Source organism: Phormidium sp. FACHB-1136, from assembly GCF_014697375.1.
GTDB lineage: Bacteria > Cyanobacteriota > Cyanobacteriia > Phormidesmidales > Phormidesmidaceae > Nodosilinea.
Map to the genome: position 1 here is coordinate 1 of NZ_JACJRS010000044.1, position 47455 is coordinate 47455.

The 47455-nt window shown below is 55.6% G+C and carries 50 protein-coding genes and 1 tRNA gene; 24 read left to right on the plus strand and 27 right to left on the minus strand.

Features of this window, described 5'->3' with window-relative positions:
- Positions 1 to 210: 210 nt before the first annotated feature.
- Positions 211 to 2460 carry a pentapeptide repeat-containing protein gene (locus tag H6G62_RS14205; protein WP_190496238.1) on the minus strand — a complete coding sequence of 750 codons (2250 nt, stop codon included), beginning with the start codon at positions 2458 to 2460 and terminating at the stop codon, positions 211 to 213.
- 252 nt (positions 2461 to 2712) lie between these two features.
- Here H6G62_RS14205 and H6G62_RS14210 point away from each other — a divergent pair, with 252 nt between their 5' ends.
- Positions 2713 to 8205 (plus strand): S-layer homology domain-containing protein, encoded by a 5493-nt coding sequence (locus tag H6G62_RS14210; RefSeq protein WP_190496240.1) that lies wholly within the window; start codon positions 2713 to 2715, stop codon positions 8203 to 8205.
- An 88-nt stretch (positions 8206 to 8293) separates the two neighbouring features.
- On the opposite strand, the gene H6G62_RS14215 is transcribed toward H6G62_RS14210, so the two are convergent.
- The 3 genes from H6G62_RS14215 to H6G62_RS14225 all read right to left on the minus strand — a co-directional run bounded on the left by H6G62_RS14215 (position 8294) and on the right by H6G62_RS14225 (position 10316).
- Complete coding sequence (locus H6G62_RS14215) at positions 8294 to 8860, minus strand: Uma2 family endonuclease (protein WP_190496243.1); 567 nt, start codon at positions 8858 to 8860, stop codon at positions 8294 to 8296.
- A gap of 44 nt (positions 8861 to 8904) precedes the next feature.
- A complete protein-coding gene (locus H6G62_RS14220) occupies positions 8905 to 9852 on the minus strand; it encodes a histone deacetylase (protein ID WP_190496245.1) in 948 nt (315 codons plus the stop codon).
- A 95-nt stretch (positions 9853 to 9947) separates the two neighbouring features.
- A complete protein-coding gene (locus H6G62_RS14225) occupies positions 9948 to 10316 on the minus strand; it encodes a 2Fe-2S iron-sulfur cluster-binding protein (protein ID WP_190496247.1) in 369 nt (122 codons plus the stop codon).
- 139 nt (positions 10317 to 10455) lie between these two features.
- On the opposite strand from H6G62_RS14225, the gene H6G62_RS14230 reads away from it, so the two are divergent.
- From H6G62_RS14230 to H6G62_RS14245, 4 genes are all read left to right on the plus strand, one after another.
- Positions 10456 to 10542, plus strand: a tRNA-Ser gene (locus H6G62_RS14230).
- 157 nt (positions 10543 to 10699) lie between these two features.
- On the plus strand, positions 10700 to 11596 hold the full coding sequence (locus H6G62_RS14235; protein WP_190496249.1) for an alpha/beta fold hydrolase: 897 nt from the start codon (positions 10700 to 10702) through the stop codon (positions 11594 to 11596).
- 465 nt (positions 11597 to 12061) lie between these two features.
- Positions 12062 to 13117: a dipeptide epimerase gene (locus tag H6G62_RS14240; protein ID WP_190496251.1), complete on the plus strand. Its 1056-nt coding sequence runs from the start codon at positions 12062 to 12064 to the stop codon at positions 13115 to 13117.
- Positions 13098 to 14138, plus strand: a complete 1041-nt coding sequence (locus H6G62_RS14245) for a DUF1611 domain-containing protein (RefSeq protein ID WP_190496253.1) — start codon at positions 13098 to 13100, stop codon at positions 14136 to 14138. Before H6G62_RS14240 ends, H6G62_RS14245 begins: the two co-directional genes overlap by 20 nt.
- A gap of 144 nt (positions 14139 to 14282) precedes the next feature.
- Here H6G62_RS14245 and infA read toward each other — a convergent pair whose 3' ends face one another.
- The 21 genes from infA to rplC all read right to left on the minus strand — a co-directional run bounded on the left by infA (position 14283) and on the right by rplC (position 25477).
- Positions 14283 to 14507, minus strand: a complete 225-nt coding sequence (gene infA, locus H6G62_RS14250) for a translation initiation factor IF-1 (protein WP_006276978.1) — start codon at positions 14505 to 14507, stop codon at positions 14283 to 14285.
- Positions 14508 to 14568: 61 nt separating this feature from the next.
- On the minus strand, positions 14569 to 15123 hold the full coding sequence (locus tag H6G62_RS14255) for an adenylate kinase (protein ID WP_190496254.1): 555 nt from the start codon (positions 15121 to 15123) through the stop codon (positions 14569 to 14571).
- The gene (gene secY, locus H6G62_RS14260) at positions 15123 to 16436 is read right to left on the minus strand and encodes a preprotein translocase subunit SecY (protein WP_190496256.1); all 1314 of its coding nucleotides are present in this window, start codon (positions 16434 to 16436) and stop codon (positions 15123 to 15125) included. The genes H6G62_RS14255 and secY overlap by 1 nt, the downstream gene beginning before the upstream one ends.
- A 102-nt stretch (positions 16437 to 16538) precedes the next feature.
- A complete protein-coding gene (rplO, locus tag H6G62_RS14265) occupies positions 16539 to 16985 on the minus strand; it encodes a 50S ribosomal protein L15 (RefSeq protein WP_190496258.1) in 447 nt (148 codons plus the stop codon).
- Between the two features lie 21 nt (positions 16986 to 17006).
- Entirely contained in the window at positions 17007 to 17528 is a 522-nt protein-coding gene (gene rpsE, locus H6G62_RS14270) for a 30S ribosomal protein S5 (protein ID WP_190496259.1), read from the minus strand.
- A 78-nt stretch (positions 17529 to 17606) separates the two neighbouring features.
- Entirely contained in the window at positions 17607 to 17969 is a 363-nt protein-coding gene (gene rplR, locus H6G62_RS14275) for a 50S ribosomal protein L18 (RefSeq protein WP_190496262.1), read from the minus strand.
- A gap of 3 nt (positions 17970 to 17972) precedes the next feature.
- Complete coding sequence (gene rplF / locus H6G62_RS14280) at positions 17973 to 18512, minus strand: 50S ribosomal protein L6 (protein WP_190496264.1); 540 nt, start codon at positions 18510 to 18512, stop codon at positions 17973 to 17975.
- An 85-nt stretch (positions 18513 to 18597) separates the two neighbouring features.
- The gene (gene rpsH / locus H6G62_RS14285; RefSeq protein WP_190496265.1) at positions 18598 to 18999 is read right to left on the minus strand and encodes a 30S ribosomal protein S8; all 402 of its coding nucleotides are present in this window, start codon (positions 18997 to 18999) and stop codon (positions 18598 to 18600) included.
- Positions 19000 to 19026: 27 nt separating this feature from the next.
- Positions 19027 to 19572 (minus strand): 50S ribosomal protein L5, encoded by a 546-nt coding sequence (gene rplE / locus H6G62_RS14290; RefSeq protein WP_190496267.1) that lies wholly within the window; start codon positions 19570 to 19572, stop codon positions 19027 to 19029.
- A 74-nt stretch (positions 19573 to 19646) separates the two neighbouring features.
- The gene (rplX, locus tag H6G62_RS14295; RefSeq protein WP_242052020.1) at positions 19647 to 19994 is read right to left on the minus strand and encodes a 50S ribosomal protein L24; all 348 of its coding nucleotides are present in this window, start codon (positions 19992 to 19994) and stop codon (positions 19647 to 19649) included.
- Positions 19994 to 20359 (minus strand): 50S ribosomal protein L14, encoded by a 366-nt coding sequence (rplN, locus tag H6G62_RS14300; protein ID WP_190496271.1) that lies wholly within the window; start codon positions 20357 to 20359, stop codon positions 19994 to 19996. The genes rplX and rplN overlap by 1 nt, the downstream gene beginning before the upstream one ends.
- Before the next feature lie 11 nt (positions 20360 to 20370).
- Entirely contained in the window at positions 20371 to 20622 is a 252-nt protein-coding gene (rpsQ, locus tag H6G62_RS14305) for a 30S ribosomal protein S17 (RefSeq protein ID WP_190496273.1), read from the minus strand.
- 18 nt (positions 20623 to 20640) lie between these two features.
- Positions 20641 to 20895, minus strand: coding sequence for a 50S ribosomal protein L29 (gene rpmC, locus H6G62_RS14310; protein WP_190496275.1), 255 nt, complete (start codon positions 20893 to 20895; stop codon positions 20641 to 20643).
- A 3-nt stretch (positions 20896 to 20898) separates the two neighbouring features.
- Positions 20899 to 21318: a 50S ribosomal protein L16 gene (gene rplP / locus H6G62_RS14315; RefSeq protein WP_190496277.1), complete on the minus strand. Its 420-nt coding sequence runs from the start codon at positions 21316 to 21318 to the stop codon at positions 20899 to 20901.
- A 60-nt stretch (positions 21319 to 21378) separates the two neighbouring features.
- Complete coding sequence (gene rpsC / locus H6G62_RS14320; RefSeq protein ID WP_190496279.1) at positions 21379 to 22113, minus strand: 30S ribosomal protein S3; 735 nt, start codon at positions 22111 to 22113, stop codon at positions 21379 to 21381.
- 110 nt (positions 22114 to 22223) lie between these two features.
- Positions 22224 to 22580: a 50S ribosomal protein L22 gene (rplV, locus tag H6G62_RS14325; RefSeq protein ID WP_190496281.1), complete on the minus strand. Its 357-nt coding sequence runs from the start codon at positions 22578 to 22580 to the stop codon at positions 22224 to 22226.
- 18 nt (positions 22581 to 22598) lie between these two features.
- Positions 22599 to 22877, minus strand: coding sequence for a 30S ribosomal protein S19 (rpsS, locus tag H6G62_RS14330; RefSeq protein ID WP_190496283.1), 279 nt, complete (start codon positions 22875 to 22877; stop codon positions 22599 to 22601).
- Between the two features lie 54 nt (positions 22878 to 22931).
- Positions 22932 to 23795, minus strand: coding sequence for a 50S ribosomal protein L2 (rplB, locus tag H6G62_RS14335; RefSeq protein ID WP_190496285.1), 864 nt, complete (start codon positions 23793 to 23795; stop codon positions 22932 to 22934).
- A gap of 56 nt (positions 23796 to 23851) precedes the next feature.
- Positions 23852 to 24151 carry a 50S ribosomal protein L23 gene (locus H6G62_RS14340; RefSeq protein WP_190496287.1) on the minus strand — a complete coding sequence of 100 codons (300 nt, stop codon included), beginning with the start codon at positions 24149 to 24151 and terminating at the stop codon, positions 23852 to 23854.
- Positions 24144 to 24776 carry a 50S ribosomal protein L4 gene (gene rplD, locus H6G62_RS14345; RefSeq protein ID WP_190496289.1) on the minus strand — a complete coding sequence of 211 codons (633 nt, stop codon included), beginning with the start codon at positions 24774 to 24776 and terminating at the stop codon, positions 24144 to 24146. Before rplD ends, H6G62_RS14340 begins: the two co-directional genes overlap by 8 nt.
- 65 nt (positions 24777 to 24841) lie before the next feature.
- The gene (gene rplC / locus H6G62_RS14350; RefSeq protein WP_190496291.1) at positions 24842 to 25477 is read right to left on the minus strand and encodes a 50S ribosomal protein L3; all 636 of its coding nucleotides are present in this window, start codon (positions 25475 to 25477) and stop codon (positions 24842 to 24844) included.
- 614 nt (positions 25478 to 26091) lie between these two features.
- On the opposite strand from rplC, the gene H6G62_RS14355 reads away from it, so the two are divergent.
- The 15 genes from H6G62_RS14355 to H6G62_RS14425 all read left to right on the plus strand — a co-directional run bounded on the left by H6G62_RS14355 (position 26092) and on the right by H6G62_RS14425 (position 38060).
- Positions 26092 to 26559, plus strand: a complete 468-nt coding sequence (locus H6G62_RS14355) for an NAD(P)H-quinone oxidoreductase subunit N (RefSeq protein WP_190496293.1) — start codon at positions 26092 to 26094, stop codon at positions 26557 to 26559.
- A 125-nt stretch (positions 26560 to 26684) separates the two neighbouring features.
- On the plus strand, positions 26685 to 27926 hold the full coding sequence (locus H6G62_RS14360; RefSeq protein ID WP_190496295.1) for an LdpA C-terminal domain-containing domain: 1242 nt from the start codon (positions 26685 to 26687) through the stop codon (positions 27924 to 27926).
- 41 nt (positions 27927 to 27967) lie between these two features.
- A complete protein-coding gene (locus H6G62_RS14365; RefSeq protein ID WP_190496297.1) occupies positions 27968 to 29830 on the plus strand; it encodes a R3H domain-containing nucleic acid-binding protein in 1863 nt (620 codons plus the stop codon).
- Between the two features lie 233 nt (positions 29831 to 30063).
- Complete coding sequence (psb27, locus tag H6G62_RS14370) at positions 30064 to 30465, plus strand: photosystem II protein Psb27 (RefSeq protein ID WP_190496299.1); 402 nt, start codon at positions 30064 to 30066, stop codon at positions 30463 to 30465.
- A 276-nt stretch (positions 30466 to 30741) separates the two neighbouring features.
- Complete coding sequence (gene rpmJ, locus H6G62_RS14375; RefSeq protein WP_071527191.1) at positions 30742 to 30855, plus strand: 50S ribosomal protein L36; 114 nt, start codon at positions 30742 to 30744, stop codon at positions 30853 to 30855.
- Positions 30856 to 31039: 184 nt separating this feature from the next.
- The gene (gene rpsM / locus H6G62_RS14380) at positions 31040 to 31423 is read left to right on the plus strand and encodes a 30S ribosomal protein S13 (RefSeq protein ID WP_190496301.1); all 384 of its coding nucleotides are present in this window, start codon (positions 31040 to 31042) and stop codon (positions 31421 to 31423) included.
- A 126-nt stretch (positions 31424 to 31549) separates the two neighbouring features.
- Positions 31550 to 31942, plus strand: a complete 393-nt coding sequence (gene rpsK / locus H6G62_RS14385) for a 30S ribosomal protein S11 (RefSeq protein WP_017297653.1) — start codon at positions 31550 to 31552, stop codon at positions 31940 to 31942.
- Between the two features lie 59 nt (positions 31943 to 32001).
- Complete coding sequence (locus tag H6G62_RS14390) at positions 32002 to 32952, plus strand: DNA-directed RNA polymerase subunit alpha (protein ID WP_190496302.1); 951 nt, start codon at positions 32002 to 32004, stop codon at positions 32950 to 32952.
- An 81-nt stretch (positions 32953 to 33033) separates the two neighbouring features.
- Positions 33034 to 33384 (plus strand): 50S ribosomal protein L17, encoded by a 351-nt coding sequence (gene rplQ / locus H6G62_RS14395; protein ID WP_190496304.1) that lies wholly within the window; start codon positions 33034 to 33036, stop codon positions 33382 to 33384.
- A 29-nt stretch (positions 33385 to 33413) separates the two neighbouring features.
- A complete protein-coding gene (truA, locus tag H6G62_RS14400) occupies positions 33414 to 34286 on the plus strand; it encodes a tRNA pseudouridine(38-40) synthase TruA (protein WP_190496306.1) in 873 nt (290 codons plus the stop codon).
- Positions 34287 to 34351: 65 nt separating this feature from the next.
- Positions 34352 to 34810 carry a 50S ribosomal protein L13 gene (gene rplM / locus H6G62_RS14405; protein ID WP_190496308.1) on the plus strand — a complete coding sequence of 153 codons (459 nt, stop codon included), beginning with the start codon at positions 34352 to 34354 and terminating at the stop codon, positions 34808 to 34810.
- Complete coding sequence (rpsI, locus tag H6G62_RS14410) at positions 34810 to 35223, plus strand: 30S ribosomal protein S9 (RefSeq protein ID WP_190496310.1); 414 nt, start codon at positions 34810 to 34812, stop codon at positions 35221 to 35223. Before rplM ends, rpsI begins: the two co-directional genes overlap by 1 nt.
- 64 nt (positions 35224 to 35287) lie before the next feature.
- Positions 35288 to 35527: a 50S ribosomal protein L31 gene (rpmE, locus tag H6G62_RS14415; RefSeq protein WP_190496312.1), complete on the plus strand. Its 240-nt coding sequence runs from the start codon at positions 35288 to 35290 to the stop codon at positions 35525 to 35527.
- 151 nt (positions 35528 to 35678) lie between these two features.
- The gene (gene prfA / locus H6G62_RS14420) at positions 35679 to 36779 is read left to right on the plus strand and encodes a peptide chain release factor 1 (protein ID WP_190496313.1); all 1101 of its coding nucleotides are present in this window, start codon (positions 35679 to 35681) and stop codon (positions 36777 to 36779) included.
- Positions 36780 to 36800: 21 nt separating this feature from the next.
- Positions 36801 to 38060 carry a DNA repair exonuclease gene (locus tag H6G62_RS14425; RefSeq protein ID WP_190496315.1) on the plus strand — a complete coding sequence of 420 codons (1260 nt, stop codon included), beginning with the start codon at positions 36801 to 36803 and terminating at the stop codon, positions 38058 to 38060.
- Positions 38061 to 38120: 60 nt separating this feature from the next.
- Here H6G62_RS14425 and H6G62_RS14430 read toward each other — a convergent pair whose 3' ends face one another.
- Complete coding sequence (locus H6G62_RS14430) at positions 38121 to 38861, minus strand: sulfite exporter TauE/SafE family protein (protein ID WP_190496317.1); 741 nt, start codon at positions 38859 to 38861, stop codon at positions 38121 to 38123.
- A gap of 168 nt (positions 38862 to 39029) precedes the next feature.
- Between H6G62_RS14430 and H6G62_RS14435 the strand changes: the two genes are divergently transcribed.
- From H6G62_RS14435 to H6G62_RS14450, 4 genes are all read left to right on the plus strand, one after another.
- Entirely contained in the window at positions 39030 to 41606 is a 2577-nt protein-coding gene (locus tag H6G62_RS14435; protein WP_190496319.1) for a M48 family metalloprotease, read from the plus strand.
- 103 nt (positions 41607 to 41709) lie between these two features.
- Positions 41710 to 42192, plus strand: coding sequence for a hypothetical protein (locus H6G62_RS14440; RefSeq protein WP_190496321.1), 483 nt, complete (start codon positions 41710 to 41712; stop codon positions 42190 to 42192).
- A gap of 53 nt (positions 42193 to 42245) precedes the next feature.
- Positions 42246 to 43091: a PHP domain-containing protein gene (locus H6G62_RS14445; RefSeq protein ID WP_190496324.1), complete on the plus strand. Its 846-nt coding sequence runs from the start codon at positions 42246 to 42248 to the stop codon at positions 43089 to 43091.
- The gene (locus H6G62_RS14450) at positions 43081 to 46905 is read left to right on the plus strand and encodes a CAAX protease (RefSeq protein ID WP_190496326.1); all 3825 of its coding nucleotides are present in this window, start codon (positions 43081 to 43083) and stop codon (positions 46903 to 46905) included. The genes H6G62_RS14445 and H6G62_RS14450 overlap by 11 nt, the downstream gene beginning before the upstream one ends.
- Before the next feature lie 74 nt (positions 46906 to 46979).
- Here the strand turns inward: H6G62_RS14450 and H6G62_RS14455 are convergent, their stop codons facing one another.
- On the minus strand, positions 46980 to 47396 hold the full coding sequence (locus tag H6G62_RS14455) for a hypothetical protein (protein ID WP_190496329.1): 417 nt from the start codon (positions 47394 to 47396) through the stop codon (positions 46980 to 46982).
- Positions 47397 to 47455 lie beyond the last annotated feature (59 nt).

Here is a 47455-nt window from a genome sequence, read left to right on the forward strand (position 1 = left end):
ATGCTGTTGAGGCTATCCATCGGTGCACCGTGTTTTACTTGCACCTGCACTCTATGCGGTGGATAGCTTTTTTCCAACCCAACCCCAAAAAACTGTCCGGAGTGTTGCTCCAAGCCTCCATGTCATAGATATGCCAGGTGCCAACCAGAGATTTCGATTCCTTTTTCGCCATGGTTTATGCCTCTCATCGGTGATGGGTCGCCTTGAATGTTATAGCCCTAATAACAGCAGTAGCGGTGGCAGGGAAGATTGCAGCACCGTGGCTAGTTTGCTAACATCGGACACCGTGGCGGCCACGCCCTTTAAGGCATTCATAGCCATGGAGCAGAGCTTAGCCGTTCGCTGTTCCGGCGGTTTCTTGCCCTCCTCGGCGATAGTTTCCACCGCCTCTAGAGCTTCTTTTTTTTGAGATTCCGAAAGGGCGCTGTCTGCATCAATAGCCTGCTGAAGGGTAGACAGAATATCCGCCAACTCATCTGAACCAGAGACCTCAACCCCCCGCAGTTGTTGAATACTAGTGGTCACCTGGCCGCTAAGGGTGCTGAGAATGCTAGAACCAACGACATCGCCGCCGATACTAACTCGGCCCCCGGTAGACATATCCACCGTGCCACTGAGGTCGCCCCCGACACTAATCCGAGTGCCGCTCGACATATCCACATTGCCCCCGGCATTGATGTTGGTTTCTTGGTTAGTCACGGTCATACCTCCTGCATTTTGAATCATGTAAATTTGGTTGCCTTCGCCCTGGATCATCACTGGGCTACTGCGTTCGGCTAGTTGGCCCGTCAGCCGTTCAATCATCGTCTGCTGCTGGGAAAACAGTTGTCGTACATGCTGAATTTCCGAATCCTTCGCTTGTAACGTCAGTTCGTACCCCGCCTCTAGGCGCTGCACCGCCGATTGGTATTGGGTATTGAGCGCCTGTTGGACTTCGTCTTTGTCGAGTTGGAGAAAATTTTCGCTGGCGATGTCGATTTGTGCCGTGGCTCCCTGGCCCTGGGGATCAATTTTTTGCACAGAAAACAGGTCAGGAGAATGATAATTAATAGCCGTTTGGGTGAGGGCAAAGGCGAGGGCTTGGGGATTTACGGCTTCCTGAAAACTGAGGCTAACGCTGCGCTGAATGGCGGCCACCCAAGCTTCAAATTCTCCTGGCTGAAACTCGCCTCTCTCTGGCTGAGGATCGAGAAAATGCCCCTTGGCACTGCGGCGGAGAAACACCCGCTGGCAGGTCACGCCCTGGAAACGAGTACTGGGGTTAATATGCCAATCTTCAATACAGACATCGGTGAGGGTGGCCTCGGAGAGATCCGCATTGACCAGGTTGGCCTGGGCCAAATTGCTGCCCGTCAGGTTGGCCCCGCGCAGGTCGGCCCCCATCAGGTTGGCCCCGGCAAAGTCCATCTCTTGCAGGTCGGCGGGGGGGCAGTTCTCGGCGGCGCGTAGGTTAATGCCCTGCAAGTTTAGCCCCCGAAAATCCTTATCCGGGCTGGTGCCCTGGGTGAGTAGATGCTGCACCTTGGGGTTATCGAGGTCGAGGTAGCGGCTATCGGTGCGGGCACGTTCTAGACGCTGGGCCTGACGAAAACAGGTGCGGTAGAGCGATTTACCTCGTAAATCTGTATTTGCCAAGCTGGCCCCGGCAAAGTTCACCTGGTTCAAATCCAGGTTGTGAAAGGAGGTGCCCCCCACCGCACCCCAGGCCAATGCCCAATCGCGGATTCCATCTGGATAGTGCCAGGGGCTATGGCGACGGCGGTTGGCGACCCAGGCCAGCAGGACAACAGCCAGGGTAAAGGTAATGCCAAAGAGTCGGGCTATGACCGTTTCGGCAGCGGTGGCGACCGGAATATTGCCCTCCCGGTAAGGGTTGGGGCTACTACCGATGGCCGAGCCAACAATGGCCCCCAGCGCCACTAGCACCAACCCCAGCCATTTTACCCGTGCCGCCTGGAGACAGAGGATATCCACTGCTGCCAAGGCCCAACGTACCAGGCCAAAGGTGAGAGCGAAGATCGTCCAACAGGTGAAGACGGTAATAGCTGTTGCGATAAAAAAATAGCCGTCCACCAGAGGAATTGTCCCTAGCTGCCCCAACAGTCCTTGCAGCGCAATACCGCCGCCCAGAGCAACCAAGCCTACCCACAGTGCCCGATCCCAGCGGTTGTAAGTGGCTATCGTCAGCCACAGAAGTAACACCACGGTGTTGAGGAAGGATTCATAGAACGTGCCAGCAAATCGTCCTAGGCCGAACAGTTCTAGCCCTAGGGTAGTGCTTAACACCGCTGTCAACTCACTGGCTAGACCACACCCCAACCCCAACGCGGCCACCAATAGCCCTTTGTGTAAGGTTTTCTGACCCGCGATCGCCCCCTGCAAATTGGCGGGCAGGGAGTTCTGGTCAAATCGCTGCCCGCGAATATCTTGGGTTGGCTTGGGCTGTGGCAGACTAGTCACGCAATGTACCTTACAAAATGCACCCTTAAAGATTCTGGCCAAGAGTCTAGACAGGCAGAACCTTAACCCCTTAATGAATCACAAAATGCTTAGATTTCACCTACAGACAACCTTAAGAATTATTTATTTTTCAAGACTGACCGAAAAAGAATTGATATTGATAGTAGTTGATTCTCCCCTCTAGGGGTATATCAATCAGCCTTGGTTGCCCTGGTGTTATCGCCAATACAATTTCTTACTATGGGTGTCTCTATGCGACATTTTTCCTCCAATGATCAGACCAGGGGTTCTAATTCTGGGCAGATTCAAGAACAGTGGTGGTTGCAGGGTAATCTGGGCAGAAGCCGTTGGAGACGTTGGTTTCGGGTAGCTGGTACGGGCACCCCTGGAGAAGAAGGGATAGAGACAGCCGAAGTAAAAAAGGAAGATCTGCAACGGGTTCTAGAGGTTGTCCGGGAAAGACAATACGGCAAACAAACCAAGCAATTTACCATTGCGCAGGATCAAACCACCTTTCTGCCCCTGGCTTCTTTAGAGATAGGGTCTGAGCGGAGTCGGGCCATTTGTCGTATCGCTCGCTACTTTTCCCTCAAAACCTGGACAGACCTAATTCGGAACATCGAAGCCTCCGAGAATGCAGCGGACTACGCCAATGAGGCAACCCTCAAGGAGATTTTTGCCATTCCTGACCAAGTCGCTGAGGATATTTTTAAGCCCACAGAGACCTATCGACCTGGCGAAGATTCTCCCCTTCAGGCCCTCAAAAACTTGGATGAATCTCAACTCACTAAGATGAATCCTATCCCCATCGGCACGGGCTTTTTGGTAGGTGGTACCCACCTGATGACCAATAATCACGTCATTGCCGATCCCGCAGAAGCTTTGGAATGTGTGGCCCAGTTTAATTATGTTCGTGATAGTGCAGGGCTGCTTCAGCAGTCCGTTGACTATAGCTTTGCCCCAAATATTCTCTTTGTCACCAATCCCGCCTTGGACTATACCTTAGTGCAGCTAGATGCGGGCCAATTTACGCGCCAAGCGGGCTATGTCTTTGGTTGGTTGCAATTAGTAGGGGATGAGTTCAACATTGCCCCTGGGCTTTCTGTGGATCAGGTCAAGGCCGTCAAAAATCTGGTCAGCAACACCAATTCATTAACGAGTCAGACCCATAATTCCACTAAAAAAGCAAAAGATATCAAAGCAATTCCGGGGGATCGGGTTCTGTTGGTGCAGCATCCCAAGGGCCAAGAAAAACAGCTTGTACAAAACGATAATCGAGTGCTAGATTATGACAAAAATGGTTTATTAGATAACTTTGTTAGATACACAACAGACTCAGATTATGGATCGTCCGGTAGCCCAGTCTTCAATACTAATTGGGACTTAGTCGCGCTTCATCATGCCGCGATCGCCAAGGAAGATATTTCTTCTACTAAGGAGGACACGACGGCAGAACTAGGCACAGCCACGTCGACCGAGGAACCCTCAACCAATGTTCCTCCAGCTTCAGCTTCACGAGACAATTCCACCACATCTGAGTCTGAATCTAAGTCCAAACAACCGAATATTGAGGCATCCCAAGGAATACGAATTTGCCGAATTGTGGCAGATCTACAAGCAAAAAGCTGGGAAAATCCTAAGCTCAAAAGTTTCCTAGAAGACTTTGTGGTTACGCCAGAGTACCTTGACTATCCCTCTTTACCCTCGGCCTTAAACTTTCTAGGCGGTGGCAACCGCTATATCAGCATCAATAACTCTGTTGGCTTATTAACTGGAAGTGCCAATGGTATCCTTAAAATTTGGAGCCAGACTGGTGTGGAGTTGATGACCCTAAAATTATCAGGGTTAACAGCCAAAATCGAGAAACTATGCTTTAGTGCTGATGGTACTTTTATCGCTCTAGTACAGTCCCATACAGATAACCAGCGTAGCCCCATTGAAATCTGGGCTATTCAGGGAGATAGCCTGAACAGCTTAAAGGTTGGCTGGCAGCGTGATTTGATAAGTTCACATCTGATTAAATCTGCTCCAGCTAAAACCGTTGTTCTAGAGTTTTATGATGACGCTAAAAACAACCAAAAATTAGTTATATCATTGAGTGCTGATGGTTATCTCGATATTTGGAACATAGAGGGAACGTTAGTCAAAACTATAGATATTATTCAAAATCAAAAAGATTTTCTGGCGAACGAGATTCAAAAAATTGAAGAAGAATACGCTAAAAAAATTAATGAACTTGGCCCTATTTCCGAAACGGAAGATGGCTCTACTTCAAGCCTGAGAAACTCTGTTATCAACGAGAAACAGAGAACACTTAAACCATTTCTCGATATTACAGATGCTGCCAATCGTTATGCGCTATCTAATCCTTCAGTTAAGTGCTATCCGCAGCATTCTAGATTGGTTTGCAACAGTGGAAAGATTGTTTCTATTCTCGATTTAAGCCAAATAAACGATTCGGCTAAAGCTATTCCAGTCACTTCTATTCAAGTCAAAGATTTTCGGAATTCACCCTTGAGTGACATACAAAATTTTGCCTTAAGCCCTGACGGAAAAGAATTAGCTATTCTTAAGTTTTCGTGGGAAAACCCTGAAGGAGAGAAACTTTATGAGGCCACATTTTATGCTGTTAACGGAGTAGCTATAAAAAGCAGTTCAGGTGAACAAAAACGTTTTTCTAGCGCCATTAACTTTGGTAGAGAAATAGTTTATTCGGTAGATGGCTCCTATGCTTGGGTGATAGGCAATGCTGACATCTTAGGTCAATCCTTTGAAGTTCATTTCCTTCCCTTAGCTATAAACCATGGATTTCCTGATCCTGGTAATGCAAAAAAAAATAACGTTCAAGATTGGAAATGGAAAATAAGTTCCGATGGCTGCCTAGCATATGCGCTCTCTACAGAGGGAAAGGCTTATCTTTATGCCTTTAAGCCACGACGTAATATTGATTTTCTAAAGACGCTATCCCACGAAAATGCCATAGCGATGTTGCCTATTCATGAGGCATTTGGAACGTCATCTCAGGACAGACTTTTCTCGTTCCGCACCCATGATGTCTACACTATTGAAATTCAGCTTAAACCTTACTTTAATGCATCTGGCTCAATTTTGGCTAAGGGTTCTCGCATAGGTAGAGAGTATGAGATTGGCATTTTTGAGGGGAAGTTTTTTGTCAATGTTGGGCAGTATAGTTTTAATGCAGGCCCTTCTCCTAGAAACAAAATTACTCATCTAGAGGTTGTTTTATTTGGCAAAAACATCAATCAGAATGATTATCGAACAATGGGATTCAATGATGTCATAACACCCAAAGTTTACGTAGATGGGCAAGAGGTGAGCGTAATACCTAACGTTCAGTTTAGCAGAGATAATACACCTGAGGGCATCGAAAATACTCCGCTTATTATTGGTGGTCATCCGTTTGCTAGCTCAAATGTTTTTGAATCTGATTGGACGAGTGATCAGGCTATTCTTCCTGAAATATCGAGCTTTCCAGGAGTTATTCTAGAAGTACGCATCTGGAATAAAGAATTGCCAAGGGAAAATGGCACACTGATAAATAGGAATCCAACGATTTCTAAGGCTTCTAAGGAACAAGGATTGATTGGTTATTGGAATTTCCAAGAGATCTATGGCAATCGGGTTAGAAACTTGGCTGACCAGGGTGCCGATGGATTTGTAACTGGGGCTGAAGCTGTCTCTCAAGCCGACATTCCATCTCGGTTTACCTCTAGCTTGGTGTTTAACAGCCCTAATCATTGGGTCAATTGTGGTGCGGAGGAAGGTTTATCTACTCCCACCGCAATTACTGTAGAAGCATGGGAGAAACATCGCTTTGGCAGCGGCGTTTTAGTTCGGCGCATGGCCACTAATGCGGAGGGTAATGCTCTGGCTGTGGGTTATGAGCTAAGTTTAAAGCGCGACAAGATTTGTGTCGTTCTTCAAAATGGAGCGACTAAGGCCATCGTGGAAACGCGGCACCGCGTTCCCAAGGATCGGGCGTTTCACCATATTGCGTTTACGTGGGATCAGTCTTCCCAGGAAGTTCAGATTTACCTGGATGGTCGCCGTCAGGATACGGTAGCGGTCGTAGGGCCTTACAAAACGATTCTGATTGATGGCCAATATCGCAGCACCAGCCTATTTGATGCCTCCCTAGAAGGAATTACCGCGCCGCTTTATCTGGGTTCGGCCCCTGGAGACAGCAATGATCGTCGCTGGAACATGGCTGAGGTACGGCTGTGGAATGTGGCTCGCACTCAAAATCAAATTCTCAACAACATGACCCAACGCCTTGCGGAACCACAGCCCGGATTGGTGGGCTACTGGCGCTTGGATGATGGCGATGCTACGGCCCGCAACCGAGTGGCTCTCTGGCAAGGGCACAGTGGCCCAGAACACCACGGCAGCATTCAGAGAGCAACTTGGTTCCCGACTGCGTTACCCTCACCCACCATTGCTCCTGTCCTTGCCGACGATCTCGATTTTGGGCGCTACAGCGGTGTCAACCCTCCAGTGGTAGGCCCGGAAGGTGGTTCTGAGTGTCCTAATCCCCCGACCGATAAAACCACCGGAGGCGGCGATCCGGATGCCCTGCCGTCGGATATCCAAAATCACTGGGCGAAGGATCGAATTAGGGCGGTGATGGCTAAGCAGGTGATGCTTCCTGCTGCCCAGGGGCAGTTTTGGCCCAATGCATTCGCTACCGTAGGTGACTATGTCACCGCCGTTGCTGCCGCCTTCGACCAACCGCTCCAGTTTGAGTCAATTAGCTCTGCGGATTTGCCCGCCACGGATTCCCACTATCTAGCCGCCCAGAAAGCCTACCAGATGGGCTTTCTGCGTCCCAATGCAGACAATACTTTCAATGTGACTCGGCTAATCCCTGAAGTGGAGGTTTTGGAGGGCTTAGTACGGGGTTTGCATTTCAAGGGTGGTACTCTGAATCTAATCAGCGCCTATCCCAGGGCAGCGACGCTATCCCTTGCTCGACGGTTGGCCCTGGCCACAGCTTTGCGCTACGACCTCGTGTTCAAGGATAATATTGAGAGCCGCCTAGATGAACACCACTTAATCAACCGTGCCCAGCTAGCGGCCCTGATTTACCAAGCTTGGGCAAAGCTAGGCCAAGCCGAGGCCATTCCCTCCGACCATTTTGTGCAGCTTCAAGAACCCCCAGCCTTGTTTGTGGATGTACCCGCCGACCACTGGGCCAGACCCTACATTCAAGGACTTGTGGAGCAAGGCATCACCCACGGCTATAACGATGGCACCTTTCGCCCCGATCTGCGCCTCAGTCGGGGAGACTTTGCTGTGCTGCTAGTACGCGCCTTTGATCCGCAACCGCGCCCTGATCGTCGGCAGGCCAACGTGTCCCAATTGTTTGTCGATGTGGCGGACAACGATCCCCAAACCAAATTTATTCAACAAATCTACCGAAGCGGGATTATGTCTGGCTTACCCGACCGCCAGTTTGGGGTCAAGGCCGTCATTTCTAGGGCAGAGGCCATCACCGCTGTCAAAAAAGTTCTTGAGCTACCGCCCGACCATGGGGCCACCCACCGCCGCTACACCGACCACCGAGATATTCCCGCCTGGGCCGAAGGCCCTATCGCCGCTGCCACCACCGCTGGCTTAATTGTGGGGCCTAACTCCGACCGCATTCGGGCAACGGTGCCGATTACCCGCGCCGAGGTCGCCTCCCTCATTTACCAGGGCTGGAACTATCAAACTCAAAAGGCCTAGGGCTTCGATATCCAGATTTCAGGTTTGTGGGGCGCGACTATTGTGCTCCCTAATCTGCAAGGGGCAAAGTCGTTTGGGGTTGTGCCCGTTAGCTAGATTTAGGCGATAAAACCTGTGCCACCGACAACGAAAGCCCTGAAAATTGAGGCGACTGCAAAAGGCTATCCACCCCCAATTCCTCCGCTTCGTACCAGCCATCTACCAAGGTCAATACCGTTATCTTTGCCTGGGCTGGGTCTACAATCCAGTATTCGGGAATGCCTCGCGCCGCGTATTCAGAACGCTTGTAGCGATAGTCTCGATCTTCGTTAATTTTTCCGGGCGAAACGACTTCCACTACTAGCAACGGCGGTGGCATTTCCTCGGTAATCGTGCTTCGACATTGCCCTGAAAGAGCAGCGACCAAGTCTTTCCCCAGCACCATTACATCAGGAATTCTGACCCGTCCAGAAATAACTAATTCTGTTTTGCCCTGGCGAATTTGGTCAAAGCGGATCACGTTCAAAAACTGCGCGGCCAAGTAACTGCCAACGATCACGTTGTCTTCATTTTCTGGTGACATTTCAATAATGTCTCCATCCACAAATTCGCAGCGACTCTCTGGGCCATCTTCCAGGCTTAAATAATCTGCCAAAGAGAGTTTTGTGGTAACCATGACCAAAAAAGTTCCTGTGCCTTTGTGATTTCTATGGTAACGATCTAAGTCAACCCCAGCCTTGCACCGATGGTGGCCACAACAGACTGGCTGAGGGCCTTGTAGTCGTAGCCACCCTCTAGGCCAAAGAGAATTTTGTCGGTGACGCGCAGGGCGAATTGGGTGAAGGTTGCGTAGTCCTGGGGGTTCAGGTTGATGCTGGCCAAGGGGTCGGCGGCGGTGGCATCGTATCCGGCGCTGATTAGCAATAAATCCGGGTTGAAGGCCCGCAGAAAGGGAATCGCCTGCTGGTCAAATTTCTTGTAGTAGTCGGCGCTGGTGCTTCCTGGTGGCATGGGCAAATTGAGGACGTTGTGGTGCAGTCCGGTTTCGGTGCTGCGCCCGGTGCCGGGATAGGCGGGAAATTGGTGCAGCGAACAGTAGGCTATGGCGGCGTTGGCCTCCACGAGGGACTGGGTGCCGTTACCGTGGTGAACATCCCAGTCTAAAAGGGCGACCCGCTGAATGCCGGGTTGCTGGAGGGCATAGTGGGCGGCAATGGCGGCGTTGGAAAAGAGACAAAAGCCCATGCCGCTATTGCGAATGGCGTGGTGTCCGGGGGGGCGCACTAGGGCAAAGGCGGAATGCCCCGTCTGTAGCACGTAATCTACCCCATCCAACCACGCACTCACCGCCAGTCGTGCCGCTTCGTAACTTTGACGAGACACAGCCGTATCGCCATCCCAATAACCGCCGCCATCCGCCGCAAACTGCCGAATTTTCTCGATATAGCCAGGATCGTGGACAGCAACAATTTCCCGATCCACTGGGCGCTGATCGGCTGGGGTGGGTTCTCGCCAGTCTAAATGCTCGGCCCAGGGCGCGGCCTTCAGGGCGCTGACGATGGCCGTCAGTCGTCCGGCATTTTCCGGGTGAATTTGCCCTGTGTCGTGGTTGAGGAAGACTGGGGAATAGAAAATGGCAAAGTCGGCCAGGGAGAAGTCGTGGTGCACGGCGGATCAATCCAGGATCTATTCCTAGGGTAGCTCTAAGGGGTGAAGATACGCCCACCTCAGGGATCGGGGTTTAGGCTTACCAGGGAAGTGCTCTAGTCATCCTCCAACGGCAGACCAAACTGCACTTTGCCCTTGCCAAAGTAGCGGCCAAATTGAAGCTCGTAGACCTCGTCTTCGTCCTGGGTTTCCACGCGCAGATCGCTACGGGCATAGCTCACACAGAGCAGCGCATAGCCCTGTTGCCGCAGGTCGGGGGAGAGCCCCATGGCCTCTGGCTGCACCAGGTCGCCCTCTAGCACCCGCACGGCGCAGGTGGTACAGGCTCCATTGCGGCAGGAGAAGGGCAGGTCTACCCCCTGACTTTCGGCGGTGTGGAGAATGTAGCGATCTTCGGGCACCTGAAACTGGTAGGTTTGGTCGGTGTCGCGGTGATGAACGATGACAGTGTGGGTAGGAGCCATAGCGCCAATGGAAGCCAGAATAACGGGTGATCTATGCCCCATGCTCTCATGAAAAATTCCTTATGGGATCACCGATGGCATTTTGGGGCGTTTTTTTGATACCATAACAACTCGGTGGCAAAATGCTACCCCACACCCTGGAGAGATGGCCGAGCGGTTGAAGGCGCAGCACTGGAAATGCTGTTTAGGGGTGACTCTAACGAGGGTTCGAATCCCTCTCTCTCCGTCCCCAAGTTTTCGTACCCAACCCAGCCCTCGTCAGGCATGGGGCTGTCGTTTCGCGATTTGATCTGAGTTGAGGGTTTAGGCCCTTCATTCAGGGGATAGTCCCACGGCAGGGCTTCAGCGGCCTATGCATCATTGTCAGTCAAAGGTACTGTTCTGTGCTTCAGTTTCAGCCACCGGGCTTTGTTCAGCGGGTTTTAACGACGCCCCTCGGTGTCATGGCCTACTACACCCGTCCACCAGCGTCTCCCCTGCTGGAGACCGAGGATACCCGTCCGCCCTTGGTCTTTCTCCACAGTCTGGGGGGAGGGTCTTCGGCTTTCGAGTGGTCGAAGGTCTATCCCGCTTTTGGGCATCACTATCGGGTCATTGCCCCTGACCTCATTGGCTGGGGGCAGTCGGCCCATCCGGTACGCAACTACCAGGTGCAGGATTATTTTCAGGTCATCACTCATCTGCTAGAAGCCCTGGCAGAACCGCCCGCCCTGGTGGTAGCGACCTCCCTCACGGCGGGGGTGGTCATTCGGCTAGCCACCCAGCGGCCCCATCTATTTCAGAGATTATTGCTCGTGTCTCCCTCTGGCAATGGCGACTTTGGCCGAGACTACCGCACCAGTCTCCCCGCCCTCCTGGCTGGAACCCCAGGCATCGATACCCTGCTTTACCAACTGGGAGCCGCCAACGAACTGGCAGTACGCGGTTTCCTGTCCACCTTCCTGTTTGCTAACCCCAGTCGTATCACCGAAGATATGGTGCAAGCCTACCTCACCTGCACCCAGCAGCCCAACGCCCAGTATTCGGCCCTAGCCTCCCTCAACGGCACCATTAGTTTTGACCTAGCCCGCTACATCGGTCAACTGAAAACGCCCACAACCATTCTCCTGGGTGAGCAATCCCGCTTTACCCCAACCGCCGTCACTCGTCGCCTCGCCAGTCTCAATCCCCAGGCTATCCAGGCCGTAGCAGAAATCCCCGATGCCGGGGTGCTGCCCCACCTGGAGCGCCCTGACTGGGTGATAGCTCACCTCAAGACCTTCGTGAATACTGAGGGCTAGGACATCCCCTACGGTTGCAAGACACCTCATTTCCCAACCCAGTCCAGCCTCTATGCAACGAAATATTAAACGGGCGAATCCCTTGTCTAACGGCGACTTGGTGGCTATGGAAGATTTCTCTCTGAGTCAAGAAAAATGCTTATATGAACTATCTTTTCATTCCCTAGGATTTCCAGACATTAGCGGTATATTGAAGATGGAACTGATGAGGTTCCCCTGGCAGATTCAACAGCCAAATGTCCACACACAAGAAGGAGTGAAAGCGCTGTTAACGTTACATCTGTCTCGCTTAACCAACGACACCCAATCCCATATTCAATACTTCCTAAAGTAGCAAGCGGGGAGCTTTGAGAAACACGAGCTTCAGGATCTTTTAGATCAGCACGTTGTTTCCCTCCATGAAGGCTAGAACAAAGCTAGGAAGTTCCTTGGAACAGGGGATGGGTGTTGTTTTGTGTGGATGTTATGGAACTTTCTGTACAGCCCTTCACCGTGCATAAGCGGGTGCCCCTAACGATTAGTCGTGGCACCACGGCTACCTCTACAAATCTTTGGCTAAAAATTCGGGCTGATGGCCTAGAAGGCTGGGGCGAAGCGTCCCCATTTTCCATTGGCACCCACCACCAACCCCTAGACATGCTCCAGCGGGATATGGTGCAGTTACGAGGGATTTTATCGGCCTATCATCCTTGGAATCGCCAAGCCATTGAGGCCGCGATTCAGCCCCTAGGGCTCCAGTCCGCTAGTCGGGCGGCGTTGGATGTGGCTCTATGGGATTGGTGCGGCAAAGCTACTGGACAACCCATCTGGAAACTGCTTGGCCTAGATCCGAGCCGGATCGTGCCCACATCGGTCACGGTGGGTATCATGGCCCCCGAAGCCGCCTGCCAACGGGCTCAAGATTGGATGCATCAAACCCAGGCCCGTACCCTCAAAATTAAATTGGGCCATCCCTCTGGGATCGCCGCCGATCAGGCCATGTTCCAGGCCATTTATGATCAGGTACCTGCCGATGTGTCGATCAGCGTTGATGCCAACGGAGGCTGGAACGTTGAGCAAGCCATCCAGATGGCCCAGTGGCTGGGAGAACGCGGTGTTACTTACCTTGAGCAGCCTCTCCCGGTTCATCTCGATGACCAGATTCCTACCCTACGGAAACAATCTCCGCTGCCAATTTTCGTCGATGAGAGCTGCTTCCATGCCCAGGATATTTTGCGGTTGATGCCCCTCACCGATGGCATTAATATTAAGCTGATGAAGGCGGGTGGGCTAACCGCCGCTCTGCGGATGGTTCACATGGCCCAAGCCTGCGGCCTTCAGGTTATGTTTGGCTGCTACTCAGACAGTAGCCTCGCCAATAGTGCCATGGCCCAACTTGCTCCCTTGGCCCAGCACCTCGATCTCGACAGCCATCTCAACCTTTGCGACGATCCCTTCACAGGACTTATCCTCCGCCAAGGGTGCGTCTACCCCTCTGCCCACGCCGGACTCGGACTGACCTATGTATCTCCAGCCCCATAGCCGCATTGCCCTGCTCATGCACGAAGGCTTGCAACGTGGAACGGGCAAAACCGGACTTGCCATGGTGCGCTACGGTCGATCCCCCGTCGTCGTCATCATTGACCATCAGTCGGCGGGGCGATCCTTGGCAGACCTCACGGGCATCCACCAGACCATTCCGATTGTGGATTCGGTCGCTGCGGCCTTCGCCTACCAACCCGATGTTCTCGTCCTGGGCATTGCTCCTTCCGGAGGGACATTACCGGAACCCTGGTTTCAGGAATTAGAGCAGGCCGTCACCGCTGGTCTCAGCCTCGTGAACCCCCTCCACACTCCCCTGGCTCAGCATCCCGACCTCATCCCCCACCTGCGATCCGATCAATGGATTTGGGACGTGCGCCAAGAACCCCCAGGACTTACCGTGGGTAGCGGTAAGGCAAGCCACCTGCCCTGCAAGCGCATCTTGGCCGTCGGCACCGATATGGCCGTCGGCAAGATGTCCACTAACCTAGAGCTTCACCGAGCCTGTCGGGATCGGGGGCTTAAATCCAAGGTCATCGCCACAGGCCAAACCAACCTCATGCTAGGGGACGACGGTATTCCCCTGGATGCCATTCGGGTTGATTATGCCTCTGGAGCCATTGAACAGGCCGTCATGGCCTACGGTTATGACTACGATCTCCTCTTCATTGAGGGACAGGGTTCCCTCCTCAACCCAGCCTCCACCGCTACTCTCCCACTTCTGCGGGGAAGTCAGCCCACCCACCTGATCCTCGTCCATCGGCCAGGACAAACCCATATCAGCAATTGTCCCGACATCAAAATCCCTCCCCTTCCCCAAGTGATAACGCTTTACGAGCAAGTGGCCGCTGCGGGGGGAGCCTTTGCGGGAGCTAAGGTCGTAGGCATCGCTCTTAATACTGGGCATCTATCTCCAACGGCGGCGGCAGAAGTCATGAATGCCACCGAGCAAGACACGGGACTCCCCTGTGCCGACCTATTTCGAAATGGGGCAGACAAGCTACTAGCCGCTATCCTTTAAGCCCAGAAGTTGAATAACAAACCGCCCGATACAAGTAATAAAACCCTATGTGAGACTGTCCCGTTCGTTAGGAAGGTTCTCGCCTTGTCTCGGTGCTGATTGTAAAGCAATGAACGCAGAGGTAAAGACGTCAGCAATGCGCAACTATTTTTTCCGGAGGCGATAGGTGATGCGGCCCTTCGTCAAGTCATAGGGCGTGAGCTCAACCTTGACGCGGTCCCCAGGCAGGATTTTGATATAGTTGCGGCGAATCTTGCCAGAAATATGGGCCAAGACATTAAACCCATTATCGAGATCCACCCGAAACATGGCGTTAGGCAAGGACTCCGTCACGGTGCCCTCCATTTCAATGAGATCCTGCTTAGACAAGTTGAACTCTCCTCTACGTGGTAACTAAACAATAGGCCCAAAACCCATCTTGAACGACAGTTCAACCTGCAATCACCTGCTGAAGAGCAGTATAAACCGCCTCCATAGGTTGATTACCGTCCACCGAAACAAGCTGTTGACGGCTGCGATAGAAGTCAATCAGAGGCTCAGTTTGTTGACGGTATACCTCTAGACGATGGCGAATCACCAATTCCTCATCATCGGCACGGCCACGTTTGAGCAAACGAGCCACAATGACTTCATCATTTACATCTAAGTTAACGACAAAATCAGCGGGCTGCTGAATTTGATCCAGAAGCTGACCCAAAAACTCAGCTTGGGGAACATTGCGAGGAAAGCCGTCCAAAACCCAGCCCCCCTGGGCGTCCTCTTGACCTAGGCGTTCCTTGATCAAGTCCAGAATCAGGTTGTCGGGAACCAACTCTCCGGCGCTCATGTACTGCTCAGCTTTTTTGCCTAAATCAGTCCCTTCCGCCACCGCAGCACGGAGGATATCGCCCGTAGAGATGTGGGGAACGCCGCCTTCCGCCGCAATTTTTTGCGCTTGGGTTCCTTTCCCGGCTCCCGGTGGCCCTAGAAAAATGAGTCGAGTCACTATTGTTTCACCATTCCTTCGTAGCGTTGGGAAATGACATAGGTCTGAATTTGCTTGGCCGTGTCAATGGCAACGCCCACCAGAATGAGCAGGGAAGTTGCGCCGAAACCACGGAAGGTGGGAATACGGGTCAGGCTTTCAACCGCACTAGGTACCACCGCGACGAGACCGAGGAAAATAGCCCCCAAGAAGGTCAGACGATTCAAAATACGGCTGATGTAATCCGTCGTAGCCTTGCCGGGACGAATCCCGGGAATGCTGGCTCCCATTTTCTTTAGGTTGCGGGACAAGTCTTCGGGGTTGATCACCAGGGAAGAATAGAAGTAGCTGAAGAAGAGAATCAGCAGCAAATAAACCGCCACATAGAGCAACGAAGTTGGGTTGAAATAGTTACTCACAAAGCGGTTGAAGGCCGGATTGGTAACGTATTGAGTCACCGAAATCGGCAGTACCAAAACCGCCGAGGCAAAAATGATCGGCATCACCCCGCCCTGGTTCAGTCGCAGGGGAAGATAATTGCTCTGCTCCAGGTACATCTTGCGCCCCACCTGGCGCTTGGCAGAAATGATGGGAATTCGGCGAGTGCCTTCCTGGACAAACACAATGCCCACGATCATCGCCAGGAAGGTGATCATCAGGATGATGATGCCCCCGACAATGTTGCGATCCCCGCTTTGGGCGAGTTCAACGGTTTGCCCTAGGGAACGGGGCAGGGTAGACACAATGTTGAGGAAAATCAGCAGCGACGCACCGTTGCCAATGCCTCGCTCGGTGATCAATTCCCCAGCCCACATGACAAACATAGAGCCAGCGGTGAGGGCCACCACGGTCTCGAAAACAAAGGGAATGCCGGGTTCCTTCGCGAATTGGTACAGCAGGAAGGAGGACAGCAGGGTACTTTGCAGCACTGCCCACCCCAGGGCCACGTAACGGGTAATTTGGGAGATTTTCCGGCGTCCTGCTTCCCCTTCATTCTTTTGTAGGTCTTCCAACGCTGGAAGCGCTGCCGTCAAAAGTTGGATGATGATAGAGGCGTTAATAAACGGCAAAATGCCCAGTGCAAAAATGCCCAGAGCCGATAGGCCACCGCCCACAAAGATATCGAGGAAGCCGACAACTCCGCCCAGACTCCCTGATTGAATCGAAGCCGCGAAGGCTTGTCGATCAATGCCGGGAACCGGGATAAAAATCCCCAACCGAACTAATAGCAAAAGCCCAAGAGTAACCAATAGACGGCTACGCAAGCCAGCGGCTTGGGCCATCTGCATAAAGGTTTCCTGAGCGCTTGGAGTTTTACCCCGATTAACAACCATGCAATAGCTCCTCGAACCTTAGCGCCTTCGTTCAACAAGTAGAGTGAAACAAACAGGTGTTGTTACCCTAACCTTAGTCTAAGGGATGGAAGCCCAACCGGGCTAACCAACCACTTCGCAGGTGCCGCCTGCTGCTTCAATTTTGGTCTTGGCAGACTGGGTGAAGGCCGCCGCTTTCACGTTGAGCGCTACGGACACATCGCCATCGCCCAGGATTTTCAGAGGCCCGTCGTTGGCGGTGAGAATGCCCGCATCGAGCAGGGACTCCAGGGAAACTTCCGTACCCGCCGCCAGATCGGTTAGGGACTTCAGGTTGATGATGGTGTACTGCTTTTGGTTCACCAAGGGGAAATGCTTCAGCTTGGGAATCCGGCGATAGAGGGGCATCTGGCCACCCTCAAACCCAGGGCGAGTACCGCTACCGGAACGGGATTTTTGACCCCGCATCCCAAACCCACAGCTTGCCCCTTGGCCCGCCGAGATACCCCGGCCTACCCGGCGACGGCGGCGCTTAGAGCCAGGTTGGGGTTGTGCGTCGTTAATTCTCATGGCCTAGTCAAGGTAAAGGGTCTAAACGTACAGGTTTTCAACGGGAATATCGCGTTCCTCGGCCACCTCGGAGAAGGTGCGGAGGGAGGCCAGGGCGTTGGCGGCGGCACGAGCATTGTTGAGGGGGTTGTTAGAACCGAGCTGTTTAGCCAGCACGTTCTTTACGCCCGCCATCTCAAGCACGGTGCGAACGGCACCCCCGGCAATTACCCCGGTACCGGGAGCAGCGGGCCGCATGAAGACCTTGGCACCACCGCCCACACCGCTGGAGGGATGGGGAATGGAGTTGGAGCGGGTGAGGGGCACATCCACGAGGTGCTTTTTGCCATCGGCGACGCCTTTTTTCACGGCCCCGATCACGTCGCTGGCCTTACCTACGCCAACGCCGACCTGGCCCTTCTCATTGCCGATCACCACGATGGCGCGGAAGCTCAGTTTTTTGCCCCCTTTCACCACCTTCGTCACCCGGCGGATCTGGACGACCCGCTCCTGCCATTCGGTTTTCTTTTCTTTGGTACGTGCTTCTTTACGACGGTTTGCCATGCTTTTCCCCAGCCTTGTTGTGTTCCGCGAAATTCGATGGGTATCTATGGGTATCTAACGAACGGTGCTCGTCGGAGCTTACAGGCTTAGCCCTGCTTCCCGAGCCGCCTCTGCCAGAGCCGCCACGCGACCGTGGTAGAGCTTACCGCCCCGGTCAAAGACCACCTGGGTGATCCCAGCCTTCAGAGCCCGTTCGGCCACGGCTTTACCCACCGCTGCGGCAGCTTCCTGGGTAGCCCCGGAGGCATCTTTTTCGAGAACGTCAGACTCCAGGGTAGACGCCGCCGCTAGGGTATGGTGAGCGGTATCGTCAATAATCTGAGCGTAGATGTGCTGGTTAGACCGAAATACCGCCAGACGAGGCCGCTCAGGGGTGCCAAACACGCGCCGACGGATGCGGGCGTGGCGACGACGGGTTAATTCTTTACGACTTGCTTTCATGGCTTACTTCTTACCTGACTTCCCAGCCTTACGTCGAACCTGTTCCCCGGCATAGCGAACGCCCTTGCCCTTGTAGGGTTCGGGGGGACGGCTAGCCCGGATACTGGCAGCGATGTTCCCCACCAGTTCTTTATCAATGCCGCTGATGATCACGTTCGTGTTGTTTTCAACGGCGAACTCAATGCCAGCGGGAGGCTCAAACACCACCGGGTGGCTGTAGCCCAAGCTCAAATTCAGGTTGCGACCTTGTACCTGAGCCCGGTACCCAATCCCCTGGATTTCCAGACGCTTCTGGTAGCCGTTGGACACCCCTTCAACCATATTGGCCACCAAGGTGCGGCAGAGACCATGACGCTCCCGAGCCAGCCGAGACTCATCAACGCGGTTCACCAAAACCGTGTCGCCCTCTTGAACCACCGTAACTCCAGTGGGCAGGGTGCGAGACAGTTCGCCCTTCGGCCCTTTGACCTGAACATCCCGACCGTCAATCGTAATTGACACCTTAGCCGGAATAGGAATTGGCCGTTTGCCAATACGTGACATGATGCAATACTCCTAAATCCTTAGCACTCAATAACAGTGGGCCTTTGGCAAACGCCTATGACCCGAACCCAAAACCGCCGCTGGTTTACCAGACGTAGCAGAGTACTTCACCGCCAATCCCTTGGCGACGGGCATCGCGGTCGGTCATGATGCCGCTGGAGGTAGAAATGATTGCAATCCCGATGCCCCCCAGCACCCGAGGCAGTTCTTTCCGGTTGGAATACACCCGCAGACCAGGCTTACTAACACGCGTTAGGTTGCGAATAATGGGCTGACGAGTTTTACCTTTGTACTTCAGGGCAATCACCAACTGAGGCCGATCATCCTCAGTTGCCTCAGAATAATCGGTGATAAACCCTTCTTCCTTGAGTACCTTGGCAATACTCCGAGTCATCCGGGTCGAGGGAATATTCACGGTTTGGTGCCGCGCCAAGTTCGCATTCCGAATGCGAGTCAGCATATCCGCAATTGTGTCGTTAGCAGCCATAGTCCTAATTTCGCGTATAAACCTGTGTTAGTTGTCCCGGAATGGCATACCCAATGCCTTGAGTAGCGCTCGCCCTTCTTCGTCGGTATTGGCCGTGGTCACAATCGTGATGTCCATGCCGCGAATTTGATCGATACCGTCGTAGTCAATTTCGGGGAAAATGAGCTGTTCCCGCAGACCTAGGGTGTAGTTCCCACGACCATCAAAACTTTTGGGGCTAATCCCACGGAAGTCACGAATCCGGGGTAGGGCCAGGTTGATCAGACGATTCAAAAAGGAATACATCCGATCCGAACGGAGGGTAACGGCCACCCCCACAGGCATTCCCTGACGAATTTTGAACCCGGCGATGGCTTTCTTAGCGCGAGTCACCACGGGGCGTTGACCCGTAATCAGGGAGATTTCGTTGAGGGAAGATTCCAACGCCTTAGCATTCTGGGAGGCTTCCCCAAGACCTCGGTTTACAGTGACTTTGACAACCTTAGGCACCTGGTGGATGTTCTCGTACTTAAACTGATCGATCAGTTTCGGTACGACGGTGTCTTTGTAGAACGTTTTGAGCTGGTCTGTCATGGATGGTATCTACTTCTTTCCTGGGCTGGGTCAGGAATACAACTAAAGGATCGAGAGCAACAAGGGGTTATCGCCTAGTCGATGATTTCGCCCGTTTTCTTTAGCATTCTCACCTTACGACCGTCTTTATCGAAGGTGTAGGCAATGCGGCTGGCGACCTTTTCCTTTTCGGAATACAGCATCACGTTGGAGCTGTGAATCGGCGCTTCTTGGGTCACAATCTGACCAGACTCGCCCTCTTGTTGGGGCTTGACGTGCTTGGTGCGAATGTTGACGCCCTGCACAATCACCTGGCTTTTCTTGGGGTTCACGGACAGGATTTCACCCACCTTGCCCCGGTCGCGTCCGGCAATCACCTGGACAGTGTCGCCCTTGCGGACATGCATTTTGTACCGAACTGGTTTCTTCGTCGCTGTGGCCATTACAGTACCTCTGGTGCCAGGGAAACGATCTTAGTGAAGTTCTTATCCCGCAGTTCCCGCGCCACGGGGCCAAACACCCGCGTTCCTTTGGGGTTGCCGTCTTGGTTGATGATCACCGCTGCGTTGTCATCGAAGCGAATGCTCATGCCGCTGGTGCGACGCAGACCCTTCTTGGTGCGTACCACCACGGCCCGAACCACGTCCGACTTTTTCACGGCCATGTTGGGGATGGCGTCTTTGACCACAGCGATAATCACATCGCCCACTCCGGCGTAGCGACGGTTGCCGCCCAGAACCCGGATACACATCAATTTGCGAGCGCCGCTGTTGTCGGCCACATTGAGATAGGTTTCTTGCTGAATCATGAGTTCCCCCGCTAGGCGTCTGCCGCTCTGTTAACAATGTCAGCCACGACCCAGCGCTTCGTCCGACTCAGGGGACGGGTTTCAAGAATGCGAACGCGGTCGCCCTCTTGGCAGGTATTCTCTTCGTCGTGGGCTTTGTAGCGCTTGGTGCTAACCACAATTTTCCCGTACTTGGGATGGGCGGATCGACTTTCCACCGCAACAACGACGGTTTTATCCATCTTGTTGCTCACCACCGTTCCTACTCGTTCTTTAACCGCCATCTGGATTCCCTATCTCCCCTATGCTGATACCGATTCTGCTGTCGCCGCAGTCGCATCGTCCGTTTGAGCGGCGGCGAGTTCCCGTTCCCGGAGCACCGTCATCAACTGAGCGAGACGATGGCGAGCGTGCTTAAACTGATGGACTTCCTTCGTAAGCTGGCGAGTCGCCTTTTTAAACCGAAGCTGGAACAGGTCGCGCTTGGTTTCAACGATGGCCTCTAGCAGCTCAGCATCACTCAGGCTCCGCGCCTCTTTAATCTTGGGCAATGCCATAACCTAGGCCTCCTTGCTGTCTCGAACAATAAACTTGGTCTTGAAGGGAAGCTTGAAGGCCGCCAGTCGCATGGCTTCACGGGCCGTTGCCTCGGGCACCCCAGCAATTTCAAAGACAATTCGACCGGGCTTCACCACGGCCACCCAGTATTCGGGGTTCCCTTTACCGGAACCCATCCGGGTTTCAGCGGGGCGCATGGTGACGGGCTTATCGGGGAACACTCGGATCCAGATTTTCCCACCCCGGCGAACATAGCGGGTCATGGCACGACGGGCGGCCTCAATTTGGCGGGAGGTCAACCAGCAGGGCTCGGTGGCCTGAAGGGCAAAATCCCCAAAGCTGATGTCGCTGCCCCGCTGGGCCATTCCGCGCATACGACCACGGTGCTGCTTGCGAAATTTTGTTCGTTTTGGACTAAGCATGGCTCGGCACTCGTCAATTCACAGGTCAAAAGTTAGTTCGAGAAAACGTCGGGTCAGCCGTTATTCTTCGTTGGAGCGATCTTCAAATTGCTGGCGACGGCGAGGCTGACGGCGACGAGGCTGGGCATTGCTAGGAGCCGGAGCCTGCTCTTCTTGGCCGGGGATGATCTCACCCTTGAAGATCCACACCTTGACGCCCAGGATGCCGTAGGTGGTTTGGGCGGTGGTGTAGGCGTAGTCCACATCGGCCCGCAGGGTGTGTAGGGGCACTCGGCCTTCGCGAGTCCACTCCGTCCGGGCGATTTCCGCGCCGTTCAGACGACCGCTCACCTGAATTTTGATGCCTTCCACCCCAGCTCGCTGAGCCCGCTGAATGGCCTGACGCACCACCCGACGGAAGGACACCCGACGCTCCAGTTGTTGGATGATGTATTCTGCCACCAGGGCCGCATCGGCGTCCACCCGGCTAACTTCCACCACGTTGACCCGAATTTGACGGCTGGAGTCCTTCAGCAGCTTTTGCAGGCCCACCCGCAGGGATTCAATCCCGGCACCGCCTCGGCCCACCACTACCCCAGGACGGGCGGTGCGAACTTCGAGATCAATCTGATCGGCCTTGCGCTCGATCCGAATGTCGGCGATACCCGCATTGTTCAGGGTCTTCTGAACGTACTCGCGAATACGATGATCCTCTTGGAGCAGTTCAGGGTAGCGCATCCCCTCCGCAAACCAGCGGGAGCGGTGCTCCTGAACCACGCCTAGGCGAAACCCGGTTGGATGAATCTTGTGTCCCACGAACTAACCCTCTTCAAAGTGCTGCTGAACGACTGCTGCTGAATGCTTGCTGCGAAGCAAGGACGGTGCTGAATACTCAACGGGGCTCAATCAAGCCTTGGCCCGGTGCCCTAATCGACCGTTGGAGCAACGGCGATGGTGATGTGGCAGGTGGGTTTACGGATTTGGTAAGCCCGACCTTGGGCACGGGGGCGGAAGCGGCGCAGGGTCGGGCCAGCATCGGCGAAGGCCTCGCTGATCACCAGATTCGCCGGATCAAGGCCATTGTTGTGCTCAGCGTTGGCCACCGCCGACCGCAGCACCTTGATGATGGGTTCACAGGCCTTGTAGGGCATGAACTCCAGGATAATCAGCGCTTCGCGGTAGCTTTTGCCCCGGATTTGATCGAGCACCCGACGAACCTTGCGGGGCGACATCCGGACATATTTGGCTACTGCCTTAACCTGCTCAGAGGTATCTACAGCCATGTCTCTAACTTCCTCTACCTAACGACGCGCTTTTTTATCACTTTTGGCATGGCCTCGGAAGGTTCGCGTGGGGGCGAACTCACCCAGTTTGTGCCCCACCATTTGCTCCGTCACGTAGACGGGAACATGCTGACGACCGTTGTGGACGGCGATGGTGTGCCCAATCATTTGGGGCAGAATTGTCGAAGCCCGCGACCAGGTCTTAATCACCTGCTTGTCGCCCTTCGCATTGAGGGCTTCAACTTTTGAGAGTAAGTGGTCAGCCACAAAAGGCCCTTTTTTCAACGAGCGCGACATGATTCAGTCCCTACACAACAATCTGATACCGTCCAATTACGTCCATTGCCCAGCCTAGGCATTCCGTCCACCGCGTCCCCGCTTGGACACCCGACGGCGCTTCCGCACCACATACTTGTCGCTGTCCTTCTTCTTCTTGCGGGTCTTGAAGCCCAGAGCAGGCTTACCCCAAGGGGTAACAGGCCCAGAGCGGCCAATGGGAGCCCGACCTTCACCACCACCGTGGGGGTGATCCACCGGGTTCATCACGCTACCGCGCACTTCGGGACGACGGCCCAACCAGCGCTTACGCCCCGCTTTACCCAGGCTGACGTTCCGCACATCGGCGTTGCCCACTTGGCCAATGGTGGCGTAGCACTCGCGCCGCACCATCCGCACTTCCGTAGACGGCAGCTTCAGGGTGACATAGTCCCCTTCCTTGGCTACTACCTGGGCACCTGCCCCAGCGGAACGCACCATCTGACCGCCTTTTCCAGGCTGCATCTCGATGTTGTGAACCGTGGTACCGAGGGGAATTTTGTACAGAGGCAGCGCGTTTCCGACTTCCAAAGGCGAATCCGGGCCAGAGATCACGGTGCTGCCCACGGCCAAGCCAGCGGGAGCCAGGATGTAACGCTTTTCCCCATCTTCGTAGTGGAGTAGGGAAATGCGGGCGTTGCGGTTGGGGTCGTACTCGATGGAGGCGACCTTGGCGGGAACGCCGACTTTATCCCGGCGAAAATCGATCACCCGGTAGAGGCGCTTGTGGCCACCGCCGCGATGGCGGCAGGTGATCACACCCCGGTTGTTGCGCCCCTTGGGACGATGCTTGGAGCGAGTCAGCGACTTTTCGGGTTCACTGCGGGTGATTTCGGCAAACTCGGATACAGTTCGCTCACGCGTGCCCGGGGTATAAGGTCGGTAAGAACGGATGCCCATGGAAATACTTGCTGGCTACACGGCAAAGGTTGCGGAAGTCTCTAAGATCAAATTCCTTAGAGATCGGGGAAGAGGGGAATGGAGTCCCCAGCGGCGAGGGTGACAATGGCCCGCTTGTAGTGAGCCCGGTTGCCCACAAAGCGACCATAGCGGCGCTTCTTTTTGGGAGGGTTGTAGGTGTTCACAGAGACCACCTTGACCTCAAACAGTTCTTCGATGGCGTCCGCAATATCAAACTTGGTGGCGCGGGGATCCACCTCGAAGACGTACTGGTTATTTTCCAGCAGTAGGGTAGCCTTCTCAGTCACCAGGGGGCGACGAATGATGTCAGCCAGGGTTGGCGCAGTATTAGTCACAGTAAACCTCCTGAATGGCCTCAAGGGCGGGGGACGTAATTACAATCTGGTCAGCGACAAGCAGGTCATGGACGTTGAGATTCGCCGCCGTGATCAGCTTGACGTTTTCGATGTTGCGGGCAGACAGGTAAACCAGTTCCTGCTTTTCGGAGATGATGAGCAGGATTTTGCCCTCCACATCCGCGCCCCAGCGGCCCAAAGCTTCGATCAGTTCCTTCGTCTTAGGACGCTCGAACTTATCGGCGAAGGCTTCGACCACAATCAGGTCATCCACCCGGCTTTGGAACGCGGTACGCAGAGCCAGACGCCGCTCCTTGCGGTTCATCTTGACACTGAAATCGCGAGGCTTGGGGCCGAAGGTGACACCACCGCCCCGCCACAGCGGAGAACGGTTGGAGCCAGCCCGCGCCCGACCCGTACCTTTTTGACGCCAAGGCTTACGACCACCCCCGCTCACTTCGGCGCGGGTTTTGGTGGATACCGTTCCTTGCCGTGCGTTATGCATCTGCCGCACCAGGGCACGGTGGACGATGTGAGAGGCAGTTTCTTCGCTGGCGACCTTGAGATCCAAAGTCGCGCTGCCAGCCTCTTGGCCCTCCCAGTTTTTTACGGCGCACTCAACCATTGTCTTGACCTATCCCTACAACTCCGAAAGTCTCTCAAAAATGGCCCATCTCAATGCTTGAGGGACTAGGCCTTCACCCACTTGGCCGGGGCAACACTCAACAGCGCACCGGGTTTGCCCGGAACTGCGCCCTTAATCAGCAGCAGGTTACGCTCGTTGTCTACCCGCACCACTTCCAGCTTCCGAACCGTCACCTGGGTGTTGCCCAACTGACCCGCCATCCGCTTACCGGGATAGACACGGCCAGGGGTGGTACCTGCTCCGGTGGAACCAGGCAGACGGTGGTTCTTGGAACCGTGGGCCATGGGGCCACGACGGAAGTTGTGGCGCTTTTGATAGCCCGCAAACCCACGACCGATGCTCTTGCCCGTCACGTCCACGAGCTGGCCAGCCGCGAAGGATTCAGCGGTGATGGCTTGGCCGAGTTCGTAACCGTCCGCCGCATCCACCCGATACTCCTTGAGGTGGCGCAGGGGGGCGCTGCCGGATTTTGCCAGGTGCCCCAGTTCGGGCTTGTTGAGGGCTTTTTCGGCCACTTCATCAAAACCGACCTGAATCGCCGCATAGCCATCGGTATCTGGAGTCTTCACCTGCGTGACTACGCAAGGCCCAGCCTGGACGACAGTGACCGGGACGGCGTTCCCCGCGTCATCAAATATTTGGGTCATGCCCAGCTTTTTGCCGAGAATACCGACTGCCACAGCCTTTCTCCCTAACTTACACACTACAAAATGCGCTTTCACCTTCTCAGAAGGCTGATGCGCATCTCAACTACGTCAACTTTTGAACGTCACTCAGACGCGAAAGCTCAGTGAGCTTCCTTGACTCGATTGGTCACTATTCAAAAGAAAGCTGGCTTCTGAAGGCTCAAGGAGAAGACCTGTAAAGATCTCAGCCGTTATCTGGCCCTGAACCGAAACAGCCATTTGCCAGGACTTGAGTGGTGCGCTGACCCCTCAGTATCCATTTCAGCGGCGATTTACTATATTACAGTCCTCAAATGGATATGTCTATAGTCACAACAAAAGTTTTTTGGATAGGCGATCAGGACAGGACGATTCAGTCGGCTTGACGGCACAGCGGGAGCCACACTTGCGGCAAGACGGTGAAAAATCCAGTGATTAGCCCTGATTATCGCAACCCTAGGGAATCCTGGGTGAATTGCCGTCGATATCCCGCCGCAATGGCATTACAATTTCTGTAGTGTTGGGACTGTAGTCTGAGAGAAACGCGGGCCTTGCGCTCTGCCTAGGACTACTGGACAGGGTTCTGAATCTTGGAATCAACCATTGTTATCGACGACTTGAGGGCGAGTATGGCGTTATTGACCACTGGTAAAGGGTTCATTCGTGACGTTGAAACCCACCGGGCCATTGCGGTGCGAATGCCCTTAGAAGGCGGCTTTGAGGGTCGCTATGAGCGTCGGCTGAAGGCCAAGGGCTATGAAACGATGAACCTCACGGCCCGAGGGCTAGGCGATATTGCCGCCTATTTGACCGATGTTCACGGGGTGCGTCCGCCCCACTTGGGCAAGAAGACTGTGGGCAATTCCGCCGCCGTGGGTTACACCTATTTTGTGCCGCCGATGTTGACCTATCGCCTAGAAACCCTGGCTCCCAAGGCGAAGGGCATGGTGCTGTGGCTGATCGAAGGACATATTCTTTCCCGTCAAGAACTGGCCTATCTGGTGAATTTGCCCCAAGTCGAGCCCCGCGTGCGAGTCGTCGTGGAAATGGGTGGAGAGCGCTACTTTAGCTGGGAACCCTTGGCGAACTCGCTCTAGGTCAAGCGGAACCGTTTGACGTGCCCTTCCTGCCATCTACCACCGATGTCGTGTTGCCATCGCCCTACCGTTCGCTACAGACAGGGCAGTGGGTTAAGTTGATTTGTGGTGCGAGCTATCAGGATATGCCGACCATTCGTCGGTTGGCGATGGTGTATGCCCTGGCTGGGGTGGACTGTGTTGACGTTGCCGCTGATGTGGCAGTTGTCGCTGCGGCGCGTCAGGGGGTAGCCGATGCGATGATCGTGGCAAAACGGCTGGAAGCGCAGGCGAGTCGTGCCGTTGGATCCTGGGATTCCCTTCTTCCCCAGCCGCCCCATGCTCTGACGCATCGCCTGAAGGATGATTTGCCCTGGTTGATGGTGAGTCTGAACGACAGCGCGGATCCCCACTTTCGCAAGGCCTTTTTTGATGCGGCCCACTGTCCCCCGGATTGTCCTCGGCCCTGCGAGAGCATTTGTCCAACCGATGCCATTCATTTCCCAGATCACGGGCAGGGCGGAGTGGTTCCTCGCCTGTGCTATGGCTGCGGACGGTGCATCGCGGTCTGTCCGGTTGATAACATCGTGGCCCAAGCCCACCTAGCCCGCCCCGAAGACTTCCTCCCGGAGGCGCTGAACCAGGTCGATGCCGTAGAAATTCATACCCACGTTGGGCGTCAGCGAGAGTTCGCCGCCCTGTGGCAACGTCTTGAACCCTGGAGAGGGCAGATCAAGCTGGTTTCCGTCAGTTGTCCAGACAATCCGAACATCGTGGAATATCTGAAAGCGTTGCACCATCTGATGGCACCCCTCACCCTGCCGCTGATTTGGCAAACCGATGGTCGCCCTATGAGTGGTGATTTGGGCAAAGGCACCACCCATGCCACCCTGCGTTTGGCCCAAAAAGTCCTGGCCGCTGATCTACCGGGCTATGTCCAACTGGCGGGCGGTACCAATGCCCATACCGTCCATAAACTTAGGGAACTGGGCTGGTTGAAACGGGCGAATCCCCTGAGTCCCCCGCTGGCAGAATTGTACCCTAATGACCTAGGCCATACCCCGCATCCCTGGGTGGCAGGGATTGCCTATGGCAGTTATGCCCGGACGCTGATGATGCCTCTGCTAGAAACCTTGGAGCCCTACCTCGAACCCTGGCTTCAGCCTTGGCCCCAGGCCGCTAATGGGGAGACCTTGGGTACTCATCCATCGACTTCTTCCCAATGCCCAGTGCCCCCAGCGAAAGAACCTCCAGACCGTCTAGGGGGCTTGGATGATCTGGTCGCGGCCATTGATCAGGCGCGGCACTTGGTAGGGGGAATCAAGCAGGGGCAGGAAATCACGCCCTCCGCCATGGGGAAGGTAGCTTGGGGAGAAAGCGGATTTTAGTGGATTGTCCTAGAATTATGGACATCGGTTCCAAACACTCTATGGTTAGCGATCACAGCGAACAGTCTTCGGCCAACGAATCCTCAGCGGTTGATTGGTCTGCCCCAGCCCAGCCCGCCCATGCTTCAAGTATCAGCCCAGATCACATTCATGCCCACAGTATTCACCCCAGCCCGACGGACGATCTGGATCAACTCCTAGATATTTTGCCCCCGGCCCTGCGAGATCTATTAAGACAACATCCCAATCGGCAAACCCTGGTGGAAGTGGTGCTGGATTTGGGACGTTTGCCGGAAGCCCGTTTTTTTGGTGCCGTTGAATACTTGGCAGAAACCCCCATTACCCACGCCGATTTGGAGCACTGCATTCAGCGGGTGGGAGCCTTTGGCGGCGACAATCGAGCCGGAATTGAAAAAACCCTACACCGGATTAGCGCCATACGAAACCGATCCGGCGCAGTGATTGGGCTGACCTGTCGGGTGGGCCGAGCCGTCTTTGGCACTATCGGCATGATTCGGGACTTGGTGGAAACGGGCCAGTCGATTTTGATGCTGGGGCGGCCAGGGGTGGGCAAAACCACGGCCCTCCGGGAAATTGCCCGCGTCCTTGCCGATGATTTGCAAAAGCGGGTCGTCATTATTGATACTTCCAACGAAATCGCGGGCGATGGCGATATCCCCCATCCCGCCATTGGTCGGGCTCGGCGAATGCAGGTGGCCCGCCCAGAGGAGCAGCACCGGGTGATGATCGAGGCGGTGGAAAACCACATGCCAGAGGTGATCGTCATTGACGAAATTGGCACTGAGCTAGAAGCCTTGGCCGCTCGTACGATTGCTGAGCGGGGCGTTCAGCTGGTGGGAACCGCCCACGGCAACCGCCTGGAGAACCTGATTAAAAACCCCACCCTTTCGGATTTGATTGGTGGCATCCAATCCGTCACCCTGGGGGACGAGGAAGCCCGACGCCGGGGCAGCCAAAAAAGCGTTCTAGAGCGCAAAGCCCCTCCCACCTTCGACATTGCCGTGGAAATGCTAGAACGGCAGCGGTGGGTCATCCACGACGATGTCACGATGACCATCGATAATCTGCTGCGAGGACGGCAACCGGGGATGCAAGTGCGCACCCTGGACGAACAGCAACGGGTCATGATCACCCACGAATTGCCCGGATCCGGTCGGGAGGTGGCCAAACCCTCTCGGTCAGGGATGGGGTGGCGAGCCGCAGGCCAAATGACACCGCCCAGCCCTACTCCCGCCAGCCTTGCCGCCCCAGGCCGTCACAGCCAGGGTAGCCACTACCTCAGAGCCAGTTTGGGTAGCGATGATCCCTTGCCCAAACCTGCATCGGAATGGATGGATCTGCTGGAAACGGCAGAGGATCGAGACGATCTCGGCCCCAATGGCGAGGATCTCCTGCGCCTCTATCCCTATGGTGTCAGCCGTCATCAAATTGAACGGGTCATTCAAACCCTGGGAATGCCGCTGATCATCACCAAGGATTTAGATAGTGCCGATGCAGTGTTGGCCCTGCGTTCCCACAGCAAAACCCAGGCCAAGCTCAAACACATGGCCCAGGGACGGCATCTGCCCGTACATTTAGTGAAGTCGAACAGCATCCCCCAAATTACCCGCGCTCTACAACGGTTGCTGCGCTTGGACGACAGCCCTGAAGACCTTAACCTCGAACTCTTTACCCGCAATGGCGGCGAAGATGAGCTAGAAGCCCTAGAGGAAGCCCGCCTCGCCGTGGAGCAAATTGTGATTCCCAAGGGACAGCCCGTCGAGTTACTGCCCCGTTCGGCCCGAATTCGGAAAATGCAGCACGAACTGGCGGAGCACTATCGTCTGAAGTCTCTCAGTTGCGGTGAAGAACCCAATCGACGTCTGCGGATCTATCCCGCCTGAAGACGGACACAAACCCTAGTTACCAAGGTCAAAAGCACTTGTCTCAGGCGATTCTCAGGCGATTGATCAATTTCTCGTTCGCCCCCATGGCCGGATCGCAGGGTGGGCTCATGGATCGATTTAGCTCAGAGAGTCGTGGAGACCACCGCTCAATATAAAATAAGAAGACCTGAATGACGCTTAATCGGCCCTGATCGCTGGTCGTTCGGCCTTGAAATCCTTCAAAGACGCCTATGAAAACCTTACTTTCCCGCTTATTTGCGCTGATGCTTGTTGCGGTCATTGGCCTAACTGGCTGTAGCGCTGGCACTAGCGGTATGCTCTCTGGGGACTATCGCCAAGATACCCTCATGCTGGTGGATAGCCTCAGAACCGCCATCACTCTCCCCGACGACGATCCCGCCAAGGCAGAGGCCCAAGCAACGGCCAAAGTGGTCATTAGTGACTTTGCTTCTCGCTACCGCCGGGATGCCTCCGTGGCGACCCTCAGCTCCTTCACCACTATGCGTACGGCTCTCAATGCCATTGCTGGCCACTACAGTTCCTATCCCAATCGTCCCCTGCCCGAAAAACTCAGAACTCGCGTTGAACAAGAATTGAAGCAGGTCGAGGCTGCTTTAAAACGAGAGGCTTAACCCGCTCTCACCATCCCCGTCAACCCAAAACCCGCCCTGCGCGGGTTTTTTAATTCCCCACAGCTATTCCACAGCCTGTCCCCCTCCATCCATTCACCGGGACTTCACAAGCGCTCAACCATCTAAAGGTCAATGGCCAGGTTCCGTTAATCCAGGGTTCGTGAGCGGGGAGCGGGGATCCTCAATGCCTGGAAAGGCTCAAAATCATCATTTGACGATTGGGGCATCCCTTTGCTAGGATAGCAATTCTGTAGTGAAGTGAAGTGCGAGTTGGACATGAAAGTCCGTGCGTCTGTTCGCAAAATGTGCGACAAGTGTAGGGTGATTCGCCGCCGAGGGCGAGTCATGGTGATTTGTTCTAATCCTAAGCACAAGCAACGCCAAGGTTAGCGAGGTTTAGGAGGGTAGGCCATGGGTTTACCGAGTGTAGTGTGGGAATTGGATAGTTTCGGGAACGCTCTGTCGCCCTCTTGGATTGGTGCCTTTGGCGCTAGGCGGCTGTGTGAGACGCGACTTTAGCCATCAGCATCAATGCTGTGAGATTTTAAGCTCAACGTTTGGGGAGATAGTTTAGGTGGCACGGATAGCAGGCGTGGACTTGCCACGCGACAAACGAGTTGAAATTGGCCTGACCTATATCTATGGTATTGGCCTGACCCGCTCCAAAGCAATTCTAGAGAAAACGGGTGTCAACCCTGATATCAGGGTGAAAGATCTCACCGATATGGATGTTGCTAAGTTACGGGATGCCGTTGAGAGCGACTACCAGGTGGAAGGGGATCTTCGCCGTCTAGAGAGCATGAACATCAAGCGTTTGATGGACATTGGCTCCTATCGTGGGCGTCGTCATCGGGCGGGGCTACCCGTTCGGGGACAACGGACTCGCACCAATTCTCGCACCCGTCGAGGCGGTACCCGTCGTACGGTGGCTGGCAAGAAGAAAGCGCCCAAGAAGTAATCCCCCAACCCTAGCTTTGGGTTTTGGCTCAAAGCGCCTGTGATAGGTAAAGCTCGCTGACATCCGTAGCGAGTTTTTTGACTGTCTATTAATTGTCGATGTTTACAGTGATTTAGTGACAGCACCATGGCCAAACCAACTCGAAAAACGGGTCCACGCAAGAGTAAAAAGAATATCCCCAGCGGCGTTGCCCACATTCGCTCCACGTTTAACAACACGATTGTGACCATCACCGACCAGTCGGGGGAAGCCATTTCCTGGGCATCAGCGGGTTCTAGCGGGTTTAAAGGAGCCAAGAAAGGAACCCCTTTTGCCGCTCAAACCGCCGCCGACAGTGCGGCTCGACGCGCCATGGATCAAGGGATGCGCCAAATTGAGGTGATGGTCAGTGGCCCCGGTGCGGGACGTGAAACCGCGATTCGAGCCCTCCAGGGAGCTGGTCTAGAGATCACCCTGATTCGTGATGTCACGCCCATTCCCCACAATGGCTGTCGTCCCCCCAAGCGTCGGAGGGTTTAGGGTGCTGGGATAATTGATTTGTCCAGCTAGGTCTATCGAGGATAAAGGGAGGCGGCACCGTGGCACAGTTTCATGTAGATTGCATCGAGTCAGTAGTAGAGCCCGATCAAGGGCAGTATGGGCGCTTTGTTATTGAGCCCCTGGAGCGTAGTCAGGGTATTACCGTAGGCAATGCGCTTAGGCGAGTTTTGCTCTCCAACCTAGAGGGCGTCGCGATTACCGCCGTACGGATTGCTGGGGCAACCCATGAGTTCTCTACCATTACTGGCGTTCGAGAAGACGTGCTGGATATTCTCCTCAACATGAAGGAGATCATCCTCAGAAGTCACTCCAGCCAGTCCCAAATTGGTCGGCTGCTGGTTCAAGGGCCAGCGCGAGTGACCGCTGGTCACTTTGACTTACCCTCCGAGGTTGAGGTTGTCAACTCTGATCAATACATTGCCACTGTGGCCGATGGACATACCCTCGAAATGGAGTTTCGCATTGAGCGGGGCCACGGCTATCGAGCGGTGGATCGCAGTAAGGATGATGCGACCGCCCTCGACTTTATCCAGATTGACTCGGTGTTCATGCCCGTGCGCAAAGTCAATTACACCGCTGACGAAGTCGTCGTTTCTGGATCTATGCAGAAAGACCAGCTCACCATGGATATCTGGACAAACGGCAGCATTACCCCCCAGCAGGCCATGAGCCAAGCTGCCGATATCCTGGTTAACCTCTTCATGCCGCTGAAGGATGTCACCCTTGAGCCCAAGTTTGACGATGAGGAAAAGGAAACCGACGATCCGAACAACCAGATTCCCATCGAGGAATTACGGTTGTCGGTGCGGGCCTACAACTGCCTCAAGCGGGCTCAAATCAACTCTGTTGCCGATCTGTTGGACTTTAGCCAAGAAGACCTCCTAGAGATCAAGAATTTTGGTCAAAAGTCAGCGGAGGAAGTGATCGAAGCCCTCCAGGAGCGGTTGGGAATTACTCTGCCCGTAGAAAAGGCGTCTAAAACTGCCTAGGGCTATCGTCTCGCCGTTTGCCCCAGCGGTACTGTGAGTTGTCATCGTTGTTTTTCTATTGTTCACCTGAGTTTAAGAGTTATGCGCCACCGTTGTCGCGTTCATCAACTAGGTAAGCCTGCCGATCAGCGCAAAGCCCTGCTTCGGGCACTTACTACCGAACTGATCCGCCATGGGCGAATCACCACCACCAAAGCCCGTGCCCAAGCGGTGCGAGAGGAAGCGGATCGAATGATCACCCTAGCTAAGGATGGTTCTCTCTCCTCCCGTCGCCGCGCCCTTGGCTATATCTACGACAAGCAGCTTGTCCACGCTCTGTTCACCGAAGCCCCAGAGCGCTACGCAGATCGCCAGGGTGGTTATACCCGCATCCTGAAAACCGTCAGCCGTCGGGGAGATAACTCCGAGATGGCCATCATTGAGCTCACCTAAGCATCTTCCCGGTGGTGTTCCTGCGAACCATGGAAAAGCGTTCTCCCATCCAGCGTAGCCTTGCGGCTAACCCCGTTGAGTTTGGCCAACCGACTCAACGGGTCGCCCTGGTTGTGCAGTATGTGGGCAGTCAACTCCATGGCTGGCAGTGGCAACCCAATGCTCGAACCGTGCAGGGAGAACTGGAGCAGGCACTAGCTGCCGTGGTAGGTTATCCCATTCGGGTCAGCGGTGCCGGACGTACCGATACAGGGGTTCATGCGGCGGCCCAAGTGGCTCACTTTGACGCCCCGGCCTTTATTCCTGCCCACCGTTGGGCCGATGTTTTGAATGGTCGTTTGCCCCAGGACATCCTTGTTCGTGCTTCGGTGCGGGTGGGGGAGTCATGGCACGCTCAGTTCTCGGCCCAGTGGCGACGATACCGCTATACCCTATACACTGGATCCTGCCCCAACCTGTTTGTACGCCCCTTTGTGTGGCACTACCACCACCACGATCTTGACCAAGGGCGAATTCAAGCTGCGCTGGATACACTGGTGGGTTACCACGACATGACCGCCTTTCACCGGGCGCGCTCTGGTAAGCCCCATTCCTGGGTCGATCTTCAGGAGGCACTGTGCCAACGCCGGGGGGATTTCCTCACGGTAGAACTCCAGGCCAAGGGATTTCTATACGGTATGGTAAGGCTGATTATGGGCTTGGTGGTCAAAGTAGGTCAGGGGGAAATGTCTCCCGCAAGCTTTCACCAACTTTGGCAGGAGCGGCAACGGGAACGGGTCAAATATTCCGCTCCGGCCCAGGGATTATGCCTGCTGAGGGTAGGCTATCACCCCTCTCCCTTTCCCCGCGATCTGTGGTTTGATGCCCAGCCTCAGTTTTATCTGGGTACGGTTGCTGCCTAGTCAACCAAACCTAGGGTTTGTGCGGATGCTCTCGAAAGAATGCCTAAACAACGGATAACAGTGCTATGACAACCAAAACCTACATCCCCCCCCAAGCGACCATTGATCGCCAGTGGTACGTGATTGACGCAGAAGGTCAGCGGCTAGGCCGTCTGGCGACGGAAATTGCCACCATTCTGCGGGGCAAGAACAAGCCAACCTTCACCCCTAATATGGATACTGGGGACTTTGTAATTGTGGTGAACGCCGACAAGGTAGTAGTGACGGGTCGCAAATCGACAACTAAACTCTACCGTCGCCACTCTGGGCGTCCGGGCGGGATGAAAACCGAGACCTTTGACAAACTTCAGGCGCGTATCCCTGGTCGAATTATTGAGCAAGCGGTGAAGGGAATGCTGCCCAAAACCACCTTGGGTCGTCAACAGTTCACGAAGCTCAAAGTGTATGCTGGGCCAGATCATCCCCATCAAGCTCAGTCTCCCCAAACCCTTGTTATCAACACGATTCCTGGAGAAGTGAAGTAATGCAGGTCACCGATAAATCTGAACGCGCTGTGTACTGGGGTACCGGTCGCCGCAAGTCTGCCATTGCTCGGGTGCGTCTAGTGCCCGGTAGCGGACAACTCACCATCAACAAGCGTCCCGGTGATGAGTATTTGCAGTTCAACCCGGCCTACCTGATGTCCACCAAGGCTCCCCTGGAAGTCCTGGGTCTGGAAAACGACTACGACATTTTGGTCAACGTCAAAGGCGGTGGATTGACCGGACAGGCCGATGCCATTCGCCTTGGTGTGGCAAGGGCACTGTGTGAACTGGCCCCGGAAAACCGCAAGCCCCTTAAGGTGGAAGGGTATCTCACCCGCGATCCTCGGGCTAAGGAGCGGAAGAAGTACGGATTGAAAAAAGCTCGCAAGGCTCCCCAGTTCTCGAAACGCTAATGTTCTGGGCCTCCCTCTTGGGAGGATCGATGTTCTTTTATGTCTATCATTTTTGGCACGATCTATGGCTAAGTCTGACATTCATCCCACCTGGTATCCAGAGGCCAAGGTCTTCTGTGATGGTCAGGAAATTATGACCGTGGGCTCTACCAAGCCTGAACTCCACGTCGATGTGTGGTCGGGAAATCACCCCTTCTACACGGGCACCCAGAAAATTATTGACACCGAGGGTCGAGTGGAGCGCTTCCTGCGCAAGTATGGTATGGCGGATACCTCTGCAACCAAGGCCGAAGATAAGGCTTAGCCCCAGTTCCTACGCACCATCGGCTTCCATCCCTGATATTTAAAATCGATGGGTGGAGGGTGTTGGTTGCCATCCTGACGGACCAGGCTCGCTGGATGGAGAGACGTAAGGCGGTTAGTTTTCCTTTGGCATAGGGCAGGCGTTGAACACCATGGCTGAAGCGTATTTGATTGAAAAGCTCAATTCTGTTGAGCAAACTTTCCAAGATCTAACCCGCAGGCTAGCGGATCCTGATGTCGCGCAGGATCCCAATGAGTTTCAGCGCATTGCCAAATCCCGTTCTTCCCTGGAAGAGACCGTCAACGCTTACGAGGAGTGGAAACAGACCAAAGAAGAGTTGGCGGGGGCGAGGGAAGTCTACAAAGAATCCGCCAGCGATCCTGACCTAAGGGAAATGGCGGCTTTAGAGGTGTCCGAATTAGAGGAACGCCTAGTGACCCTAGAGGGGCGACTGAAGGTGTTGTTGCTGCCCCGTGACCCCAATGATGACAAGAACATCATGCTGGAAATTCGGGCCGGGGCTGGGGGCGATGAGGCCAGTATTTGGGCCGGGGATCTCGTCCGCCTCTATTCTCGCTATGCGGAAAGCCAGGGCTGGACTGTGAAGCTCCTGAGCGAATCGGCGGCGGACATGGGGGGCTTTAAGGAGGCCATCCTAGAAATTGCTGGGGATCGGGTCTACAGCAAGCTTAAATTTGAGGCTGGAGTGCATCGGGTGCAGCGGGTACCCGTCACCGAGGCGGGGGGACGAGTCCATACCTCAACGGCCACGGTGGCGATTATGCCAGAGGTGGACGATGTAGAAGTCGAGATCGACCCGAAGGATATCGAACTGACTACGGCTCGATCCGGTGGAGCTGGGGGGCAAAACGTGAACAAGGTGGAAACCGCCGTTGACCTGTTTCACAAACCCACGGGTATCCGGGTCTTTTGTACGGAGGAGCGCTCCCAGCTTAAAAACCGGGAGCGGGCCATGCAAATTCTGCGGGCCAAGCTCTACGAAATCAAGCTGCGGGAACAGCAGGATGCTGTGACCTCCATGCGGCGTTCCCAGGTGGGCAGTGGGGATCGCTCTGAAAAAATCCGCACCTATAATTACAAAGATAACCGCGTCACCGACCATCGCCTCAACCAAAACTTTACCCTGGTTCCTGTTCTAGAAGGGGACATCGACGATTTAGTCGAATCCTGTGTTAGCCGGGATCAGCAGGAACGGTTGGAGGAACTGGCGGCGGAGTCGTCCCCGGTCTAGGGCGCTACTGGAGGGTACCCCATGACTCGATTTCTGCACATTGCCGATATTCACCTGGGGTTTGACCGCTACAACAGTCCGGAGCGTACCAAGGATTTTTTCTACGCCCTGCAAGCCACCCTGGACAAGTACGCCGTCCAGGCCGAGGTTGATTTCGTCGTAATTGCGGGGGATCTCTTCGAGCACCGCAACATTAAGCCTGCCACCCTCAACCAGGCGCAGATCTGCCTCCAGGCGCTACAAAAAGCCAATATTCCGGTCTTTGCCATTGAGGGCAACCACGATAACCGCCCCTACGGCACGACCACCAGTTGGCTGAAGTATCTTTCGGAGTGGGGGTTGCTAATGTTGCTGGAGCCCCAAGATCCCAAACTGGGGGGAGATTTTTTGGTGCCCTGGAATCCCCAAACGCGCACGGGCAGCTACTATGACCTGGACTGCGGCGTGCGGGTGATTGGGTCAAACTGGTATGGATCGACGGCACCCAGAGCGATTGAACAGATGGCAGCGGCCATTCAGGATCTACCCCCCGGCCCTGACACAACGGTGCTGATGTTTCACCACGGTCTGGAAGGCCAAATTGCCCGCTACGCTGGGGCGTTGCGCTATACCGATCTGCTTCCCCTCCGGGCGGCGGGGGTGGATTACTTGGCCCTGGGGCACATCCATCGCCAGTATGAGGCCGAGGGCTGGGTGTTTAACCCCGGATCCCTGGAGGCGAACAATGTAGAAGAAAGCGTCCATCGCCGGGGAGCTTATCTAGTTGAGGTAACGGATCAGGGTTTACGCCCGGAACTGCAAACCGATTACGTTCAACGCCCCATTCTCCGTCTGGAGGTGTCGGCCAAGGGTGACGAGACGGTCGATGAGCTACGCGCCCAATGTCACGAGGCTGTGGTAGCCGGGATGAAACGCCTGCCGGAAGGTGCGCTGAATCCCATTTTGGAACTGCGGATTACCGGACAGGTGGGCTTTGATCGACTGGAACTCGATACCCGTAGCCTACAGGAGGAACTTCGGGAGAGCAGCGAGGCGCTGTTTGTGCTGCTGAAATACGATGCCGAGGCCGTGGCCTATCAAACCCCCATTGTTGAAGGGCAAAACCGTTTAGCCATTGAACAGGCCATTTTTATGGATATGCTGGCCGCCCACCACGACTATAAAAGCAAGGCCGAACCGCTGGCCCTAGGGCTGACGGATCTCAAGGATCGACAACTGGGGGGGGCCGATGAAACCGACCTGTATCAGTTTGTTGGACAACTGTTGGATCTTGATCGGTAGCGACATCGGTAGCGACTGAAGGGGCTGGCGGTCAGGCCTCGATCCTCAGCCACAAGGACTCTACCAAAAGGCCAGCAGACTGCGCTGCTGCCAAATCATCAACAGGCCGCTGAAGGCGACGAAGGTGTAGACCAGTTGCCGAAATTGGTCAGCCGAAAGTTTGGCTAGAACGATTTTGCCGAGCCAGTTAGCCGGGATGGCCCCAAGACCAATGACTAAACCGTAGGCTAAGTGCTGGAGGCTCAGGGTGCCGAGTCCGGCATAGGCCATGATTTTGAGCAAGTGGAGGGCCACCTTATGCACGGCCTTGGTGGCCACCATGGCTTCTTTTTCTAGGCCATAGCTGAAGTAGAGGGGATTCATCGCCGGACCCGTGCTGCCAATGAGCCCCGACCCAATGGCGTTGACGAGGGCATAGGGCAGGAAGTGCCAGGTTTTGACGTTGAATCGACTCTCCTTGGGGCCAAAGAGTTCATTCAAGAACATGACAATGAGGCCCAAACCCAACACCAACTGAAGCCCCTCGGCATGGACATGGGTGAGCCCATAGCAGCCAATCGCGGCTCCAACGGCTGCGCCAGGGATGTACCAAAGGGTAAGGGACCAATCGATATGCGGCCAGAGTAACAGCCCCCGCTGGGCATTGCCTACCAGCAGCCCGATGGTGATGACGGGGGCTACGGCTTGGGCACCAAGGAGAATCGAAATCAGAGGAATGAGGATAAAAGGACTCCCTCCACCCGCTAACATGCTGATAAACCAGGCCACAAAGCTTGTGAGAAGCAAATAAAAGGCAATCATGTTCGCAGTCGGCAAAGGTGATTTAGATTTCTTTACCTAGTCTTAAGTTTAGGGGGTTGGCCTCCCCCCTGACTAGCGCAGCTCCCCCGATCCGATTCGGAATGGGGACGAGATTGGCTAGAGTATGTCCTGTGGGCCTCCTGATGTGATGGACATCGTCAACGACCTATGGCTGAGTTTTCGGAACGGCAACACCCGCCCCATGGCCCAGGGCCGAGATCCTCGACGCCCCAACCGGATGCCCTAGCAGAGGATCTCTATCGTCGGGCCGTACTGGCCTTTAAGCAAGGGCAAGATCATGACGCGTTGAATCAGTTTCAGCAGCTCATTCAACTGCCGACCGTCACACCCTCCATGCAGATCAAAGGACAGATGGGGCTGATTCTGGCGCAGAAACGTCTCGGACAGTTTGATCAAGCCCGCCAAGGGTGCCAGCAAGTCTTGGCGAGCGGGCTTCCCCAGGCGCGTCAATGGGCTGAATCGGTGCTCGCGAAACTGCCGCCTTTACCCCAAGCAACGTCTGATGCTACAGCACCCAAGTTCACGACCGCTGACGCCACCGGGTTTGTGCCCTTGGATTCGCCTGCTATAAATCCACCTGCCACCGCCCAAGCAGCCACAGCGCTGCCGTTCGATCCCACTGGATTTACCCCCTTGGCACCTCCCGTTCCAGCCACCGCCGTCCCTGGGAAAACACAGCATGAGGGCAAAACTAGGTCGCCGCTGCCCCCCGTTGCCCCCGGCCTTGGGCCAGATTTAGGCGGGCCAGATTTAGGCGGGATGGATGCCCCCCTGGTGCAGGGCTCATTATTTCATTATCAAGGGCTTAATCAAGCGATGGGAGCAGCATCGCCCGACCCTGCCCCCGCCCACCCGGAACTCCCTGACATGACGGCGATGGGCGCTGCGATTTCAGATCCTCCAGTGGCCCCGATCCCTACTGGTAGCCAACCTCTACCCCGTGGCCAAACCGCCCTGCCTCGGTCAAGCCAGCGCCAGGGACAGCGTTATTCTCCGATTAGTCCCCCCTACCAGGTCTGGGCCGCGCAAATGATCACGGTGGTGGTGGTGCTGTGGGTATCCACCACGGGGCTGCACCTGCTATTGGGCGTAATCAATACCGTGCTGAACCCGGTAACTTGGCCCATCAGCCTAGGGGGGCTACCCCTGTTGACTCGATCCTACACGCGCCCCATGGTTGTCCTGGTGCTGGGCTCGATGCTAATCAGTCCTTGGTGGATGGATTATCTCCTAGCCCAAATCTACGGGCAGCGTCCTTTAACCACCCGCCAACTGCAAGGGACACATCCAGAGATCCTCAAACGGCTGCGGCAACAATGCCAGCAGATGGGATGGTATCTGCCGGAACTGCGCCTTTTGCCGACGGCAGATCCCCTGTGTTTTAGCTATGGTTGGCGGCCTCGTCATTTGCGCATTGTGGTGAGTCAGGGGCTACTGGATAGCGGTGATGATGAGCTGTTAGGAATGTTCTATGCCTATGAACTCGCCCACATGGTGAACCAGACCACAGCCGTCCTCTCTGGCCTGGGGGGATGGCTGGTGATCTTCCACGTCCTGAGCGGGCGTTTGGCCCAGTGGAGCGAGGGGGCTTCCCGTCGGTTTCCCAAGGTGGCTTTGGGGGGTATGGCCTGCCTTTGCTATGGCTTATTTTGGAGTTTGCGGCGAGGCTTGCTGTGGCTCTCCCGACGGCGCAGCGACTGGGCGGATCACCGAGTTGAAGCCCTTACCCAACGGCCCGACCTCCAGCAGCAACGGTTACGCTGGCTGACGCTTCAGCTTCCGGCTCACCTGGCCCAGCGGAGCCATCTACATCCCCTTTGGGAAAGCTTGGATATTTTGATGCCCCTGAGTCCCCAATCGGCCCTCAGCCCCGGCAGCTTGATCCCGACCCTGGGCGAATCGGCCACGGTACTGAATGACTGGATCAACCCCTATCGCCACTGGCTCGTGGGTGGAGCGTCCCATCCTCCCCTGGGGGAGCGCCTGCACTGGCTCAACCAGCGGGCCATCCAGCGACAGCAACCGACCCTGGATCTGACCGAGCCGACGCTGCCGATTCTGCCTACGGTCTCGCTGCCTCGGCTGATGTGCCAAAAAAGTCCGGTGTTGGGCCTGATTCTCGGCAGTGGCATTGCCCTGATCTTTTGGTTTGTGGGGGGGCTGGTGCTGCGGCTGAATTGGTACCGCCTGAGCTGGTGGTACCAGGATGAAAGCTTGCTCTACGGTGGCATTCTGCTAGGGCTGGGCCTGGGGCTGTTGACCCGAATCAACACCCTCTACCCCGATATTCCCACCACTCAAGCCCCCGTTTCCGACGCCAAATGGCTGCTGGGAAAACCGGATCAACTGCCCGTGGAAGGGGAACCCTGTCGGCTTTCGGGCACGTTGATCAACCCCCTAGGTACTAACCAAGACAAAGGGTTCTTCTCCCATACCCTGTATCTCAAGACTTTCGATGGATTGGTGAAACTGGGCTTTTCTTCCCCCCAACCGATGCTGTGGGCCTTGCGCCCCACCCCGTCTCCCCTGAAGCCATGGATAGGCCGAGCCGTCACCGTGTCTGGCTGGCGACGGCGCAATGATGGCGTGGTTTGGGTCGATGTCGCCACCATTGGCCTGAGTTCCCAGCGACAGGCCATCCCGATTGTGGCCCCAATCTGGGCAACCCTGGTTAGCCTAGGACTATGTCTAGCAGGGGTCTTTGTGATCTTGGCTGGGGTCTAAGCTTGGTAACCAACTTATCGCCTAGATTTTGCCACCGTAGCGAAGCCCTGCAACCATCCGTAACAAGCATCGGTAAGATGGCTACTTTAGGGAGTAGGTGTCTATGCTGCCCACCTTTGCCACCGACCGCGACCACGCCCTCGCCAGCCATCTGATGCAGCCCTGTCTCATCCGCATCATCGACAACCTCCGAAAAGCCACGGAAAACCTAGACTGGCAGAGCGAATATACCCAGGCCCAACACTGGCCGGAGGGCACCACCGACGCCCAAAAACAGCAGGTGGCCGAGTTGGCCGCTCAACTGGATCAGGCCGATGCCGATACGGCTCCTGACCTGGAACAAGCCCTGCGCCAGTTGCCCACCCCTACCCCGATCTACCACCTCCGCCTCACCCAAGGCGACCGGGTGGTCACCCTGGATGTGTGGGAACTGTGCTTTCGTCTCTGCTTTGTGAATTATGTTCCCGATCAACCCGTTACGGTAGATGCTGGCTTGGTGGAAGCCGATGGTGAGATTGATTGGATTACCCTAGATGAAAAGGCCAAGACGTTAATCACGCAAGCTTTGGCGGAAGCGACGGCCTAGGCGCAAAATCTTGCCACACATCCTCTCGACTCCCCATTTTCCCCATTTTCCCCATGCTCGACCTGCACAACCACACCACCTATTCCGACGGTACTCTCTCCCCAGCAGATCTGGTGAAAGAGGCGACCACGGCGGGAGTCAAGGCGTTAGCCATTACCGATCACGACACCCTGGCGGGCTGGGATGAGGCGTTCTCAGCGGCGGGGGATGTGCTGGAAATTGTGCCGGGGGTGGAACTGAGCACCACAGAAAACGGGCGATCCTTGCATGTGCTGGGGTTTTATCCCAACCGGGATGCCTTGGATCCGGCGTTGCAGGAACGGTTGGAAGTGCGACGCGAACGGGCGGCGGCGATGGTAGAACGGCTGGCGGAACTGGGCCTTCCGATTACGCTTCCGGCGATGGAGGGCAACCGCGCACCGGGACGACCTCACCTGGCAGCGGCGATGGTGTCGGCGGGCTATGCCACGTCGATGGATGAGGTGTTTGACCGTTGGTTGGGGGATCACGGCCCCGCCTACGTGCCCTATGCGGAGTTTTCGGCGGCGGATGGCATTCGGCTATTGCGGGATTGTGGGGCGGTGCCCGTGTGGGCGCATCCCTACCTGTTTCGGGGCGGCACGGTGGAGACCGTTTTGCCAAGGTTAGTCGAAGCGGGGCTGATGGGGTTGGAGGTCTATCATCCCAGCCACAGCCCCAGTGATGTACGACGACTGGAGGCATTTTGCCAGCGCTATGGCCTGGTGATGACGGGTGGCAGCGACTACCATGGCCCCAGCCCAGATCGTCAGCGGGCTAAGGATCAGAGCCATCTCAATCAGCTTCAGTTGCCGCTGGCCTTGCTGGAACCGCTGCAACGGGCCAAAGCCTCCCTACAGGCCGCTACCCATGCTGAATAACCTGTTTGATGTGCTGGGTCAGGCGTTGCCCTGGAGCGATAGCTTTCAAGACAGCGGGTTTTGGGTGGTGTTTTTGGCGGGGCTATCCCAGGCCATTGCCCAGAGCATCATTTTGTTTGTGAACCAGGTGCGGCCCCTGCGGTTTCTGATTAGCCTGGTGTTGGCGGCGCTGCTGTTTGTGGTGGGCTATGGCACCTGGGCCTTCAGCATTTGGCTGGCCAGTGCTTGGCTGTTGGATGCGCCGATTGCGCTGGACATTATCACCCGCAGCCTAACCCTGGGTTATTTGCCGCTGACCTTGAGCTTTTTGGGAGCCTTGCCCTACCTGGGCCTGCCGATTCTGCGGCTGCTGGCGGTGTGGAGTTTGCTGCTGGTGGTCGCTAGTTTTGAGGCGTTAGCTAACCTCTCGGCCCCGCTGGTGGTGGCCCATGTGGGGCTGGGCTGGGTGGTGCTGCTGGTGCTTCAGCAAACCGTGGGGCAACCCCTGGTGAGATTTGGCCATTGGCTGACCAACAAAGTAGCCGGGGTGCAATTGGTGGTGGATCAAAACCAACTGCGGATGCTGATTAACCAGCGAGCCATGACCGAGGGCTGGGGGACATCGGAGGGGGCCGCTCCGTCGCCGGAAAACCCGTCTAAGCCCGATTTATCGGCAAATTTGGCGAGTAATAGCCCTAAGTCGTTGGATTTCGCGGATTCCTTGGATTCCGTAGAGTCCTTGGATTCAAGGGCTGATTCAGTCTTCCCAAACCCCGCACCACGGGCCACAGTTCGGACAAGGGCGACAACATCGCGCCAGCAGTGGTTAGCCAAGGCCGCCCTCAATCCTCGGGTGGTGTGGTTGCGGCGATGGCTGCGGTTGTTTGTCATCTACGGCGGCTTGGCCCTGCTGACCCTGGTGATCAGCCTCGCCCTAGAGCCTGTGCGCGACATCCTGCTGCGGGTGTTGAACCGCCTGAGCTTTACCCGCTTGCCCACGGGGCCACTGTTTGAGGTGCTTTGGATTGGTGGGCTAGCGCTAGTCGTAGCCGGATTATTAGCCCCCCTGGAAGCCCTGGGCTGGTGGGCCGGGTGGTATGGCGATCCGGTGCAAACCCTGCCCCCGCTGGACGATGGGAACCCGGTGAACCCGGAGGCTCCGGCCATTCGCCGCTACATTGTGTATTTGGACGGCATTAACCAGGCCACGGCGGACTATCAGCCAGCGGTGGCCCAATATTTGACGGAACTAGGGCAGTGCCTTCCCGCCGATATGGCCCTGGTGAAAGGACTGATGCCCTACTCGGTGCTAAACCGTTCCCTCACCCAGGGCCGACCGTTGGCCTTCTTTTGGCGCTCCACCAAGGCCCTGTCTAAACGGTTTGCGGGCTGGGTGGGGATGGTGATTAACCTGCGAAACCTAATGATTGTGGCGGTTTCTGCCGATTCACGCTACGGCCCGATCTACAACCAGGGCGTGGCCCAGCGGGTCTACGAAAGCCTGGTGCAGCAGGGCTATCCCCTCGGCGGCGGCGTGCCCCTCACCCTGATTGGCTACAGCGGCGGCGGCCAAATTGCCATGGGCATCATGCCCTTTTTGCGGCGGGCGCTGTTTGCCCCCATCGAGGTGATTTCCCTTGGCGGCGTGATCAGCGGCAACGTCCGTGCCCTGGAGGCCGAGCAGCTCTATCACCTGGTGGGCGACCGCGATAAGGTGGAACGCCTGGGGCCAATCATGTTTCCCCGTCGCTGGCCCCTAATGCGGCTGTCCTACTGGAATCGGGCCAAGCGCCAGGGCAATATCACTTTCATTTCCCTAGGCCCGGTGGCCCACCAGGTGCCGGGGGGCGTGGTGGATCCCAACGCCTTTTTGCCCGATGGTCGCAGTCACCTTCAGCAAACCGTGGATCTCACCCTGGATATCCTGGTGGGCGATCTGCGGCAACAGCTTGATCTGCAAAAGGACGACATTCTCACCCAGGGCAACTACTACCGCTACCAAACCACCGAGTTTAATCATCCCAGCTTCTATCCCCCCGGCCTTGTGCCCCCGGCCCCCTGGTATCGGCCCGTGGCCCCCTGGATGGGACGGCTGATTTTGCCGAAACTTGAAAACCGCCACCCCCAGGGCGATGTGGGGTTAGAAGTGCTCCACGCACCACCGGACTATGCCGACTGGATCGGTCAGGTGGTGCAACTTCACTGGCGGCCCGACCCCGACTTTCGGCGCGAATTTCAGATCGTCAGCCGCGACATTCACTTCAGTGCCGATGCCGAAGCTTCTCACCGGGACGGGTTGATTTTGCCGACCAGGCTCAATCACTGGCGGGTGGTGTCGCCCCTGGAATCCCTGGCGGGGGCGCGTCCGGTGGATGATGTGGTGGTGCAGTTGCCGGATCCGGTGACGGTGGAGTGGGTGCGGCCCTCACCCCTAGCCGCTCTCCCTGTGGGAGAGGGGGACAAGAGGTTGTTGCAGACTCAGGGTTTAGCGCAGACTCAGGATTTGGTGAGGAAACCGCTGCGGTTGACGGTGGTTCAGGAGCCAATTCAGACCTCCGGGCGGTTTTATGGCTTGGTGCGGTTTGTGGAGGCTGTGGATGAAGGGCCGGAGCGGTTTCGGGTGGCGCATTTCAACCCAGCTACCGGGCAGTTTGATGGCCTGATCGAAACGGTGTGGTTGCCGACGGTGGTGTTGGATAGCAACGACACTCCGGCTTCGGTGAACCAGGACTTAGACAAGTCTCCCCTCAACCAGGACGGCTGGTATATCTATGGAGCCTGTGCGGCTAGCGGCGAGTTTGTGGTGCAGTCTTTGCGGCCTCGGCGGCTGTTTCAACTGCGTCCGGGTCGGTTTCTGGGCAACCATCGCCAGGGGCGGCACTATTTGGAACGAGAATCTTGGCAAAATCTCGCAGCCAAGAAGGGCACGGTTGAATCGGTGCTGATTGATCCTCGCTGGGCCGAGGCCGAGGAAGCCGCTGCCCAGTGGCAGGAAGGGGATCAGGCATTGTTGGTGCATGTCTATGGCGGCATTGGTGGGGCCAAGGCGGAACCCGCCACCCAGGGGCCAGTGTATTTTGGCCATTTTTCTTACGGCATGGCGCGGGTGGTGCGCGAACCCATCGCCAACGAGCTTCAGTTCCAAATCCGCTACCACCAGGTCTATGCCCACAGTCGGCGCGGACTAATTGCGGGCACGCTGGACTGGACGCTGTACATGGGCGACCGCCAGTGGGGCTTTATGGGCACTCGGCCCGTGTCGGATATTTTGGTGAAATTGCCCGCCTACACCGAACCCTTTTCCTTTGTGGGCAGCGCCTGGTCGGCCCTGGATGACCTATGCCTAGAACTGGAAATCATGACCGCCCGTTACCGCATCGGCGATGGCAACGGCGTCACCTACATCGGCCCCGCCAACAACTGCGCCCAAGACTCCAACCAAGCCCTCTACGCCAGCGCCAAATATCTAGAAGACGCCATCCTAGAGCATCGCGCCAAACTCAAAGCCTGGGAAGCCCGCTATCCGCACCAAGCTAAACAACTCCGCCAACTCATTCATTTCCGCAAAGCCATCCAGCGCCGCATCCTCCCCTTCGGCAGCGCCCGTGCCGACTGGGAAACCGCCCAAGAGACCCTCGGCAGCAACCTCTCCGACTATCCCCTCAAAAACCTAGGCCGAGGACTGCTAAGCTGGCGCACCATGCTACCCCGCAAGGCCAGCGACACCATCACCGAACTCTGCCTCGACCACGGAGCCGCCCTCTGGGTTCTCCGCACCAACCAAATCGGCGGCGAAAATCCCGACATCGAACCCGTCGCCCCCTTCACGCTGTAACGGCAAAACGCAGCGGCGGCAGATAACCTTGAACTCAGCACCAGCGGCTTTCGCCCGTCCGCTGCCGTGAAGTGTTAGGCTGCGTTGTTCTCAGTGTTCTCAGTAGAAACAATCGTAATTTGTCCGCCAACTCCTAATGAGGGGTACTCATTACGGACAATCTTGCCAGTATTAGAAATACTGTAGACATATACAATAGCCTTTGGAATATTACTGCTTGCTATATAGTTCGACACCTGCTTAACGTAATCTTCCATTAGTCGAGAATTCAGAAACTTAGAACCACGAAGAAGTTTAACCTCAAGAATGACTTTTTCTATTCCTGATACTAATAGAAGATCCAGGGTAATCGCATCTAATTTGGTATAAATTGTACTTGACAGAATAGCAGGGATAGAAGTTTGAGGATTCGTTGCCCTTGAGACAGCGGAAGAGTAATGGCGGAGGGTTAATGGGAAAGCATTTCCCTCATCAAAGTGAAGCGACCCCATGGCCCAAGGCTTTGGTCAACAGGTGCTGAGTCCTCAGCAGGCCCGAGAGGCTAAGATTT

Excerpts from the sequence above, each read along its gene's own strand:
- H6G62_RS14210 (WP_190496240.1), top strand. The coding sequence starts at position 2,713 with ATGCGACATTTTTCCTCCAATGATCAGACCAGGGGTTCTAATTCTGGG.
- H6G62_RS14215 (WP_190496243.1), bottom strand. The coding sequence starts at position 8,860 with ATGGTTACCACAAAACTCTCTTTGGCAGATTATTTAAGCCTGGAAGAT.
- H6G62_RS14225 (WP_190496247.1), bottom strand. The coding sequence starts at position 10,316 with ATGGCTCCTACCCACACTGTCATCGTTCATCACCGCGACACCGACCAA.
- H6G62_RS14240 (WP_190496251.1), top strand. The coding sequence starts at position 12,062 with ATGGAACTTTCTGTACAGCCCTTCACCGTGCATAAGCGGGTGCCCCTA.
- H6G62_RS14245 (WP_190496253.1), top strand. The coding sequence starts at position 13,098 with ATGTATCTCCAGCCCCATAGCCGCATTGCCCTGCTCATGCACGAAGGC.
- secY (WP_190496256.1), bottom strand. The coding sequence starts at position 16,436 with ATGGTTGTTAATCGGGGTAAAACTCCAAGCGCTCAGGAAACCTTTATG.
- rplO (WP_190496258.1), bottom strand. The coding sequence starts at position 16,985 with ATGAGAATTAACGACGCACAACCCCAACCTGGCTCTAAGCGCCGCCGT.
- rpsE (WP_190496259.1), bottom strand. The coding sequence starts at position 17,528 with ATGGCAAACCGTCGTAAAGAAGCACGTACCAAAGAAAAGAAAACCGAA.
- rplR (WP_190496262.1), bottom strand. The coding sequence starts at position 17,969 with ATGAAAGCAAGTCGTAAAGAATTAACCCGTCGTCGCCACGCCCGCATC.
- rplF (WP_190496264.1), bottom strand. The coding sequence starts at position 18,512 with ATGTCACGTATTGGCAAACGGCCAATTCCTATTCCGGCTAAGGTGTCA.
- rpsH (WP_190496265.1), bottom strand. The coding sequence starts at position 18,999 with ATGGCTGCTAACGACACAATTGCGGATATGCTGACTCGCATTCGGAAT.
- rplE (WP_190496267.1), bottom strand. The coding sequence starts at position 19,572 with ATGACAGACCAGCTCAAAACGTTCTACAAAGACACCGTCGTACCGAAA.
- rplX (WP_242052020.1), bottom strand. The coding sequence starts at position 19,994 with ATGGCCACAGCGACGAAGAAACCAGTTCGGTACAAAATGCATGTCCGC.
- rplN (WP_190496271.1), bottom strand. The coding sequence starts at position 20,359 with ATGATTCAGCAAGAAACCTATCTCAATGTGGCCGACAACAGCGGCGCT.
- rpsQ (WP_190496273.1), bottom strand. The coding sequence starts at position 20,622 with ATGGCGGTTAAAGAACGAGTAGGAACGGTGGTGAGCAACAAGATGGAT.
- rpmC (WP_190496275.1), bottom strand. The coding sequence starts at position 20,895 with ATGGCATTGCCCAAGATTAAAGAGGCGCGGAGCCTGAGTGATGCTGAG.
- rplP (WP_190496277.1), bottom strand. The coding sequence starts at position 21,318 with ATGCTTAGTCCAAAACGAACAAAATTTCGCAAGCAGCACCGTGGTCGT.
- rplV (WP_190496281.1), bottom strand. The coding sequence starts at position 22,580 with ATGGCTGTAGATACCTCTGAGCAGGTTAAGGCAGTAGCCAAATATGTC.
- rpsS (WP_190496283.1), bottom strand. The coding sequence starts at position 22,877 with ATGTCGCGCTCGTTGAAAAAAGGGCCTTTTGTGGCTGACCACTTACTC.
- rplB (WP_190496285.1), bottom strand. The coding sequence starts at position 23,795 with ATGGGCATCCGTTCTTACCGACCTTATACCCCGGGCACGCGTGAGCGA.
- rplD (WP_190496289.1), bottom strand. The coding sequence starts at position 24,776 with ATGGTTGAGTGCGCCGTAAAAAACTGGGAGGGCCAAGAGGCTGGCAGC.
- H6G62_RS14355 (WP_190496293.1), top strand. The coding sequence starts at position 26,092 with ATGGCGTTATTGACCACTGGTAAAGGGTTCATTCGTGACGTTGAAACC.
- H6G62_RS14360 (WP_190496295.1), top strand. The coding sequence starts at position 26,685 with ATGCCGACCATTCGTCGGTTGGCGATGGTGTATGCCCTGGCTGGGGTG.
- H6G62_RS14365 (WP_190496297.1), top strand. The coding sequence starts at position 27,968 with ATGGTTAGCGATCACAGCGAACAGTCTTCGGCCAACGAATCCTCAGCG.
- psb27 (WP_190496299.1), top strand. The coding sequence starts at position 30,064 with ATGAAAACCTTACTTTCCCGCTTATTTGCGCTGATGCTTGTTGCGGTC.
- rpmJ (WP_071527191.1), top strand. The coding sequence starts at position 30,742 with ATGAAAGTCCGTGCGTCTGTTCGCAAAATGTGCGACAAGTGTAGGGTG.
- rpsK (WP_017297653.1), top strand. The coding sequence starts at position 31,550 with ATGGCCAAACCAACTCGAAAAACGGGTCCACGCAAGAGTAAAAAGAAT.
- rplQ (WP_190496304.1), top strand. The coding sequence starts at position 33,034 with ATGCGCCACCGTTGTCGCGTTCATCAACTAGGTAAGCCTGCCGATCAG.
- truA (WP_190496306.1), top strand. The coding sequence starts at position 33,414 with ATGGAAAAGCGTTCTCCCATCCAGCGTAGCCTTGCGGCTAACCCCGTT.
- rplM (WP_190496308.1), top strand. The coding sequence starts at position 34,352 with ATGACAACCAAAACCTACATCCCCCCCCAAGCGACCATTGATCGCCAG.
- rpsI (WP_190496310.1), top strand. The coding sequence starts at position 34,810 with ATGCAGGTCACCGATAAATCTGAACGCGCTGTGTACTGGGGTACCGGT.
- rpmE (WP_190496312.1), top strand. The coding sequence starts at position 35,288 with ATGGCTAAGTCTGACATTCATCCCACCTGGTATCCAGAGGCCAAGGTC.
- prfA (WP_190496313.1), top strand. The coding sequence starts at position 35,679 with ATGGCTGAAGCGTATTTGATTGAAAAGCTCAATTCTGTTGAGCAAACT.
- H6G62_RS14425 (WP_190496315.1), top strand. The coding sequence starts at position 36,801 with ATGACTCGATTTCTGCACATTGCCGATATTCACCTGGGGTTTGACCGC.
- H6G62_RS14430 (WP_190496317.1), bottom strand. The coding sequence starts at position 38,861 with ATGATTGCCTTTTATTTGCTTCTCACAAGCTTTGTGGCCTGGTTTATC.
- H6G62_RS14435 (WP_190496319.1), top strand. The coding sequence starts at position 39,030 with ATGGCTGAGTTTTCGGAACGGCAACACCCGCCCCATGGCCCAGGGCCG.
- H6G62_RS14440 (WP_190496321.1), top strand. The coding sequence starts at position 41,710 with ATGCTGCCCACCTTTGCCACCGACCGCGACCACGCCCTCGCCAGCCAT.
- H6G62_RS14445 (WP_190496324.1), top strand. The coding sequence starts at position 42,246 with ATGCTCGACCTGCACAACCACACCACCTATTCCGACGGTACTCTCTCC.
- H6G62_RS14450 (WP_190496326.1), top strand. The coding sequence starts at position 43,081 with ATGCTGAATAACCTGTTTGATGTGCTGGGTCAGGCGTTGCCCTGGAGC.
- H6G62_RS14455 (WP_190496329.1), bottom strand. The coding sequence starts at position 47,396 with ATGGGGTCGCTTCACTTTGATGAGGGAAATGCTTTCCCATTAACCCTC.